Origin of the sequence: Oceanisphaera sediminis (assembly GCF_039539745.1) — a bacterium.
GTDB lineage: Bacteria > Pseudomonadota > Gammaproteobacteria > Enterobacterales > Aeromonadaceae > Oceanimonas > Oceanimonas sediminis.
The window spans coordinates 1-44792 of sequence record NZ_BAABDS010000005.1; the positions used below are offsets into that span (position 1 = coordinate 1).

Annotated in this window: 34 protein-coding genes; 9 read left to right on the forward strand and 25 right to left on the reverse strand. The window is 58.1% G+C overall.

Translation table 11 applies throughout. The features are described 5' to 3' along the window. The 4 genes from ABD827_RS01900 to puuE form a co-directional block, all read right to left on the reverse strand. Nucleotides 1-818: formate dehydrogenase beta subunit (locus ABD827_RS01900; RefSeq protein ID WP_486348556.1), on the reverse strand; the 818-nt coding region annotated here is incomplete at its 3' end. Next, complete coding sequence (locus ABD827_RS01905) at nt 818-1363, reverse strand: formate dehydrogenase subunit gamma (protein ID WP_344961833.1); 546 nt, start codon at nt 1361-1363, stop codon at nt 818-820. The genes ABD827_RS01905 and ABD827_RS01900, both read right to left, overlap by 1 nt. 91 nt (nt 1364-1454) lie before the next feature. Continuing rightward, nucleotides 1455-2654 (reverse strand): formaldehyde dehydrogenase, glutathione-independent, encoded by a 1200-nt coding sequence (gene fdhA, locus ABD827_RS01910; protein ID WP_425567954.1) that lies wholly within the window; start codon nt 2652-2654, stop codon nt 1455-1457. 262 nt (nt 2655-2916) lie between these two features. Further along, entirely contained in the window at nt 2917-3855 is a 939-nt protein-coding gene (puuE, locus tag ABD827_RS01915; protein WP_344961834.1) for an allantoinase PuuE, read from the reverse strand. Nucleotides 3856-4195: 340 nt separating this feature from the next. On the opposite strand from puuE, the gene ABD827_RS01920 reads away from it, so the two are divergent. The 4 genes from ABD827_RS01920 to nhaC all read left to right on the forward strand — a co-directional run bounded on the left by ABD827_RS01920 (nt 4196) and on the right by nhaC (nt 9548). Next, entirely contained in the window at nt 4196-4915 is a 720-nt protein-coding gene (locus ABD827_RS01920; RefSeq protein WP_344961836.1) for a response regulator, read from the forward strand. After that, nucleotides 4906-5673 carry a substrate-binding periplasmic protein gene (locus ABD827_RS01925; RefSeq protein ID WP_344961837.1) on the forward strand — a complete coding sequence of 256 codons (768 nt, stop codon included), beginning with the start codon at nt 4906-4908 and terminating at the stop codon, nt 5671-5673. The genes ABD827_RS01920 and ABD827_RS01925 overlap by 10 nt, the downstream gene beginning before the upstream one ends. Further along, nucleotides 5674-7932, forward strand: coding sequence for an ATP-binding protein (locus ABD827_RS01930; protein ID WP_344961839.1), 2259 nt, complete (start codon nt 5674-5676; stop codon nt 7930-7932). A 140-nt stretch (nt 7933-8072) separates the two neighbouring features. Then, nucleotides 8073-9548 carry a Na+/H+ antiporter NhaC gene (gene nhaC / locus ABD827_RS01935; RefSeq protein WP_344961842.1) on the forward strand — a complete coding sequence of 492 codons (1476 nt, stop codon included), beginning with the start codon at nt 8073-8075 and terminating at the stop codon, nt 9546-9548. Between the two features lie 182 nt (nt 9549-9730). On the opposite strand, the gene ABD827_RS01940 is transcribed toward nhaC, so the two are convergent. From ABD827_RS01940 to clrA (ABD827_RS01985), 10 genes are all read right to left on the reverse strand, one after another. After that, nucleotides 9731-10513, reverse strand: a complete 783-nt coding sequence (locus tag ABD827_RS01940; RefSeq protein WP_344961844.1) for an ethylbenzene dehydrogenase-related protein — start codon at nt 10511-10513, stop codon at nt 9731-9733. Between the two features lie 23 nt (nt 10514-10536). Then, complete coding sequence (locus ABD827_RS01945) at nt 10537-11271, reverse strand: molecular chaperone TorD family protein (protein WP_344961846.1); 735 nt, start codon at nt 11269-11271, stop codon at nt 10537-10539. Between the two features lie 15 nt (nt 11272-11286). Next, complete coding sequence (gene clrB, locus ABD827_RS01950) at nt 11287-12267, reverse strand: chlorate reductase subunit beta (protein WP_344961848.1); 981 nt, start codon at nt 12265-12267, stop codon at nt 11287-11289. A 12-nt stretch (nt 12268-12279) separates the two neighbouring features. Further along, nucleotides 12280-15051 carry a chlorate reductase subunit alpha gene (gene clrA, locus ABD827_RS01955; RefSeq protein WP_344961850.1) on the reverse strand — a complete coding sequence of 924 codons (2772 nt, stop codon included), beginning with the start codon at nt 15049-15051 and terminating at the stop codon, nt 12280-12282. A gap of 410 nt (nt 15052-15461) precedes the next feature. After that, nucleotides 15462-17327, reverse strand: coding sequence for a hypothetical protein (locus ABD827_RS01960; protein ID WP_344961852.1), 1866 nt, complete (start codon nt 17325-17327; stop codon nt 15462-15464). A 22-nt stretch (nt 17328-17349) separates the two neighbouring features. After that, complete coding sequence (locus ABD827_RS01965) at nt 17350-18465, reverse strand: P-loop NTPase (RefSeq protein ID WP_344961854.1); 1116 nt, start codon at nt 18463-18465, stop codon at nt 17350-17352. Nucleotides 18466-18487: 22 nt separating this feature from the next. Further along, nucleotides 18488-19267 carry an ethylbenzene dehydrogenase-related protein gene (locus ABD827_RS01970; RefSeq protein ID WP_344961856.1) on the reverse strand — a complete coding sequence of 260 codons (780 nt, stop codon included), beginning with the start codon at nt 19265-19267 and terminating at the stop codon, nt 18488-18490. A gap of 13 nt (nt 19268-19280) precedes the next feature. Further along, on the reverse strand, nt 19281-20000 hold the full coding sequence (locus tag ABD827_RS01975; protein ID WP_344961858.1) for a molecular chaperone TorD family protein: 720 nt from the start codon (nt 19998-20000) through the stop codon (nt 19281-19283). Nucleotides 20001-20014: 14 nt separating this feature from the next. After that, on the reverse strand, nt 20015-20995 hold the full coding sequence (clrB, locus tag ABD827_RS01980; protein ID WP_344961860.1) for a chlorate reductase subunit beta: 981 nt from the start codon (nt 20993-20995) through the stop codon (nt 20015-20017). Nucleotides 20996-21007: 12 nt separating this feature from the next. Further along, complete coding sequence (gene clrA, locus ABD827_RS01985) at nt 21008-23776, reverse strand: chlorate reductase subunit alpha (protein ID WP_344961863.1); 2769 nt, start codon at nt 23774-23776, stop codon at nt 21008-21010. A 310-nt stretch (nt 23777-24086) separates the two neighbouring features. Between clrA (ABD827_RS01985) and ABD827_RS01990 the strand changes: the two genes are divergently transcribed. Beyond that, nucleotides 24087-24386, forward strand: coding sequence for a DksA/TraR family C4-type zinc finger protein (locus tag ABD827_RS01990; protein ID WP_425567955.1), 300 nt, complete (start codon nt 24087-24089; stop codon nt 24384-24386). Nucleotides 24387-24716: 330 nt separating this feature from the next. Here ABD827_RS01990 and ABD827_RS01995 read toward each other — a convergent pair whose 3' ends face one another. The 3 genes from ABD827_RS01995 to ABD827_RS02005 are packed head-to-tail and all read right to left on the reverse strand — an operon-like array spanning nt 24717 to nt 27681. Then, entirely contained in the window at nt 24717-25487 is a 771-nt protein-coding gene (locus tag ABD827_RS01995) for an ABC transporter ATP-binding protein (protein ID WP_344961865.1), read from the reverse strand. Further along, the gene (locus ABD827_RS02000; RefSeq protein ID WP_344961867.1) at nt 25484-26569 is read right to left on the reverse strand and encodes a FecCD family ABC transporter permease; all 1086 of its coding nucleotides are present in this window, start codon (nt 26567-26569) and stop codon (nt 25484-25486) included. Before ABD827_RS02000 ends, ABD827_RS01995 begins: the two co-directional genes overlap by 4 nt. Further along, a complete protein-coding gene (locus tag ABD827_RS02005; RefSeq protein ID WP_344961869.1) occupies nt 26566-27681 on the reverse strand; it encodes an ABC transporter substrate-binding protein in 1116 nt (371 codons plus the stop codon). Before ABD827_RS02005 ends, ABD827_RS02000 begins: the two co-directional genes overlap by 4 nt. A 292-nt stretch (nt 27682-27973) precedes the next feature. On the opposite strand from ABD827_RS02005, the gene ABD827_RS02010 reads away from it, so the two are divergent. Then, entirely contained in the window at nt 27974-29290 is a 1317-nt protein-coding gene (locus ABD827_RS02010) for a DEAD/DEAH box helicase (protein ID WP_344961870.1), read from the forward strand. A 209-nt stretch (nt 29291-29499) separates the two neighbouring features. Beyond that, on the forward strand, nt 29500-30357 hold the full coding sequence (locus ABD827_RS02015) for a LysR substrate-binding domain-containing protein (RefSeq protein WP_344961871.1): 858 nt from the start codon (nt 29500-29502) through the stop codon (nt 30355-30357). Nucleotides 30358-30378: 21 nt separating this feature from the next. On the opposite strand, the gene ABD827_RS02020 is transcribed toward ABD827_RS02015, so the two are convergent. Beyond that, nucleotides 30379-31959, reverse strand: coding sequence for a methyl-accepting chemotaxis protein (locus ABD827_RS02020; protein ID WP_298717515.1), 1581 nt, complete (start codon nt 31957-31959; stop codon nt 30379-30381). A gap of 589 nt (nt 31960-32548) precedes the next feature. Next, nucleotides 32549-33481: a LysR family transcriptional regulator gene (locus tag ABD827_RS02025; protein WP_344961875.1), complete on the reverse strand. Its 933-nt coding sequence runs from the start codon at nt 33479-33481 to the stop codon at nt 32549-32551. Between the two features lie 145 nt (nt 33482-33626). Between ABD827_RS02025 and ABD827_RS02030 the strand changes: the two genes are divergently transcribed. Further along, nucleotides 33627-35039 carry a sodium:solute symporter family protein gene (locus ABD827_RS02030; protein ID WP_344961877.1) on the forward strand — a complete coding sequence of 471 codons (1413 nt, stop codon included), beginning with the start codon at nt 33627-33629 and terminating at the stop codon, nt 35037-35039. Between the two features lie 298 nt (nt 35040-35337). After that, nucleotides 35338-36576 (forward strand): NAD(P)/FAD-dependent oxidoreductase, encoded by a 1239-nt coding sequence (locus ABD827_RS02035; RefSeq protein WP_344961878.1) that lies wholly within the window; start codon nt 35338-35340, stop codon nt 36574-36576. A gap of 85 nt (nt 36577-36661) precedes the next feature. Here ABD827_RS02035 and ABD827_RS02040 read toward each other — a convergent pair whose 3' ends face one another. The 6 genes from ABD827_RS02040 to ABD827_RS02065 form a co-directional block, all read right to left on the reverse strand. Further along, nucleotides 36662-38125, reverse strand: coding sequence for a sodium:solute symporter family protein (locus tag ABD827_RS02040; protein WP_344961880.1), 1464 nt, complete (start codon nt 38123-38125; stop codon nt 36662-36664). A gap of 358 nt (nt 38126-38483) precedes the next feature. Next, complete coding sequence (locus ABD827_RS02045) at nt 38484-39695, reverse strand: M24 family metallopeptidase (protein ID WP_344961882.1); 1212 nt, start codon at nt 39693-39695, stop codon at nt 38484-38486. A gap of 451 nt (nt 39696-40146) precedes the next feature. Continuing rightward, nucleotides 40147-41547, reverse strand: coding sequence for an asparagine--tRNA ligase (gene asnS, locus ABD827_RS02050; RefSeq protein ID WP_425567957.1), 1401 nt, complete (start codon nt 41545-41547; stop codon nt 40147-40149). A gap of 58 nt (nt 41548-41605) precedes the next feature. Continuing rightward, complete coding sequence (locus ABD827_RS02055; RefSeq protein WP_344961886.1) at nt 41606-42370, reverse strand: creatininase; 765 nt, start codon at nt 42368-42370, stop codon at nt 41606-41608. A 14-nt stretch (nt 42371-42384) separates the two neighbouring features. Further along, on the reverse strand, nt 42385-43980 hold the full coding sequence (locus ABD827_RS02060; protein WP_344961888.1) for a BCCT family transporter: 1596 nt from the start codon (nt 43978-43980) through the stop codon (nt 42385-42387). A gap of 188 nt (nt 43981-44168) precedes the next feature. Continuing rightward, nucleotides 44169-44792: M24 family metallopeptidase (locus ABD827_RS02065; RefSeq protein ID WP_344961890.1), on the reverse strand; the 624-nt coding region annotated here is incomplete at its 5' end.

The window sequence follows — 44792 nt, forward strand, 5'->3', positions numbered from 1 at the left end:
TCGCCACAGATGTAGGCGCCGGCGCCGAGCCGCACTTCCAGCTCGAAGCGACGGCCGCTGCCGGCCACATCAAGGCCCAGAATACCGGCGGCATAGGCCCGTTCGATCGCCTGGTTCAACAACTCATTGGCCAGCGGGTATTCTTCCCGCAGGTAGATGTAACCCTGGGTGGCGCCCACCGCCAGGCCGCTGATGATCATGCCCTCGATCAGCATGTAGGGGTCGCATTCCATCACCATGCGGTCGGCAAAGGTGCCCGAGTCGCCCTCGTCCGCATTACAGACGATGTATTTCTGCGAGGCTTCGGTGTCCAGCACCGTCTGCCACTTGATACCGGTGGGAAACGCCGCCCCGCCCCGGCCGCGCAGGCCGGACGCTTTCACGCAATCGACCAATTCCTGGGGAGACAAAGCCGCCGCTTTTTCCAGGCCCTTGAAGCCGTCCAGCGCGCGATAGTCATCCAGCGACACCGGACTCGTGATACCGATGCGGGAGAAAGTCACCCGTTGCTGATTTTTCAGATAGGGGATCTGGTCGGTCAGGCCCAGAGCCAGCGGGTGCTCGACGGCACCGCGCTCGAAGCCGGCGTCGAACAGGGAGGCCACGTCGTTCAGCTCGACCGGGCCGAAGGCATAGCGGCCGTCTGCAGTTTCCACCTCCACCAGCGGCTCCAGCCAGAACAGGCCCCGGGAGCCGTTGCGGATCACTTCGATATCCAGGCCACGCCGCTCGGCTTCACGCCGGATCAGGGTCGCCACCTCGTCGGCGCCCAGCGACAGGGCCGTGGTTTCATAGGGAACATAAACTCGCAGCGTCATTATTTCAGCTCCAGTTTGAAGGTGGTCAGCTCGTCCACCAGCCGATCGAATTTGGCCGGGCTCATGCGGCCCTTGATCTTGTCCCCCACTCGAATGGAGGGACCGGTGGCGCAGTTGCCCAGGCAATAGACCGCCTTCAGACTGATGTCCCGGTTCGGGGTGGTCTGGTCGAAGTCGATGCCCAGCTTTTCCCGCACATGGCGTTCAAACTCGCGACAGCCCTGGGCCTGACAGGCTTCGGCCCGGCAGATTTCAATCACGTGCTTGCCCGGCTTCTCGCTGCGAAAATAATGATAAAAACTGATCACCCCGTGCACATCGGCCGCGGTGCTGCGTAAATGGGTGGCTATCACCCCGATGGCGGCATCGGGAATATAGCCAAACTGGTCCTGAATACGATGCAGGATGGGCAACAGCGCGCCGGGTTTGTGTTTTATCGACGTCACTATCGCTTCGATAGTGTCAAGAACGCCTGTTTGAGTCTCATCCATATCATCAACCTTGTAAAAAACGGTCATCGCGGGCTTGTCTGTATCTACCGCCATGAACAGTACTGTCCTGCCGGCCGTTCCTGGCCGGATGCAAAACATGCCCTCCACCGCAAGATGGAAGGCATGAAGCAGTCAACCCTATCCTTTACGCCGGAACCATGCCATGGGGGTCGATCACAAATTTCTTCGCTACTCCGCCGTCAAATTCGGCATACCCCTGGGCGGCCTGATCCAGGCTGATGACCTGCACGTTGACCGCATCGGCAATTTTCACCTTGTCGAACAGAATCGCCTGCATCAGGGGGCGATGGTACTTCATCACCGGACACTGACCGGTGTGGAACGAGTGGGACTTGGCCCAGCCCAGGCCGAAGCGCATGCTCAGGGCACCCTGCCGGGCGGCCTCGTCCACGGCACCCGGATCTTCGGTGACATACAGGCCGGGAATACCAATCTGGCCGCCGGCGCGGGTCAGGGCCATGGCCGAGTTCAGCACGGTAGCCGGCTGCTCCTTGCCATGGTCACAGCCGCAGCCGTGCGCTTCAAAGCCGACACAGTCGACGAAGGCATCGACTTCGCGTTCACCCAGGATCCGTTCAATCTTGTCTTCCATCGAGCCTTCTTCACGCAGATCGATGGTCTCGCAACCAAAGCTGCGCGCCTGGGCCAGACGGTCCGGGATCATGTCGCCGACGATGACGCAGGCCGCGCCCAGCAGCTGGGCCGAGGCGGCCGCGGCCAGGCCGACCGGGCCGGCACCGGCAATATAAACGGTGGAGCCGGGGCCGACGCCGGCGGTGACGCAGCCGTGGAAGCCGGTAGGGAAGATGTCGGACAACAGGGTCAGGTCGCGGATTTTTTCCATCGCCTGGTTCGGATCCGGAAACTTGAGCAGGTTGAAGTCCGCATAGGGCACCATCACGAACTCGGACTGGCCACCGACCCAGCCGCCCATGTCCACATAGCCGTAGGCGGCACCGGGGCGGGCCGGGTTGACGTTCAGGCAGATGCCGGTTTTGCCTTCCTTGCAGTTGCGGCAACGGCCACAGGCGATATTGAACGGCACGGAAACGATGTCGCCCACTTTCAGATACTCGACATCGCGGCCGCATTCGATGATCTGTCCGGTGATTTCGTGGCCCAGCACCAAACCGGCTTCGGCGGTGGTTCGTCCACGCACCATATGCTGGTCACTGCCGCAGATGTTGGTCGACACCACCTTGAGGATCACCCCGTGGTGACAGGCTCGCTTGCCGATAGACAGTTCCGGGAAGGCGATGGACTGCACCTCAACCGTGCCCGGGCCGGTATAGACAACGCCTCTGTTTCCGTGAATTGCGCACATAATCAACGTCCTTTTGCTTAACGGGAGTCAACGCCGGCATCAGGCCCGCGCGTTACCAGATTTCGAAAGACAGCCGTTTCAACGTCTGTCAACCTGGCCGACAGTAAACCGCCGTTACACTTTGGTAACATTGCTGATAAAGACATCGACATGCCAAAACAAGACATGAAGACGAGGCAGTCTTTGCCCTGCCCGCGCGATGGCCGCCGGTAACCGACGGCTGGGCGGCCACAAACACGGTGTCGAAAAGCTGATTACGCGGTTAGTCGGTGGCGTTATCGGGGCTGTGGTGTTCATGCCAGTGCCGGGCAATATCGACCCGTCGCGCCAGCCACACGTCCTGGTGTTTCGCCACATGATCGAGAAAGCGCTCCAGTGCCATCATCCGGCCGGGACGGCCGGCAAGACGGCAATGCAGCCCCACCGACATCATGCGCGGCTGATGCGCCCCTTCCCGATACAGGTAGTCGAACGTGTCCGTCAGATAATTCAACCAGTCATTGCCGGTATCAAACCCGGGCGAAGAAGCAAAGCGCATATCATTGGTGTCAAAGGAATACGGCACCACCAGATGGTGGCCCTGATCGTGCTTGACCCAATAGGGTAAATCATCGTTGTAGGCGTCGGAGTCATACAAGAAACCGCCGTCGTTGATCACCAGTTGGCGGGTCGCCTGGCTGACGCGCCCGGTATACCAGCCCAGCGGTCGCTGTCCGGTCAGCTCGGTAATGGTGTTCATGGCCAGCCGCATGTGCTCGGCTTCGACCTCGGGCGATACATCGCGATAGTCCAGCCAGCGCCAGCCGTGGGCGGCAATTTCATGGCGGTCTGCCACCAGACGGGTTGCTATCTTCGGCACCCGTTGCAGCGCCTGCCCCACCGCAAACGCCGTGATGGGAATGTTGCGTTCCCGAAACAGGTCCAGCAGCCGCCATACGCCGACCCGGCTGCCATATTCGTAATGGGATTCAAGATTGAGGTTGCGCCGGTCGGGCCAGGGTTCACACCGCATGTCCGAATTGAGATATTCCGCCGCCGCATCGCCGTCGAGAATATGTGACTCGGCACCCTCTTCAATATTAAGTACAATCGACAGCGCCAGACGTGCTTTTTCCGGCCAGTGGGGATGAGGTGGCTGGTCGCCGTAACCCTGCAGGTCTTGCAGCCGCTCGGCGGCATCTAAACGAATTGATGAAGGCATATATGAGTCTCGTCAAATAGTGATTTCGTGAGAAAAACAACATACCCCACATCGATTGATAACAAAATAGCAACATCATAATTAACAATAATTGCATCAGTACCGGAAATCGATGGATGACCACCGCATTGAGTCAGGTGTAGGATCAAGGCAATCAGGTGCCTTTTTTCATTCTGACCAATAGCAACTTGTATAAAGGTACACAACGCCATCAGATGTGCCGATCGGTTCTAATCTGCTGCGTACAGAGACAAGATTGACAACCGTGCTTCGGCGATGATAGAAGTGGGTCGGCGGGTCACACTGTATACAATATCAAGTAAAAATGAGAACAAGCGATATGGATATCCGCATCTTGATTGTGGAAGACGACGACACCACGCGGGATTGCCTGGTGGAGTACTTCAGGGTAGAGCAGCATCAGGTGTTTGCCGCCCGGAGCGCGGAAGAAGCCGAGCAGATACTGAGCGGGCAGGATATCGATCTTGTGCTGCTGGACATTCGGCTGCCGGGCAAGGATGGCCTGACCCTGACCCGGGAGCTGCGCGCCGGCTCCGAGGTGGGCATCATTCTGGTAACCGGCCGTCAGGACGACATAGAGCGTATCATCGGCCTGGAATGCGGTGCCGACGACTATGTGTGCAAACCCTTCAACCCCCGCGAGCTGCTGGCCCGGGCCAAAAACCTGGCTCGCCGGGTACGGGCCACCGCCCCCCGGGACGATACGGCTTCCACTGCCAATATTCATCGGTTTGACCACTGGCGCATCGATCTGGATCGCAGAGTGCTGCTTGATGAACACGACCGGCAAACGCCGCTGACCCACGGTGAATACCAGCTGTTGTGTGCCTTCTTGCACCATTCGGGACAGACCCTGTCACGGGATCAACTGCTGGATCAGATCAAAAATCGGGAGTGGGCCCCCAATGACAGAACCATAGATGTATTGGTAGGCCGGCTGCGACGCAAGCTGAAAGACGACCCGGCCAATCCCGGCATCATCCTCACCGTGCATGGTGCCGGTTACGTATTTACCCCAAGGCCGGTGCCATGCCACTGATGCTGTTACTGCTGTTTGCCCTGCTGCCATCACTGCCGTTGCAGGCACAGGAGCCGGTTCACGCCCGCCCCCTTACCGCCTGCGGTCACCCCGAGTCTCCTCCGCTGTCATGGGTGCAGGATGGGGAGCTGATCGGCATTACTCCCCATCTGGCCCGCAAGCTGCTGGCCGAGCACGGCTATTCGGTCAACATGCAGGTGTTCGGCAACTGGGAACGCTGTCAGCTGGCGGCGCGCCAGGGCAAGGTAGACCTGATTCTGGCCGCCTACAAGACCCGCCGGCGGGAGCAGGACTTTGTATTCAGCACCCCCCCCATCGTCGCCGAGCCTGTGGTGCTGTTTACCCATTTCGGCAACGGCAATCAGTCGCCCTGGAACCTGTCCGACAAGACCCTGGGCATGCTGTTTGGCGACAGCTTCGGTGACGATTTCGACCAGGCCGCGGCCCGCCATCCGCATGTGGAGCGGGTGTCCACCGGCGAGCAGAATTTTCACAAGCTGGCGCTGGGCCGTATCGACTACATGCCCATCGGACTGGGGACCGGCAAGCTGCAGGCACAGAAATTCGGGCTCACCGGGCAGGTGTTTGCCCTGCCCGATCTGGTCACGCTGGAGCACTATCACCTGACCCTGCCCAAAGGCTCGGTTCTGGAGCCGCTGCTGCCGGCGCTGTCGGCACAACTGCAGGCGCTTATCGACGACCATTATATTGAACGCATTACTCCCTATTTTGAACGCCGCTACCTGGACACTCCCTGAATGAATGCCCTGTTTACCCTGTTGCCCCGCTACCGGCGGCGGCATCCGCTGAGTTTTCGCCTGTTTCTGCTGGTACTGGGCGTCAGCCTGAGCCTGTCGCTGCTCTCTACCGTCTTTCAGCTCTGGCTCGACCATCGCCAGATACGCCAGGATCTTGACGATCGCCTTACCCTTATCGAACAGAGCTACCTCGACAGCCTGACCCAGAGCCTGTGGGATCTGAATCTGCCGCAAGCCCGGTTACAACTGGAAAGCATGCTCGACATGCCACACCTGGCACGGTTGTCGGTGACCGGAGACGCCCTGACCGACCCGCTGGTGCTGGCCGGTAATAACAGCAGCGAGGGCTTTCACGAATACGGCTTCGACTTGATTTATCCCAGCCCGGCACTGGGCCCCCAGCAGGTTGGCCGGCTGGACATTGCCTTTAGTAAGCACAGCATTCGCCAGCAGCTGATTGACCACGCACAAACCATTCTGCTGAGCCAGACCCTGACCATACTGGCCATAGCCCTTTGTTTGATGCTGGTGTTTCAACGTCGGGTTACTCGTCACCTGGAGCGCATGGCCCATCATGTGGCGCAGATTGGCGAAGGCCAACCCAATAGCCCGCCACTGACCCTGGCCCGCGAGCCCGGCCAGTTGCCCGACGAGCTGGATACCCTGGTGGGCGCTATCAACACCATGCGCCGCGCGGTGGAGCGCCGTCAAAACGAGCTGCAGCACGACAAAGACCGGCTTGAAGCCCTGGTAGACAGACGCACCCAGCACCTGCGCCAGGCCAAGGAAGCGGCCGAGGCGGCCGACAGCGCCAAAAGCCGTTTTATCGCCAACATGACCCACGAGCTGCGCACCCCCATGAACGGCATTATGGGCACCCTCACCCTGCTCAGGCCCGCGCTGAAAGACAGCCCGGAGCAAGGGATGCTCGACATACTGCAGCACTCGGCCGAGCACCTGCTGATGCTGCTGAACGACGTGCTCGATTATGCGGCGCTGGAGCAGGGCCCCTTGCCCGAGGAGCCGGCTCCCTTCGTCCTGAATGAACTGCTGGAAAGCAGTGTCGCCATGATGCAGGGTTACGCCGAGGCCAAGCAGATTCAGCTGCAACTGGACGCCCCCAACGCCGGACTCTGGCTCTCGGGCCACGCCAACCGGCTGCGCCAGGTGCTGATCAACCTGCTGTCCAACGCCACCAAGTTCACCGACGAGGGCGGCCGGGTCACACTCGACGCCCGGCCGGTGGATGGCGGCTGGCAATTCAGCGTGGAAGACAACGGCATCGGCATTGCCCTTGAGCAGCAGAATCGCATTTTTCAGCGCTTTACCCAGGCCGACGAAAGCATAGGCCGGCGTTATGGCGGCACCGGACTGGGGCTGGCCATTTCCAAACGCCTGATCGAGGCCATGGGCGGCAGCATGAGCCTGCAAAGCACCCCGGGCCTGGGCAGTTGCTTCAGCTTTATTCTGCCGCTGACGCCTGCCGACACACCGACCACCGAACAAGAGAGCGAGCTGGCCGTCCTGCCCAGCCTCAGCCTGCTGCTGGTAGAGGATGTAACCATCAACCGGGCCATTCTTGCGGCCATGCTGGAGCAACACGGTCACCTGGTGAGCCAGGCGGAAAGCGGCGAGCAGGCGGTCGAGATGGCCAGGCATCAGGCGTTTGACCTTATTCTGATGGACATGCATCTACCGGGCATCGACGGCCTGGAAGCCAGCCGCAGTATTCGCCATCAAACCCGGGGGCTGAACCGGGACACCCCGGTCATTGCCCTCACCGCCAGTGTGGGCCCCGATGACATTCGCCGTTATCTGGCCGCCGGGCTCAAGGCCGTGGTGGCCAAGCCGGTGCAATGGCCAAGACTGACCCAGGCGCTGAGTCAGGCGATGGGCATTCGTATTCAGCCGGAGCTGGAGCAGCCCCTGCTGCAAGAGCATCTGCGGGTGCTGGGTCGCCCCCGCTTGCAGGCCATGCTGAACCAGTTTACCGAAGAGCTGCCTGCCCGGCAGGCGGCCATAGAGCAGGCGCTGGCAGCAGAAGATCATCTGGAGCTGGGCCAACTGGCGCACCGGCTGGGGGGGACCGCCCGCATGCTGGATCAGACCCGGCTGGCCGAGGTGCTGTCCCGGCTGGAGCACACCGCCGAGACCCAGAACCTGCTGACCCACCGCCTGGCCGGCGAGCTGACCCAGGCGGTAATGGAAACACAGCAAGGGCTTTCTGCGCTCACCAGCCGCTTGGGTGGCAATAACTAATACAAAACTGTTACAAACTTTTACATTTATCTCATAACTGCCACACATGGCTACTTTAGTCTGACCCTGTCCCTGATAAGGATATTTGCCGCAGACCGGTTACTTGCACCGGTCTGCCCCACAGGCTCAAGGAGAGAACCATGGTAACACCCACCCCGCGCAAACCCGGCTTCTGGCTGGCCTGCCTGCCCATCGCACTGACCTTTGTAGTGCTGGGCGTGCAGCTGTTTTACTTCGGTAACTTCACCCCCCATATTCCGCTCGCCATCGGCGTGGCCATCACAGCGCTCATCGGCTGGCTGCGCGGCTACCGCTGGCCCGAGATGGAAGACGGCATCATGCACGTGGTGCGCCTGGGGCTACAGTCGGTCGGCATTCTGATTATCGTCGGCATGATTGTCGGCATCTGGATTGCCAGCGGCACCGTGCCTTATCTGATCAAGCTGGGGCTGAGCCTGATCTCTCCCGAGCTGTTTCTGGCCGCCAGTGTGCTGATCTGCGCCGTGGTGTCGGTGTCGCTCGGTACCTCGTGGGGCACCACCGGCACCGTGGGCCTGGCACTGATGGGCATCGGCAACGGTTTCGATATTCCCATGTACTGGACCGCCGGCGCCGTGGTGTCGGGTGCCTTCTTCGGTGACAAGATGTCGCCGCTGTCGGATACCACCAATCTGGCTCCGGCGGTGACCGGCGTGAACCTGTTCGACCATATCCGCAACATGCTGCCCACTACCGTTCCGGCCATGCTGATTGCCCTGGTTATCTACCTGTTTGCCGGCTTCAGCCTGATTGGCGATCAGGCCGTGGATTTTGGTCGCATCGAGAACATCATCAGTGGCCTGGATCAGCACTTCAACCTGTCGTGGCCGCTGCTGCTGCCGCTGGCCGTGACCGTGCTGCTGGCGCTGAAGAAAATGCCCGCCCTGCCCACCCTGTTTGCCGGCGCCATGCTGGGCCTGGCGACCGCCATGCTGACCCAAGACGTGGGCCTGCAGCAGGCGTTCAACTTCATGTTCGGCGGTTATCAGATTGATACCGGCGTGCGCGAAATCGATGCCCTGCTCAACCGTGGCGGCATACAGAGCATGACCTGGGTGATCACCTTGATGCTGGTGGCCCTGGCCTTCGGCGGCGTGCTGGAGCGTACCGGCTGTCTGGCGGTGATCATGGAAAAAATTCTGACCCGCGCCAAGAGCTTTGGTGCCGTCCAGTCTTCCGCCATCGCCACCTCGGCCATGACCAACGTGATTGGCGGCGACCCCTACCTGTCCATCGCCCTGCCCGGCCGTATGTTCGCTCCCGCCTACCGGGCCAAGGGCTATTCGGCGCTCAACCTGTCGCGCGCCGTTGAAGAAGGCGGCACCCTGATATCGCCGCTGATTCCCTGGAACGCCGGTGGCGCCGTGGTGATCACCGCTCTGGGCCTCGGCATTGCCGAAGGACAGACCGAAAACCTGTTGTATATTCCGCTGGCCTTCGCCTGCTGGTTGTCGCCGCTGATCGGCATGGCCTACGCTCACCTGGGCTGGTTCTCGCCCAAGGCCTCGGCCGAGGAAGTAGCACAATGGCAACGGCAAGAAGCCGAACTCGCCCCCGAGCCGGTGCCGGCGAAATAGCACACCAAATAAACAAAAACGGGCCTGATGGCCCGTTTTCTGTATGATAGAGAAGAACAATGTCGTTTTGTCGTTATTCGGATTGCCCTCCCGCTCCATCATGAACGCCTCTTGGGCTAACACCGTTCAGTTAACGGGATCGATTGGCTTTCAAACCGACCTTCTGCGCCATGAATGGCGCATCAGCCTTTGCCGTTGTCCAGCAGGATCCAGTTGGGAGATACCCGCTTGTCGCCGTCACGCTGATCATGGTGCCCTTCCCACAGGGCAAATACCACCGGGATGCTGTCGCGGGAAAGATCCACCTGATGCTCGCCCTCCACCTTCAGCGGCCGGGACATCACCACATGCCACTGGTTGTCCTGAACGATCTCGTCGGTGATATAGGAGCTGGCCCCGGCCACAATTTGCTCGGGCAGCCGGGTGGTACTGCCGTAACCGCCGGCGGCCAGGTTGTCGACCTGCTCCTGACCTGACTGCCAGTACCAGATGTTGACCGGCTTGTCAGGACCCGAGCCCATCATGAAGGAGGTGTCGGGGCCCTTGATGGCATATTGCACCGCCACGCCGTCACGAAAACGGTCGACGGTGGTGCCCCTGTCTTCGGTAGCGTCCTTCCAGCGTAGCCGCATATAGAAGCGCTCATCGGAGCGGGCCACCTGAAAATACAGATGCTTGGGCTCGAGTGCCGTATCCTCATCGAAACGCAAGATCACGGACGCATGCACCGGCGGCGCCGAATACAGCTCGGTGCGGTAAACGGGCAGCCGATCCCAGATCAAGTCATCCGGGTCGTTCTGGGTGCGCAGGTAGATGGTGCCGGGAATGCGCGCCACCTTGACGGTATCGCCCGAATGCACATCGGTCACGTTGGGGTTGAGTTCGGGGTGATCGGCCTGGGCGGCACCGGTGGTCATCACCAGCCCCAGCAGAACGGCGCGGTAAATGGACAGATTGACTCTCATAACGGGTTCCTCTTGGGTCATGCCTAATCCCACAGCTTCTGGGGCTCGGTGCTTGCCGTGTGGCGGCTCGCGCCCGGTGCCGGGCACGGGCCGACCTGATTCTCCAGGCGGTGCCGCTGGCCTGACGCCCAGTCCGGCAAGCGCTGCACCAGATAGGCCAGGCCGGCATCCAGCCCCGGGTCCCCTTCGCCGGCAAGACGGGCACGCAAGGCACTCAGCAGCGGAATAAGGTAACGGGCCATAAAGTCCCGCTGCGCCCGCTGATAGGGCGAGGCATCGCGCTGCTTGCTTGCAGCCTGCTCTTCCAGATGACAGAGCAGGGCGCAAAATTCGAGCATGGTGACCAGATGGTCCGGCTCGTCGATATGCCCTTCGTCATCGGTCGCCGCCTTGAGACCGAAATGGCGATAAAACGCCTGCACATTGAGCATGAAGCTGCCCGGCGTTTCACCGGCCAGCAACGGTTCGTAGGCGCTGGCCACCAGCGGCACCCGAGGCTTGCCGCGCCGACCATGGGCAAAGGTGGCCATGTAGCCCACCTCCAGTGCACACAGATCGGAGCTGGCCGGCAGCTCGGGCCAGGGGGCCTCGCCCAGTGTCTGCATGGCCGCATTCAGCGCCTGAGACAGACGCCCCTGCTCGAGCGCCTGCTGGGTTTCGGCCAGCGGATAGTCCAGCATGGCGGCGGCCAGCCGGAACACTGTGCCCCGGGCAATCACCGCATCCACACGCCGGGGGGGCATTGATATCTCGTTCATCTGCTCACTCCCCGTTCAGCTGAGTTTGAACATCTCGGCGTGTTTGTAGCCAATCAGCGTATCCATCAGTTCGCTGTCCCGGCCCTCGGCCTTGGCCTGGCGCTCGGCACCGAGCATTTCCAGCACCTCACCCACCCGCTTGCCGAACAGGCTTTCCAGGTAGTCCAGCGGTATGCGCGATTCTTTCAGCGCCTTGCCGTCGGGGCCGTATTTGGGCGGCGACATCGGCGGCACATAAAACACATTGGGCTGGGTGCCCCACTCGGCGTGCAGCGGCAGCGCCACCTTGTACTTGTTAACCAGCAAATGGATGGGGCCCGCCTCGTCGTCGAGATAACCAATCCAGCGAATACGCCCTACACACTGCTGGGCACAGGCGGTGGGCAGGCCCTTTTCGATGCGCGGATAACAGAAGATGCACTTCTCCGACTTGGAGATCTGTTCGTTGAAGTACACCTTCTTGTAGGGACAGGCGTTAACGCAGTAGCGATAGCCCCGGCAGCGCTCCTGATCCACCAGTACGATGCCGTCTTCCTGCCGCTTGTAAATGGCGTTACGGGTACAGGCCGCCAGGCAGCCCGGGTTTGAGCAATGATTGCACAGCCGTGGCAGGTAGAAGTAGTAGCTGTTGGGGTAATCGCCCTCGCCTTCGTCTTCGTCCCAGTTGGCGCCCCAGGTGGGTTTGACGTTGGGGCGCAGCCAGGGGTCGGTGCCGGTCATCAAGGCCTCTTCGTAGTTGTATTCCCAGGGAATACCGTAGTCTTCCTGGCTGGGCTGTCTGCCCAGGCGCAGGGCGCCGTCGGTATCGAAACCGCCGCCCATGTTCTGGTAGTCCCGGGGGTAGCCTTTGCCCGGCATGGTTTCCACATTGTTCCAGTACATGAATTCGCGGCCGTTGCGGTTGGTCCACATCAGCTTGCAGGCCGTGGAGCAGGTATGGCAACCGATACACTTGTTCAGATCCAGCACCATGCTGAGTTGTCGTTTGACAGCCATGACGGTCTCCTCTTATAGGACCCGTGGGTCACTGATTTCATCCGCCGTGGCCAGCGCGATGTCGTAGCTGCTTTCATGGATAACCTGGTTGGCGTTCCACTTGGCATAGATAAACTTGAGATGCCCCCAGCCCCCCACCAGCTCAAGCGGCTGCAGCAGGGTGGCATGGGAGTTGTTCATCGGCTTGCGATGGATGTATTGATGCGGCTCCCAGCCGTGCTCCATCATGATGGAGTTGGCCGGAATGCTGGGGTAGAACTTGGCCTGGGCAAAGAACTCGCCGTTACCGTTGAACAGCTTGACCCGATCGCCGTCCTTGATGCCGCGCTCGGCCGCCAGCTTGGGGTTGATGTAGATATTGGGCTCGCCCCGCTGCAACCGCAGCATATATTTGTTGCTGCGCCAGTTGGAGTGAATCCCCCAGCGGGTATGGGGCGAATAGAAATGCAGCGGATAGTCGGACGCCTCCGGGCCGGCATAGAGCCGCGCCGTGGGCACGGTGGATTTGAGCTGCTCAAACCGGGGGTGATCACAATAGAAGGTGATCCGCCCGGTCAGGGTTTCATAGGGTTTCTTGTCATCGGTTTGCGCGGTAAAGGGGTTATAGGGTTGGTCCGGCTTCAGCGGCTGGTTCAGGCCCGCCTGTTCGTTCATCACGATAAAGCCGCGTTCGCCCGCCTCTTCCAGGCTGACGCCACCAAATTCCGGCGAGTTGTCCACGATGTAACGGCAGGCATCCAGTGCGGTATTCAGCTTGCCGTTCATGGTGTAGTCGTCGTGAATGGTGTGCAGATCCCGCGTGACGTCGCCGTCCTGAATGGGACCGATGCCCCGGGCGATGGCCCGTTCCTGAATCTTTTGGGTCAGCAGCGCCATGATGTCCCAGTCGGGCTTGGACTCGCCCACCGGGGGCACCGACTCGGTAAAGACATTACAGAAACGGTGATAACCCTGGGTTCTCAAATCCCAGGCTTCGTAGTGACTGGCCGCCGGCAGCACGTAGTCGGCCCACTCGGCGGTGGAGTCCATGCGCGTGTTGACGTTGACATACAGCTCGCTGGCCTGGCGCAGGTGTTCATCACGGTAATGCTCGGCCAGCTTGTTGCGCCGAAAGGTGTTGTCGGCTATCGAGATCATGCCCTTTATTTCACCGTAGTAGGGCATCCAGCCCTCGTCGATGGACTCCTGCATCATGGCTTCCATCTCGTCGATGTCGAAGCCGACCCGCTCCTTGAGCTTCTTGTTGTTGAAGTGATTACGTATGCCGCCCATCATGTCGCCCCGCAGCACCTCACCCAGGCCGCCCGGCTCGTAGCGAGCCGACTTTTTGCCATCAAAGGTGGCAAGCTCGGTCCAGCGCGGGTGGTTCCACACCACCCAGGAGGTGTCGAGGCCGCCGGTGCGCCCGCCGTGGCCGGTCAGCGCCAGGGCCAGGGCATAGCCCCAGCCGATATAGAGACAGTTGGAGTAGCTGGAGACGATGTAGCCCAGCATGATGATGGCTTTTTTGGCCGCCGCCAGATGACGGGCTTCCTGGCGCACCACGTCCGGATGCAGCCCGGTTTGCTGCTGGGTCTTTTCCGGTGGGTATTTGGCCGCTTCCTTTTTCACCTGCTCGAATACGGTAGTGACCTCGATGCCGTTGACGTCAAACTCGCCCTCCAGCGCCGGGTCCACCTCACCCAGCTTCAGATCCTTGTCGTCACTGCCCATCGACCCCTTGGCCTTCACCGCCTGCTGGGTGTTCAGATCCCAGTGGTAGAACACTTCCTCGGAGCCACCCTCGACCAGGTCGCTTTCGCGCAGCAGCTTGCCGTTGTCGGTGCGCACCAGCATCGGCAGATCGGTCTGCTCCTTCATGAAGTCGGGCTTGAACAGCTTTTCCTCGATAATCACGTTGACAAACGACAGGGCGAGGAAGGGATCCGAACCCTGCTGAATCGGCATCCACAGGTCGGTGTGAATGGAGCTGGGGTTGTAATCCGGGGCGGTACTGGTAATGCGCGCGCCGTTGTATTTGGCTTCCCAGATATAGTGAGCGTCGGGAATACGGGTGGCGTTGGGGTTGATCATGCCGAGCATGATGTAGTCGGCATCAAACCAGGCGTCGGAGGTGAAACTTTCCAGCGGGTTGCCGTAGGCAAGGTGGGCGCCGGTGTTCAGATCGCCCACCACGGTAAAACCGTCTAGCTGAATGCCGCCCACCAGCGAGGCAAAGCGGTTGGGGCCGGACTGGCGCACCATGGTCTGGTTACCCGACCCCTGGTGGGTCTTGAGCTTGCCGGGGCCGTATTTCTCAAATATATCGATGATTTTGTCGGCGATTTCCTCGGTGGCCTGATCCCAGGAAATACGCTGCCATTTGCCCTCGCCCCGCTCGCCGGCCCGCTTGAGCGGATGGCGAAGCCGGTCGGCTTCGTACATGGCGGTGGAGTGAATGGCCCCTTTCTGGCAGCCGCGGGGGTTGGCGTCGGGCACCTTGGGGTTGACCTGGGGATACTTGGCGATTTGCTCTTCACGGATCACCAGGCCGTCTTTCACATAGACGTTCCAGGCGCAGTTACCCATGCAGTTGATGCAGTGGGCGGCATGACCGATATGATCCCAGTCCCACTCGTTGCGATACAGATCTTCCCAGTTTCGGTAGGGGTATTCACTGGCGAGGGTGTCGGAGATAGGCTCCAGACGATTAAGCGCCCAGCTTTGACGGCTAAACACGATGCCGGCACTGGTCAGCCCCAGCCCCTTGAGGAAGTCGCGACGCTTGAGTTTAGACATGTGCATTGTTATGCCCTCCTGTGCGACCGCCTGTTCATCTGCTGCCAGCCTGTTCGAACGGTTCGCTTTTGGTTTTGCTCAAAAAGTAACACCACCATTAAACATAGGTCATTTAATGACCATATCGAGCAGGACAATTGACTTCTGATTGATACAGATCAATCAAAGCGATAAAAATCGCCATAAAACAAACATCTTAAATACCAATTAAAACCGGTTTTTATGCTGAATTAAAACTCATTTGGAGCTTTTACATCTGGTTTATGGCGTGGGTAGCGATGCGGTAGCAAAAATATTTTGCTCTCGTGCACAGCTCGCCAGAAGCCTGCATTCATCGCACACAAGCAGCACCTAAAACAAAAAACGGGCCTCAAGGGCCCGTTTTTCAGTTCGATTGCAAGGTGATGGTGACCGTTTTACTCCGGCTTCGGACTACGCCGCAGAATGCAGCCCTGGTCGCCCACCGCATACACGGTGCCGTCCCGGGTGGCACACACCGCCCGCAGGCTGACCTCGGTGGGCGCGGTTTCCCGCAGCCACTGGCCCTGCCCCAGCCGCAGCACAGTGCCCTGCCCACCCACGGCAAATACCTCGCCGGCCGGGTTGCCGGAGATCGACAGCAGGTCCTGCTGCAGTCGGGTGGGCATGGTATGCCAGCGCTGACCGTTGAAATGCACCACGGTTCCCGACAGGCCCACCGCGTAGATGTCGTTCAATCCCCGGCCCCAGACGCTGTAAATAAACTGCTCGGTGCCGGTGTTGAAATCCTTCCATTGCTCGCCGTTGTAGCGCAGCGCCAGCCCGAAGTCGCCCACCGCCAGCAGGTGCCGGGCATCCAGGCCCCAGAGATCGTACAGCGCCGAGGTGGTGCCGCTGGCCAGCCGCTGCCAGCCCAGGCCGTCGTAATGCAGCACCAGCCCCTCGTCGCCCACCGCGTAGATGCAGTCGGGCCCGGTGCCCCACATTGCCAGTATGGTGGTGTGCAGGTGCAGATCGAAGTGCAGTTGCCACTGCTCGCCGTTGAAGCGGTAAATGCGCCCTTCCTGACCGCCGGCCAGCAGGCCGCTGCCCTCGCAGCTCCACAGGCAGTGCACCGCCAGTTGTTCATCGGGGGCCGGCATGGACACCCACCGCTCCTCTTCCAGGCGCAGCACGGTGCCGGTGTCGCCGCAGGCATACATCCGGCCGTCGTGGGCCTGCCACAGCCCCCACAGCTGACGCCGGGTGGGACTTGCCATGACCTCCCACCGGCTTTGCGCCGCCACTTCTTTGTGGGGAACGGCCAGGGCCTGTTCAAAATCGGGAGCGGCGGTCATCAGGGTGCCGAAATCGCCCACCACCAGCGCCTCGCCCGAGCCCAGGGTAACGATGTCCATCAAATCGTGATGGGTGTTACAGGCCAGCCGGTGCACCTTGTTGTTATGCAGATACAGTAAATGGCCCTTGTCACCCACCAGCAGCACGCCGTCCTTGTAGGCGCGCAGCGCCCGCAATCTCGGCAGACCCGACTCGTGGGCCAGGTTGTGAAATTCGCCGTGGCGGTAATGCACCAGCTCGCCACGAAAGCCGCCCTGATCCACGAAGTAGCGCCCGCCCGCCAGCAGCAGTTCGTCGTCGTTCAGTACCAGCAGCGCATGAAAACCGGTACTTAGCGGGCAGTCCATCGGTTGCCAGTCGCCGTTTGGCTCGCGGCACAGCAGGGTGCCCTCGCCGCCCGCGGCGTATACCCGGCCGTTTGGGGCACAGGCCACCGCCCGCAGGTTGATGCGGGTACCCGAGGCCTCGGGCTGCCAGCCCTCGCCGTCGAAGTGCAGAATGCGCCCCTCGTCGCCCACCGCCCAGGCCTGACCGTGAACATTGCCATCGATGGCAAACAAGGGGGTGTTTTCCTCGCAGGGGGCGTAGCGACCGGTGTCGTCGTTGACCACGCCCCCCCGCACGTGCCGCCACTGCTCGCCGTCATAATGCAGAATGCAACCCATCCAGCCCACCGCGTGCAGGCTGTCGGCCTGGGTACCCCAGATGCCGTGCAGGGGCAGCGGCACCGGCGTAGGCTGCTCGTGCCAGCCCGGCCGGTCGGCGTCAAAGTGCAGTATGCGACCCTCGTCACCGACCACGAACACCTCGCCCGCGCCGGCCCAGCCGGACCAGAGTACGTCGCCATCACCGGCATGGGCTTCCGGCACCGGTCGCCAGGGCATGGCCACCGGCGCGGCCTCTTCTACCCGGCTGGCCAGCTGGCGAAAGAAGTGACGGCGGGAAGGATTGTGTGCTGAGCTCATGGCGCTCTCCTCGTGTGCATGATTAGCGGTCGTCGTTGCGTTCAGGATTCAGCCGGTCGTGCTCGCCGGCAAGCAGGGCTTCAAGGTCACGCCGAGCCTGGGCCCTGTCTTCCTCGGGCACATCGCTGAGCAGCGCTTCCAGCTCCTCGGCGTTTGCTGTTACCAGTGCCTGTAACTCTTCGCTCGCGGCCTGCCGGCTTTCCTGCCGGGCGTGTTCGATGCAGGCATCCACCACAGGAGCAAACGCCCGGGCCTCGGGGCTCTCGGGCTGATCCATGGTGACCGGCGCCCCCGAGTCGGAGGCCATGGCCAGCAGCGGCGACAGCGGAATGCTGGCCAGCGACGCCACTCGATGCTCCGCCAGCGCCTCGGCCAGGTGGGCTCTGGGGAACAGCTGAAACTCGCCGCCGCAGTGCGGGCAGGTCACCCCGGCCATGTTCTCCACCACCCCAAGCAGCGGCAGGCCCCGCTCCTGGCAGAAACGAATGGCCTTGAGGCTGTCCATCAGCGCCACCTGCTGAGGGGTGGTGGCAATCACCGCCGCCACCGCCTGCTGCTCCAGCAAGTCGCTCAAAGTGATCAGCTCGTTGCCGGTGCCCGGCGGCATGTCGACCACCAGAAAATCCAGCGGCCCCCAGTCAAAGCTGCCGATCAGATGATGCATGAAGTCGTGCTTGTAGGCATCGCGCCAGACGATGGGAGTGTCATCGCGCTCCATCATGAAGGCGAGCGAGCCCACCTGCACCGGGTGCGGCAAGCGGTCGCCAAAACAGGACAGGGTATCGAGCCCCCGCTCGCTTACCCGTACCCGCTGGCCCACCTGATTGAAAAAGCGGCTCTGGTTGGGACCGTGAATATCCGCATCGGCCACCCCCACCCGAAAGCCGCGGGCGGCCAGGCCGGCAGCCAGGTTGGCCGAGACGGTGCTTTTGCCCACCCCGCCCTTGTTGGCCATCACCAGAATGATCTGGCCAATTTGAGCGAGGCGCAGCTCCAGCAACCGCTTTTCGTGATGGGGCTTGTCCAGGGTGCACTCCGGCTCTTTGGGACAGAACTGGCAGGCGTGGCCCAGGCCGCAGTCGGCGGGCCGCACGGCCAGCTCGTCGTCCCGGCCGGTGTTGAATTGATGTACCGTCATGATGAACTCCTCCCCTTGAGTATCAGTAACTGTTGTCCAGCAGGATCCAGTTGGGTGTCACCCGCTTGTCACCGTCGCGCTGATTGTGGTGGCCCTCCCAGACCGCAAACACCATGGGAATCTGCTTACGCTCCAGATCGACCTGGTGTTCGCCCTTGACCTTCAGCGGCCGGGACATCACCACGTGCCATTCGCTATCCTGTTGAATTTCCTCGGCCACCCAGGCGCCGGCACCGTCGATGGCCTGCTCCGGCAAACGCGTGGTGCTGCCGTAACCGCCGGCGGCCAGGTCTTCTATCTGTTCCCGGTCGGAACGCCAGTACCAGATATTGACCGGCTTGTCCGGCCCCGAGCCCATCATGTAGGAGGTGTCGGCCCCCTCGAGCGCAAACTGTACCGCCACGCCGTCACGAAAATCATCCACGGTGGTGGCCCTGTCTTCGGTGCCATCCTTCCAGCGTAGTCGCAGGTAAAAACGCTCGTCGGAGCGGGCCACCTGAAAATACATGTGCTTGGCCTCAAAAGCCTGCTCCGGCTCGAAACGCAGGTTGACTGACTGATGCACCGGCGGCGCCGCATACAGGCCAACACGGTACATGGGCAGCCGGTCCCAGATCAGATCGTCCGGGTCGTTCTGGCTGCGCAAATAGATGGTGCCGGGAATGCGCCCCACCTTGACGGTGTCCCCCGGCTGCACCTCGATGACATTGGGGTTCATTTCGCTGTGATAGGCCAGGGCAGCGGCGCTGGTCATGGCCAGCCCCAGCAGCATGGCCCGGTAAATGGACGTAATCGCTTTCATGATATGTTCCTCATTAATCCCACATGCCTTCGGCGTCGCCGGCCGCGGCGCGCTGACCCGCCTGCGGACAGGGGCCAACCTGATGTTCCAGTATCTCCCGTTGCCGGTCGGCCCAGTCGGGCAAACGCTGCACCAGGCAGGCCAGGTTGGCATCCAGCCCCTGATCGGCTTCCCGGTTAAAACGCTCACGCAGGCTGGTGGCCATCGGCACCAGGTAGCGGGTCAGAAAGTCCCGCAGCGCCCGCCGGGGCGAACCGGCGTCCCGCCCGCTCTCCAGTTCCTGCTGCTCCAGGTGGCACAGCAGGGCGCAGAACTCGAGCATGGTCACCAGGTGATCCGGCTCGTCGACATGACCTTCGTCCTCGGTGGCGGCCTTGAGCCCGAAATGCCGGTAAAAGGCCTGCACATTGAGCAGGTAGCGGCCCGGCGTGTCGCCGGCCAGCAACTCTTCGTAGGCGCTGGCCACCAGGGGCACCTGGGGCCGGCCGCGCCGCCCCTGTACAAAGGTGGCCATGTAACCCACCTCCAGCGCCTTCAGATCACTGCTTGCCGGCAAGGCGGGCCAGGCGGCCTCGCCCTGTACCGCCATGGCCTGGCTCAGCGCTTGTGCCATGCGGCCCTCCTGCAGGGCCTGCCAGGTTTCGGCCAGCGGGTAATCCAGCATGGCCGCGGCCAGCCGAAAGACGCTGCCCCGGGCCAATACCTGTTCTGTGGTAACGGATTGGGTGTGCATCAATAACCTCTCCCTCAGCTCAGCTTGAACATGTCGGCATGCTTATAGCCGATCAGCAGGTCCATCAGGGCGCTTTCGCGTCCTTCGGCCTTGGCCTGGCGCTCGGTCTTGAGCGTGTCCAGCACCTCGCCCACCCGAGGGCCGAACAGGCTTTCCAGGTAGTCCAGCGGTATGCGCGGCTCTTCGAGCGTGCGGCCATCGGAGGCGTATTTGGGTGACGACAACGGCGGCACATAGAACACATTGGGCTGGGTGCCCCACTCGGCGTGCAGCGGCAGCGCCACCTTGAATTGCTCCACCAGCTTGTGAATGGGCCCGTCCTTGTCGTCCCGGTAGCCCACCCAGCGAATGCGACCCACGCACTGGCGGGCACAGGCGTTGGCCAGACCCTTTTCGATGCGCGGATAACAGAAGATGCACTTCTCGGACTTGGAAATCTGCTCGTTGAAGTAGATTTTCTTGTAGGGACAGGCGTTAACGCAGTAACGATAGCCCCGGCAGCGCTCCTGATCCACCAGCACGATGCCGTCTTCCTGGCGCTTGTAGATGGCATTGCGGGTACAGGCCGCCAGGCAGCCCGGGTTGGCGCAGTGGTTACACAGCCTGGGCAGGTAGAAGTAGTAGCTGTTGGGGTAGTCCCCCTCGCCTCTGTCTTCGTCCCAGTTGGCGCCCCAGGTGGGTTTGACGTTGGGGCGCAGCCAGGGGTCGGTACCGGTCATCAGCGCTTCTTCATAGTTGTATTCCCAGGGAATACCGTAGTCTTCCTGGCTGGGCTGGCGACCCAGGCGCAGGGCACCGTCTTTATCGAAACCGCCGCCCATGTTCTGGTAATCGCGGGGGTAGCCCAGCCCGGGCTGGGACTCCACGTTGTTCCAGTACATGAATTCGCGACCGTTGCGGTTGGTCCACATCAGCTTGCAGGCCGAAGTGCAGGTCTGGCAGCCGATACATTTGTTCAGATCCAGCACCATGCTGAGTTGTCTTTTTACAGCCATGAGTGTCTCCTGTTAAAGGGTCCGCGGATCGGCGATGTCTTCCGCCCTGGCCAGCTCGATATCGAAGCTGGATTCGTGCAACAGCTGGTTGGCGTTCCACATGCAGTATTTAAAGCCCAGGTGGCCCCAGCCTCCCACCAGCTCCAGCGGCTGCAGAAAGGTGGCCATGGCGTTGTTCATCGGCTTTCTGTGAATGTACTGATGGGGCTCCCAGCCGTGCTCCATCATGATGGAGTGCGTCGGAATGCTGGGATAGAACTTGGCCTGGGCGAAGAAGTCGCCGGTGCTGTTGAACAGCCGCACCCGATCGCCGTCCTTGATGCCCCGCTCGGCCGCCAGCCCCGGGTTGATGTAGATATTGGGCTCGCCCCGTTGCAGCCGCAGCAGGTATTTGTTGCTGCGCCAGTTGGAGTGCACCCCCCAGCGGGCATGGGGTGAATAGAAGTGCAGCGGGTAGTTCGAGGTCTCGGGGCCGGCATAGAGCCGCGCCGTGGGCACGGTGGCCCCCAGTTTCATAAAGCGCGGGTGATCACAATAAAAGGTGATGCGCCCGGTCAAGGTGTCGTAGGGCTTTTTGCCGTCGGTCTGGGCGGTGAACGGGTTGTAGGGTTCATCCGGCTTGAGCGGCTGGTTGGTACCCGCGTGTTCGTTCATCACGATAAAGCCGCGCTCCACCGCCTCTTTCACGCTGACACCGCCAAATTCCGGCGAGTTCTCCACGATATAGGTGAACACGTCGAGGTCGGTACTGAGGGCGCCGTTGCGGGTGAAGTCGTCGTGAATGGTGTGCAGATCCCGGGTGACATCGCCATCCGGAATGGGACCTATGCCCCGGGCGATGGCGCGCTCCTGAATCTTTTGAGTGAGCAGCGCCATGATATCCCAGTCGGGCTTGGACTCGCCCACCGGTCGTACCGAGCGGGTAAAGACGTTACAAAACCGGTGATAGCCCTGGGTACGCAGATCCCAGGCCTCGTAATGGCCCGCCGCCGGCAGCACATAGTCGGCCCACTCGGCGGTGGAGTCCATGCGCACGTTGACATTCACATACAGCTCGCTGGCCTGGCGCAGGTGTTCATCGCGATAGCGGTTGGCAAACTTGTTGCGGCGGAAGGTATTGTCGGCCACCGAGATCATGCCCTTGATCTCGCCGTGATACGGCATCCAGCCCTCGTCGATGGACTCCTTGATCATGGCGTCCAGATCGTCGAGATCGAAGCCGACCCGTTCCTTGAGCTTCTTGTTGTTGAAGTGCTCGCGGGCGCCTTCCATCATGCCGCCACGCAGAAACTCGCCCAGACCACCCGGCTCGTAGCGGGGTTTCTTGTCACCAACTTCGGCCAGCTCGGCCCATTTCGGGTGATTCCACACCACCCAGGAGGTATCCAGGCCGCCGGTACGACCACAGTGGCCGGTCAGCGACAGCGCCAGCCCGTAGGCCCGGCCGATATGAATACAGTTGGAGTAGCCGGAGGTAATGTAGCCCAGCATGACGATGGCCTTGCGGGCTTTCGCCAGATAGCGGGCTTCCTGACGCACCACGTCCGGGTGAATATTGGTCAGCTTGAAGGTGTCTTCCGGGCGGTACTTGGCGGCTTCCTGCTTCACCTGCTCGAATACGGTAGTAACCTTGATGCCATCGACCTCGAACTCGCCCTCGATGGCCGGGTCGACGTTGCCGAGCTTGAGGGTCTTGTCGTCACTGCCCATGGAGCCCTTGGCCTTGACCGCCTGTTGGGTGGTCAGATCCCAGTGGTAGAACACCTCGATGGAGCCGCCCTCCACCAGATCCGCCTCGCGCAGCAGCTTGCCGTTGTCGATACGTACCAGCATCGGCAGATCGGTCTGCTCCTTCATGAACTCGGGTTTGAACAGCTTTTCCTCGATGATGACGTTGACAAACGACATGGCGAGAAACGGATCCGAGCCCTGATTGATGGGCATCCACAAGTCGGTATGAATGGCGCTGGGGTTGTGATCCGGGGCCGTGCTGGTAATGCGGGCGCCGTTGTACTTGGCCTCCCAGATGTAGTGGGCATCGGGAATACGGGTGGCGTTGGGGTTAATCATGCCCATCAGAATGTAGTCGGCATCAAACCAGGCATCGGAGGTAAAACTCTCCAGCGGGTTGCCGTAGGTCAGATGGGCACCGGTATTGAGATCGCCCACCACGGTGAAGCCGTCGAGCTGAATGCCCCCTACCAGAGACGCAAAGCGGTTGGGACCGGAGTGGCGCACCATGGTCTGGTTGCCCGAGCCCTGATGGGTCTTGAGCTTGCCGGGACCGTGTTTAACGAAAATGTCGATGATCTTGTCGGCAATTTCTTCGGTGGCCTGATCCCAGGAAATACGCTGCCACTTGCCTTCGCCCCGCTCGCCGGCCCGCTTGAGCGGGTAGCGCAGCCGGTCGGCTTCGTACATGGCGGTGGAGTGAATGGCGCCCTTCTGGCAACCCCGGGGGTTGGCGTCGGGCACCTTGGGGTTGACCTGGGGATACTTGGCGATCTGCTCTTCGCGCACCACCAGACCATCCTTGACGTAAACATTCCAGGCGCAGTTGCCCATGCAGTTGATGCAGTGGGCGGCGTGGCCGATATAATCCCAGTCCCACTCCTTGCGGTACAAGTCTTCCCAGCTGCGGTAGGGATACTCGGTAGCGAGGGTGTTGGAAATGGGCTCCAGGCGGTTGAGCGCCCAGCTTTTGCTGCTTATCACGAGTCCGGCGCCGGTCAGGCCCAGTCCCTTGATAAAATCACGGCGCTTGATCTTAGACATGTGCATTCTGATGTCCTCCTGTGCGACGACTTGTGTACGGACTCAAGCCAGCCCGGTCTTGGTCGCTTTGGGTTGCGGGAGGAAAATAACACCGCCATTAATCGAACGTCATTGGCTAATCTCCGTCCAAGCACTAAAGTTCATTGATGATTGATGCAGATCAACCGAACTTGACAAGTCAGACAATCGATAAATATCAATTGTGCAACATTTTACAGTCATTTATGCTAACAAAGTCTTCATTTGAAACCTAATTAACCAGCCATCATTCCTGATTGACTTTCCCCGTGCCCGGGTTTATGACAAGTGAAGTATCATGGCTAAAAAACGTATTCTTCAGGAGAACACCATGGCAGGAGGATGGTCACGAGACGGCGCCGTGCAGGATCAGATAGACGCCAGTGTGGAAGACGCGGTACAGGATGCCCGCAGCCGGCTGGGTGCCGGCGAGAGTCTGAGCCACTGCGAGGAATGTGACGCTTCCATTCCCCAAGCGCGGCGCAAGGCGGTGCCGGGCGTACGGCTGTGCATCGGGTGTCAGGCCGAGCAGGAAAAGCAGCGCACGGCGGTCGACGGCGTCAACCGGCGTGGCAGTAAGGACAGTCAGCTAAGGTGAGGTTTGGCCGCTGACGCCTGATCACTCGTCGGTAGCGTCCGCAAGGCGAAGCAACAGCAGGGTTACCTCCACCGACACGCTTCAGGCCCATCCATGGGACGCTCGGCAAATGCCGTCCCTGGCATTTCACGGTCGTGGGAGTCAATCTCTGTTGCCTCTCCTTAGCACCGAGTTGTCTGCAGGGAGCTCCCACAGGCGGCGCCGCAGCACAGGGACGGATGAAGGGATCTGCTCCGCCGACCTTCTGTTTCAGGGATGAAACAGAGAGCGCCCATGGAAGGGTCTACAGCGAGTCGGCGGAGCTGGCCCTTTGTCCGACGTTTGCACAGTTCAGCCCGCCAATCGGGGGTAGATCAGCAGGCTGTGATCCGGGCCGGGCAGAATGTCGGCTTCTACTCCGTACAGGGTCTGGATCAGCTCGGCTTGCAGGCACTGGTGCAAGGGGCCGAAGGCCTGCAACGTGCCGTCCTTCACCGCCAGCACGTCGTCGGCGCAGCGGGCCGCCAGATTCAGATCGTGAATGGCCACCAGGGTCACCATGTTCTGCGATTGAGTCAAACGGCGTAATACCGCCATGATGTGCAGCGAATGGTACAGGTCCAGCGCGCTGGTGGGCTCGTCCAGCAACAATACTCTGGGCCGGCGGATCAACGCCTGGGCAATGGCCACCATCTGGCGCTGGCCACCGGACAGCTGCTCCAGATAGCGGGGCGAAAGATGCGCAATCTCCAGCTCGTCCAGCACGCCACGCACCAGTGCCAGATCCGCCTCGGTCACCCGCACCTTGCCGTGCACCTTCAGCGCCATCAATATGGCTTCAAATACCGTGATCCGCACCCCCACCGGCGTGCTCTGGGGCAGGTACACCACCTGCCCGGCCCGGCGGGCGCGACTCAGGTCGGCCAGATCCCGGCCGTCCAGCACTACCCTGCCCTGCTCCGGATCGAGCAGACCGGCAATGCCCTTGAGCAGAGTCGACTTGCCGGTGCCGTTGGGCCCCAGCAGCACACTCAGGCGGCCGGCCTCGGCGGTCAGGCTCAAATCGTCCACGATCAACCCCTGACGATAGCCCAGGCTCAGGTGTTCCAGGGTCAGGCTCATAGACCGCTCCTTCTACGTACTACCACCAGCAAAAACACGAAGAAAGGTACCCCGATAAGCGAAGTGGTGATACCGATGGGCAACAGCACGCCGGGGATGATGCTCTTGGACAGAATTTCGGCAATGGTCAGCAGAATGGCGCCGAACAGCATGGATCCGGGCAGAAAGAAGCGCTGATCTTCCCCCAGCAGCATGCGCGCCATGTGCGGCCCCACCAGGCCGACAAAACCGATGATACCGACGAAGGCCACCGCTACCGCCGCCAGCAAGGAGGACAGCAACAACACCAGCAGCCGAATGCGATTCACGTTCACCCCCATGGCCTCGGCCGCCTCGTCGCCCATGCGCAGGGCGGTGAGGCGCCAGGCGCTTCGTGACAGCAACACGCAGGCCAGCAACAGCAGCGCCGCCGTCACCCCCACCTTGGGCCAGGTGGCCCGGCCAAGGGAGCCCATGGCCCAGAACACGATTTGCTGCAGGGTCTCGGCGCTGGCCGCAAACTGCAGCATGGCGTTGAGGGCAGAAAACACGAACAGGATGGCGATGCCGGTGAGGATCATGGTCTCCTGGGTCGAGCCGCGCATGCGGCTGACCAGAAAGATGACCCCGGCGCTCAGGCAGGCGAACACGAAGGCGTTCAGGGTGATCATGTAGCCCTGGGCCCACTCCCAGGGCAGCAGCGGCGCGCCGAAGGCGATGGCCAGCGCCGCACCAAAGGCGGCGGCATGAGAAATGCCCAGGGTAAAGGGTTCGGCCAGCGGGTTGTTGAGAATGGTCTGCATCAGGGCACCGGCCCCGCCCAGTGCCGCGCCCACCAATACCGCCATCAGCGCCACCGGCAGGCGAATATCCCAGATGATGAAGCGGGATTTCATATCGGCGCCATCCGGACTCATCAGGGTGTAGACTACCTGTACCAGACCCAGTTTTCCCGGGCCCAGGGTCATGTCCAGCAGAAAGATCCCCAGCAGCAGCATGGCACCGATGGCCACCCACTGCTGGCGCCGTCCCTGGTGTTGACGATAGTGATACTGATAGTGATGCCGGTCTTCCTGACGGGCCGTGATGGCGTCGGTGCTCATTGCATCTTCACCCAGAAGCGACCTTCATAGGGGAACGGCATGAAGCGCTGGTGAAACTCGCGAAAATCCGCTTCGGCATCGATGCCCTGCATGCGCTCGGGATGCATCCACTGGGCCATGACCTCGATGGCGGCGAAATAGGTGGGGCTGTTGTAGAACTGGTGCCAGATACCGTAAAACTCCTTGTTGGCAACGGCGTCGATAGCCTGCCAGCCGGCGCGCTGACTCAATGCCTGGAATCCACGCTGCAAATCCTCGTCTTCACCCTGGTAACCCAGGTTGAGGCTGTTGGCCTCGGGATAGGCCTGCTGCCAGTTGGCGCCGGTGCCGATGATCAGGTCGAAGGGCTCGGTGACCAGGGCTTCCGGGTTGATGTCCAGCGACAGGGCCTGGGTCTTGTCGCTACCCCAGTTGGTGCCACCGGCCAGCTCCACGTAATGACCGAAGTTGTTGGGGCCAAATACCCGGCAGCAGTCGCCCATGCCGGAGGCGCGCTCCATCAGCACCAGCGGCCGCTCTTCTTCCTTCAGCCCTTTCATGCGCTCGGCCATCCGGGCCATTTTGTTGGCAATGAAAGTATTCACCGCCTCGGCTTCTTTTTCCCTGTGCAGCACTTCACCCAGAATGCGGATGCTGGGCAAGGTGTTCTCGGTCGGCGCGTCGCGAAAATCCACGAACAGGGCGGCAATGCCCGCCTTTTCCAGCTTGTCCAGGGTGCCGTTTTCCTGCCACAGCTGGAAGTAGGCCTGATTGACCACCACCAGCTGGGCATCCAGCGTCAGGGCCTTTTCAACCTCGAAGGTCACCTTGCCGGGATGACCAAAGCGCGGCAGCGTGTTGACGGTGTCGGGAAAGGTCTCGGCCAGCTTGATATAGGTGTCGGGATCGGCCCGCTCCATGTCGTCCGCCCAGGCTACCACATGGGCAAAGGGGTCGTCCTTTTGCAGCGGCATCAGTATGTACATCAGGCGGGCTTCGGAAAGAATGATCCGGTCTACCTGGTCGGGCAGGGTCACGGTGCGGTCCAGCAGGTCGGTGACCTGGTGCTCGGCCGCCAGTGCCGGCAGCGTGGTAAAACAGGCACAAAGCAGCAACAGGCACGTTCTGAACATGAGCAGTCTCGAGAATAGAAAACAAAGGGACGCTAATAGTATTGCTAACCATTGTCATTTGCAAACGCTTGTTCCCCACCGGCACCGCACAGCCGACGGCGCCGGATCATTACATCCGGCCAAAATTCTTATACAATGGCCGTTGTTTTTTCCTTCCTTACTTTCTCTGTCGACTCTCACGCTATCCATTCTGAGTTGACACATGACACACCGGAGCAGCACGTTGGCGCAAAAACCCGAACCGTTTAAAGATCTTGGACTGGATTCCCGTCTATTAACCGCATTGGATCACATGGGCTTCACCGCGCCCAGCGAGATTCAGGACAGGGCCATTCCGGTCATATTGAGCGGCCATGACCTGATCGCGTCCTCCAAAACCGGCTCGGGCAAGACCCTGGCCTTCCTGCTGCCGGCCCTGCACCGGCTGATGAAGACCAAGGCGTTGAGCAAGCGGGATCCGCGGGCGCTGATCCTGGCCCCCACCCGGGAGCTCGCCAAGCAGGTGTATGTACAACTGCGCTCGCTCACCAGCGGCAGCTCCATCAACATCGCCCTGGTGCTGGGCGGCGAAAACTTCAACGAGCAGATCAAGGCACTGCGTAAAGAGCCTCATGTGGTGGTGGCCACTCCGGGTCGGCTGGCCAACCATCTGGATGCCCGCTCGCTGATGCTGAGCGGCCTGGAACTGTTGATCATGGACGAGGCCGACCGCATGCTGGATCTGGGCTTCGCCAAGGAGCTGAACCAGATCAACGAGGCCGCCGATCACCGCCGTCGCCAGACGCTGATGTTCTCGGCCACCCTGGAGCACGCCGAAGTCAACGAAATGGCCGACAAGCTGCTCAAGTCGCCCAAGCGAGTCGCCGTGGGCGCCGCCAACGCCGAGCACCTGGATATCGAGAAGCGCTTTTATCTGTGTGATCACCTGGATCACAAACAGGCGCTGTTGCAGCATATTCTGACCACCGAAAGCTATCAGCAGGCGATTATCTTTACCGCCACCCGCCCCGATACCGAGCGGCTGGCGGCCCTGTTACACGAGCAGGGGCTGACCACCGCCGCCCTCAGTGGTGACATGAGTCAGGCCGAGCGTAACCGCATCATGGACAGCTTCAGCCGTGGCCAGCAGAAGGTGCTGATCACCACCGACGTGGCCTCCCGCGGGCTGGACTTGTTGCAGGTGTCGCTGGTGGTGAACTTCGACATGCCCAAGCAGGCGGAAGAATACGTGCATCGCATCGGTCGTACCGGTCGTGCCGGTGCCAAGGGCACCGCCGTATCACTGGTGGGCCCCAAAGACTGGGACGCCTTCAAACGGGTCGAGCGCTTCCTGCAGCAGGATATCGCCTTCGTGACCATTGAAGGGCTGGAAGGCAAGTTCAAGGGCGTGAAACCGGCCGCCAAAAAGTCCGGCCCCAAGGGGGCTGACAAGCCTGCGGCCCGCGGCAACGGCTACAAGGGCAAAGGCGGCCCCAATGCCTACAAGCCGGCCAAGAAGCCGGTCAAGGCGCAAAAAGATCGCAGTGATCGACTGCCGACCGGCACCGGCCTGGGCTCCAATGACGGCATGGCGCCGCTGAAGCGCAAGAAGCCGACCAGCAACGACTAATCCCCATCGTTCAAGCGGTTGCGGTAAAAAAGGCCGGGGCGCACAAGCGCCCCGGCCTTTTTTTAAGCCTTCACCCCTCACGTATTAACTACTGCATATGCCAGCCGTGGTTGACCACCTTCATCTATTTTTCTTCAGTGGGGGGCTTTCATTTATTAATTTAATGTTAATAATGTGACCATTGATTTATAAAATGATGCCGCTTCAGTATGAAGAACCTGCCCACGGATCTGCTACGCACCTTCGTCACCATCAATCAGCTCGGCGGCTTTACCCCGGCCGGCGAGCGACTGGGCCGCTCACAGCCCGCCATCAGCCTGCAGGTAAAGCGGCTGGAAGAGCTGCTCGATATTCGCTTGTTTCATCGCGCCAGCGGCCTGCAGCTGACGGAAGAAGGCCTGCTACTGCTGGGTTATGCCCAGAAAATGCTGGACTTGAACGATGCGGTGGTATCGCGCCTGAGCTCACCCAAGGTCAGCGGCTCGGTGCGCCTGGGCATTCCCAACGACTTCGAAGTCTCGTTTCTGGCCACCACCATCGGCCGTTTTTCTCAGGCTTATCCCAATGTGACCCTGGACGTGAGCAGCGACATCAGCGCCAACCTGCTGCATGACTACGGCAAGGGCGAGTATGATCTGGTGATGGCGATAGAAGAGAGCGGCCTGCCCCAGCAGAGGCTGACCGATTACATCATAGAGCCGCTGGTATGGGTGCGCAGCAGCAACCTGATGCTGGAGCCGGAGGCGCCCTTGCCCCTGATCCTCTATCCCAAGGGCTGCCTGTATCGCAAGTCGATCATCCATGCCCTGACCCAGGCCAACCAGCCCTGGCGCATCGTTTACAGCACCTCCAGCCTGCTGGGGATCCATGCCGCCATCAAGGCCGGGCTGGGCATCAGCGCCTTGTCCAGAAGCACGGTACCCGAGGGACTGGAAGCCTCGGCGAGCTTCGCCCCCTGCCCTACTCTCGGCAATCTGTCCATCGGCTTCTGCTATGACGCCAACACCCTGACCCCGGCCTCGCGCATGTTGCTCGACTACCTCAAACACGGGCTCAACGCACTCTGAGCCCGAGGATTAAGTCCTCGCTCAGGCACTCAGCCGCTGAGCCCAGAACTGGCGGAACAGCTCGCTCAGGCCGCCGGTCAGTTTCACTACTTCACCACAGCTCTCGCGGTTGTTACGCCCGCTGTCCACATGACTGTCGGCGGCGACTCGAATACTGCTGATGCTGCGGTTGATTTCTTCGCTGACATCCCGTTGCTGCTCGGCCGCCGCGGCAATCTGCAGGTTCATTTCGGTGATGTCTTTCACCCGCCGACCAATTCCCTCCAGCGCGCCGGCTGCCTGCTGGGCGTGTTCCACACTACCCTGCGCCTGCTCCCGGCTGCTGGCCATGGCGGCCACGGCATTGAATGTGCCTTGCTGCAGCACCGAGATCATTTGCTGGATATTGGCGGTAGACTGCTGGGTCCGCCCGGCCAGGTTGCGCACCTCGTCGGCCACCACCGCAAAACCACGGCCCTGCTCACCGGCCCGAGCCGCCTCAATGGCCGCATTCAGCGCCAGCAGATTGGTTTGATCGGCGATATCGCGGATCACATCCAGCACCACCGAAATCTCGCGACCATGATCCTCCAGCTGATGAATGACCTCGGCCGCCCGCTCGATTTCCTGCTCCAGCGCATGAATGGAAGCACTGGTTTGTGCCACCAGTTGTCGCCCGCTGTCGGTATCCGCGTTTGCCTGCTCGGCGGCCTTCGCCGCCTGCTGAGCGCTGCCGGCTACATTCTGAATGCTGTTCACCATTTCGTTGATGGCGGTGGCAATCTGCTCGGTATCGGACTGTTGACGCCGCGTCAGGCCATCGCTGCTGGTCAGTTCATCCTGCAGATGACGGGTATGGCCTCCCAGGCGCTCGGCCGCATCCGACAAGCGCCCCAGCACGGCACCAGCTTCGGCCTGGGCCATTTGCAGGGCAAAATCGATCTGGCCGAGCTCATCACGACGACCGGTATAGGCCTGCTGACTCAGCGGATTGTCGGCATAACGTTTGGCCCGGCCGGCCAACCGACGCAAGGGCCGTAATAACGCCATGTTCAGCAGTACTGATGCCGTGCCGCCCACCAGTGCCATCGCCAGGGCATGAGTCCAGGCCACCCCGGATATCGCCGCCAGAGCCAGTAGCACCACGGCGAGCAGACCGACATTGGCCAGCGCCAGCCAGTGGCTCAGCCCCGGTCGCGAGGCAGCCTGTACCTTGCCGGCGCGAAGCTTTTCATAGAGCCGCTCCGCGGCCTGCACCTTCGCCGGCTCGGCGCGAGTGCGTACCGACTGGAATTCCACTATCTGTCCGTCCCGTTGAATGGGCGTGACGTAGGCATTCACCCAGTAATGATCGCCGTTCTTGCAGCGGTTCTTGACCAGTCCCATCCAGGACTGTCCGGTTTTGAGCGTGGCCCACATGTGCTTGAACGCCGTGGCCGGCATATCCGGATGACGAATGATGTTGTGCGGCTGATTGAGCAGTTCTTCGCGCTCGAAGCCACAGATATCGATGAAGGACTGGTTGATATAGGTGATATGACTGTCTGGGGTGGTGGTAGAGAGAATATTGACTCCCTCCGGCAATTCGATGTTACGCCCGCTCACGGGCTGGTTATTTCTCATTACATCTTCCTTGTGAATGACCGCTTTACATCCCTGTCGTCTGGTTGGTGTATCGCTTTTTGTGTCTTCGCCGACATCACCTATATCCATATACTACTTATGGATAATATCCATATAGATATTACGGTTTTGTGAACCCACCAGAAAAAGTCCTCAAACAGATCCTCTTTTTGTTTCTTTTCTTCACGATTTTTTGCCTGCCGGAGTCAACCGAACGGTATCCAAAGAAATTGTTTTTCATCAACAAAACGAACAAGACGCTGACAGCTTGTCATTGAGCCAAAGCCCGGAAGATCCGGGCTTTGGCTCAATGACAAGATACGATTCAGCTGGCGCGGGCCATCACCGCAGAGGTGGCCCCCTGGGTCAGCTTGCTGACCGCCACATAGATGACGCTGGACGCCAGGCATTCCCCGGCAAGAAGGACGAGATAAACACCGGCCCTATCATCACCGCCAGCAGGGTGCCGGAGCCCAGAATACCCAACTGGCCATCGGTTTATGTTATGACACCAACACCCTGACCCCGGCCTCCCGCATGTTGCTCGACTACCTCAAGCACGGGCCTCTAGCATTAACGAAGGAAGAGCTTATCGTTCGAATGTCTCTGTTGAGAAAGACGTTGCCATCTGATCAAATTCCGCTTTCAAAGCGGTCTGAAACTGATGGCAAAGCCGAGAGACCAAATGAAATTTCGGCAGAATGATAGCCACCTCGAACTCGACTTTCGGCGTAAAGGGTCGTAACACCACTGTATTGTCATTTCTTTTTCCATATTCCATCGCAGTGACCGGATCGATCAGCGCATAGCCGACCCCCTCATTGACCAGGGCCATCGCCGAGGGGAACAACTGCGTTTCTGCGACCACATTGAGAGAACAGTTGTGTTTGTAAGCCAGGCTGCGCAACTGCATGGTGCTCTGATGCGCATCACCCAGGGTGATAATCGGCCTGTCCTCCAGATCTTCGATGGTGATTTCCTGCTTGACGGCCAGCGGTGAGCCTGGTGGCAACGCACAAAACATCCGGAAACTATAGGGAAAAATCTCCAGCTCATTTTTTGCTTGTGGTTTTTCCACTATTCCAAGGTCGAAATGGCCGCCGGCAACCCATTCTTCTACCTTCCGGGATGGGAATGTCTGCAAAGACAGCTTCACGTCTGGATTGTTACGCATAAAGCCGGCAACAATCCTGGGTGCCAGGGTTGCCAGTCCCGGCATGCAGCCTATCTGCAACTTTCCGACCCTGCCATTCTTCAGGTTTTCGGCCAGTTCCTCCAGATTACTCAGCGCCTTCAGTGCTCGCTCCACCCCTTCGGAAAAGGTCTTGGCCTCGATGGTCATCTCGGTACCGTAGTGGTTCCGCTTGAACAACATAAAGCCCATATCACTCTCAAGGTTGGCAATGGCCGAACTGACCGCCGGTTGCGTCAACCCCAGGCGCCGCGCCGCCTTGCTGATACTACCTCCACGCATAACCTCTTGAAATATGTAAAGTTGTTTTGCATTTATCTTGGGGATCATGAACGACCTCGAGCAGCGTATGATGTTAACCAACAGGGTAAAGATTTCTCTTATACATCCATCAAAAAGTATTATTTGATCTTATACCTAGAGGATTAACATAATGAATACATTCTCACAACAAAAATGGACGTAGGAGAGTGTTATGCACTACTTGGATGTGATGGGCCTGCTGGCCTACTTTATATTGCTGGGATACATAGGTTATCGAAGTGTCAAAAAGGTAAACTCCAGCGCCGACTTTGCCGTTGCCGGCAACAAGATAACCTGGCCCATTCTGTTTGCTACCCTGGCCGCCTCCTTCCTCGGCGGTGGTGCCTCCATGGGCCGGGCCGGGCAGGCATTTGATCACGGCTACGCCTTCATGTTCGCGGCCAGCGCCTTTCCGATAGCTACCGTATTAACGGGGATATTCATTGCTCCCAAACTGAAGCGGTATATCGGTGCCCATACGGTGGGCGATATCATGGAACAACAGTTCGGTCGTTATGCCCGGCTGATTACCGGTATCTTTTCACTGATATTCTGTATCGGGATCCTGGGTGCCCAGGCACTGGCGGTCGGAACCGTATTCAATGCCATTATCGGCATCGATATTACCACCGGCATTCTGATCGGCATGGGCGTGGTGCTGCTTTACTCCACCATTGGCGGCATGTGGGCGGTCATACAGACCGATGTGGTCCAGTTTCTGATGCTGGCCATCTTCATGCCCATCACCCTGCTGATCGGCATCAATGAAGTGGGTGGCGCAGAACAGCTGATTGCCCGGTTACCCGACAGCCATTTCAGCATTATGGGCGACTACGGCCCCGGCATGTTCCTGAGCCTGTTTATCGCCTTTCTACTGGGTGAAACTCTGGTGCCTCCCTATACCCAGCGCGCCCTGGCGGCCCCCGACTCCCGCAATGCCAAGATAGGCTATACCATCTCGGGTGTGTTTGGTTTTCTGTTCTATTTTGTCAGCTCGACTATTGGCCTCATTGCTCTGATCCTGTACCCGGATATCAGCCCGGACCTGGCCATGCCCGAACTGATCAGAACCGCCCTGCCTCTGGGAATCACGGGTCTGGTACTCGCCTCCCTGCTGGCGGTGGTGATGTCGACTGCCGATTCCTACCTCAACTCGGCGTCGGTCATCTTCGTCAAGGATATCTATCAGGGCTTTATCAACCCCGATGTCGGCGAGAAAAATAAACTGTGGATTGAGCGCCTGGTAAACCTGTTAATTGGTATCGGCGCCGTGGTGTTTGCCCTGTATGCGACCTCCATCATCGATGCCCTGCTGATCAGTTATTCATTGTGGGCGCCGACCATTCTCATTCCTTTTGTGCTGGGTGTGCTCCTGGACCTTAAATGCAGCAAGTCGGCCATCGGTGCCATCATCGCCGGTGCCCTGGTCACCATTGTGTGGAAATGGGGCCCCTGGGATCTGAGCGGCATGACGGGACTGTCGGCACTGGTCGCCGGTGTCTCGGCCAACCTTCTGACTTTTACCGTGATTTATCACACCTTTAAAAACAGTCGGGCCACCTCGCTCGTTACCAAAAACAGCTAACAAGGAGTGTCGTTATGCACTGGTTCGAAATCGTCGTTTATGCCACCTCCGCCACCTGTATTCTTACGGCGCTGGCCATCGGTGTAATGTCTTACAAATTCTACAAAGATAATTAAATAACAGGGGGCTCTGCCCCCTCCCTTATTGCCCTGTTAAATAACCGACGCTCGCTGCTTTAGGCCGCAATCAGCTTTCCTCTGGTGCGCCAGAGATCTGATCCGGTGGGTTCAGTAATATCACGAGCCGTTATTTAACAGCGCATCCTGTCACTGCCATTCAAGTCAATCAGGTGGTTTTAATGAAACATGTCATCGTGGTCGGCGCAGGTATTGTTGGCCTGTCCGTTTCCAAAACATTACTGAACAAGGGCTATCGGGTGACCTTGCTGGATGAAAACCAGCCCGGCTCGGGTACCTCGTCGGGCAATGCCGGTCTCATCGCCAATTATGCCACCACTCCACTATCCAACCCCGACAGTCTGCGTTCCATGTTCCAGGAAATAATCCGCAGCAAACGCGCATTGTCGATCGCTCCTCATTATCTGCCTGAGCTGACCGGCTTTGGTCGCGCTTTCCTGCGCGCCATCGGCAACAAACCCTTTACCGAAAACAAGCGAACCCTGGTCGAGCTGGTTGCCAGGGGAACCCTGTTGCAGCAGCAGTTGCTGAAAAGCCTGGGCTCGGATGAGATCTACCAGACCAAGGGATGCCTGCAAGTCTATCGTCAGGATCCCACCATGGGCCCGCAGCTAGCCAAACTTGCCGCCGCCAAACAACGAGACGGGGTGCAATGTGAAGCTCTGGATCGCGAGGCGTTGCTGAAACTGGAGCCGGGGCTGAACCCCCAAGGTCTGGAAGGAGGCCTCTGGTATCCGGACACCTGGTCATTGCGTCATCCCCGGCAGCTCTGTGAACAACTTCACGAGCAACTGCTGGAGCAGGGACTGGATTATCATCCGTTATCGGTTGATACGCTCAGGCAATCGGGTGACAAGGTTCAGATCCGGGCTGGTGAGCAGGAACTGGTTGCCGATGCCGTGGTGCTTTGTGCCGGTATGGGTAACCAGCAGCTCTTGGCGCCTTTGGGAGTCAAGCTGCCGGTGGTCAGCGAGCGCGGCTATCACCTGATGCTGGACGATCCGGATCTGGTGCTGAACCGGCCTGTCGGCTGGCTCGCTCATTATTTCTATGCCACTCCCATGGCCAACGGCATCCGCATCGCCGGTACCACGCAATTTGCTCAGCCTGCAGCATCTGAAGCACAAGACCGATATCGGCATATGCAGGAGTGGGCTTCCACCCTGTTTGGTCGCCCGGTCTCGGTAGCCTCAAAATGGATGGGAGTCCGCCACAGCACCCCAGATTCATTGCCTGTTATCGGCCCTTTACCGGACAATAAGCGCGTCATTCTGGCCTTTGGTCATGGCCACTTGGGTATGACACTGGCCGCGGTGACCGGTCAGTTGGTGGCTGACTGCCTGGCCGGTCGACAACCGGATGAACTGGCCACTGCACTATCACCGGCACGCTTCCTGTAACTGTCCACGATCTCGGTCCGAACAACATAAAAAAGCCCGGAAGATCCGGGCTTTCGACTTAGCTATTACTTGACCATTCAGCGACTCAGTAGCTCCGTGCCATGGCGGCGGATGCCACTCCCTGGGTCAGCTTGCTGACCGCCACATAGATGACGGACGAGGCCAGGCAACCATAGAGCGGCCCTTCTACCCAACCCACATTGGTGAACAGCAGGAAGCTGCCACTGGTGACCAGACCGGTGAACATGGCGGCCAGGGCGCCATAGGCGTTCCCCTGCCAGAAAGACGAGATAAACACCGGACCTATCATCACCGCCAGCAGGGTGCCGGAGCCCAGAATACCCAACCAGGACAACATGAAGGGCGGTGCAAACAGCATCATCAGAAAGCCGACGAAACCGAGAATCGCCACCCAGCTGCGGTTAACCCACAGGATTCGCTCGTTGCTGGCATTGCTGTTGGGGAACAGCGCGGTGCGCAGGTCGTGAGACGCGGCGCTCGACACCGTGTGCAGCAGCGAGTTGGCGGTCGACTTCATCGCGAACAGGATGAACAGGGTAATGATCCCCGCCAGCGCCGGATGCAGGAAGGTCGCCAGATACACCGGCATGGCCTGATCCGAGTCGGCCAGTTCGGGATGAGCGATGCGCACATACATGCCGATAATCGGCACCAGACTCAGCAAACAACCCATGGGAGCTACCCAGATGGCCACCTGATGCATCTTCACCGACGGTTTGAACGCCAGGAAGCGCACCGCCATGTAAGGCAATACGGCGGTAAACAGGAAGGCATAGGGCAATACCAGGAACACAGATCCCTTGCTCTCGCCATAAGGCGCCGCGGTCGTGGGATTGAGCAGCTCCGGGTCGACCGCATTCAGCCGATCGATAAAGTCGGTCAGGCTGACATCGGTGAACACCTGCACCATCATCACGATGGCTCCCAGGCCCATGCCCACCACCATCAGGGTATCGGTCCAGGCCACGGCGGCCAGTCCACCCAGCATGGTGTAGAGAATGATCACCGAAATCATCAGCAGCGCACTTTCCGTCAGGCTGATACCCAGCCAGGAAGCCCCCAGCAGACCCACCGCCTTGATCTGACTGGTGAGGAACACCAGCAACAGCACTATGGTAATCACGGCGGCGACGCCCTTGACCCAACGTTCGATCAGCGAACCGCCACCATGCACCTGCGATACGTATTCCGGAATGGTGCAGCTGCCCAATTCCTCGGCACGCTTGCGCAGAAAGTGAGCGAAGTACAATACCGCGATCACCATGGCCGGCGCGAAGAAAAAGTTACCCAGTACTTCCACCGAGCCAAACTCGTACGCCACCCCCGGGGATCCCATAAAGCCCCAGCCACTGAAGCCGGTGGCTACTATGGTGCCGGCACCCACGAAGGGTCCCAGACTGCGCCCCGCCACCAGAAAACCGGCGGCATCACTGTCTTTTAGCGCCCTGCTCGACAAATAGCCGATCAGGATCAAAACGGCAAAAGACCCCAATAGCAGGCCCCAGTTTAACCATTGATAATTTTCCATCACAAATTCCCTTTAACTCAGGTTTGTCCTACGAACTGGCAGCATGGCTCAGTGGCCACGACCACCCTTGTGGATAAACTCCCGGTAGCCGAAAGCCAGTACGGACCAGACGATGATGGTGGCGTTCAGATAAACGAACCATTCCATGGTCCAGGATTGAGACAACATAATTTCTACCTCTTCTTGAGCGGCGTATCGCTACGCTGGTTGCACATTCCCTGATTCCACCGGTTTGTACCGGCCTCACCAGAAGTAGTCTGGCAATAACGAGTCTCTCTTTATTGCCGGTATCGGTATTCTGTTGCTTGACGTTGTTTAAAGAAAAAAAGGGCCCGCCTGAACCGGCGAGCCCCATTGATTAGCCCTTGATGATGTTGTGTTCCGGACCGAACGGGAAGCGGGTGATGTTCTCTACTCCGCTGTCGCTGATCACCAGAATATCGTGCTCACGATAACCACCTGCGCCCGGCATGCCTTCCGGCAGCATGATCATCGGTTCCATCGATACCACCATGCCCGGCTCCAGTACCGTTTCGATGTCTTCACGCAGTTCCAGCCCGGCTTCACGGCCGTAATAGTGGCTCAGGGTGCCGAAGGAGTGACCGTAACCGAAGGTGCGGTATTGCAGCGCATCCTGCTCGGCGAAGATCTCGTTCAGCTCGTGGGCGATGTCACAGCAGCGAGTACCGGCCTTGATCAGTTCCAGACCGCGGCGGTGTACCTTGCAGTTGAGCTCCCACAGTTCCAGGTGACGGTCGGAGACGTGCTCGCTGAACAGGGTCCGTTCCAGCGCGGTGTAGTAACCACCGATCATCGGGAAGGTGTTCAGGCTGAGAATGTCGCCGGCTTCAATCTTGCGGCTGGTCACCGGGTTGTGGGCGCCGTCGGTGTTGATACCGGACTGGAACCACACCCAGGTGTCCATCAGCTCGCCATGGGGGAAGGTTTTGGCAATTTCACGCACCATGGCCTGAGTACCGGCCAGGGCCACTTCGTATTCCGGCACACCGACACCGATGGCGTCACGAATGGCGGCGCCGCCCACATCGGCCACCCGGGCACCCTGCTTGATCACGGCGATTTCTTCCGCCGACTTGTACATGCGCATCTTCATGGTGGGCACGCCGATATCGACAAACTCGGCTTCCGGCAAAGCTGCTTTCAGCTTGTCCAGTGCTTGCAGGTTGATGTGGTCGAATTCCACACCTACGCGCTTGGCGCCGCCGATCAGTGACTTGACCGCATAGAAGAAGTTGTCTTTCTGCCAGTCGGTATACACCAGGTTGTCGCCCAGGGCGTTGCGACGGTAAGGCTGGCCGCCGTCGATGTTGGCGGTAATGGTGGTGTGAATGTGCTGGGTCACGGCCAGGCCGTAGTCCCGGCCGAAGCGGCAATATACGAAGTCACTGAAGTAGTTGATGTTGTGATAAGAGGTAAACAGCACGGCGTCTACGTCGTTGGCGGCCATGTAGCTGCGCAGCTTGGACTGACGTGAGGCCATTTCTTCTTTGGAAAACATGCCCTGGACTTTTTCACCGTTGGGAATATTCAGGGTCTGTGGCATTTGCATGATAAGGCTTCCTTCCTCTATGACAGTAACAGGGTTGATTGCGCCGCTGTAACAACCGGACCTAGCGCATGACCTGATACTAAGTTCGGCCTTGTCATAATAGAAATGAATACTTTAAATCACCCCATTAACAATGTTAATGGGGTGTTACATTTAAGTGAAAGAGATTAACCAAAAAACAGAGCATCGATCCACTCAAGGAGCGAAACTATGTACATTTTGCCAAATTTCAATGTCGAAGCGTCACTCAAACTTAGGGGACTCGTCTAAACTATTTCCCAATTTTCATCAAGAGTGTTTCTTGATGAATTAATTCATAAAACTAACAGAATCATACTGCAACTAGATGATACTTATGAATTAATAAATTACAGCGGTTCACTAATAAGATAGAAGTCATATTAAAAATGAACCGCTGTTGTTGACCTTGGTCAGAATAGCTTCGCTATTATCAGAAGCTTGCATTTCTCGGCGTTCTAGGAAAAGGAATCACATCTCGTACATTGCTAACCCCTGTTACATAAGCAACCATTCTTTCAAGACCGAGTCCAAATCCAGCATGAGGTACAGTACCGTAGGTTCTGAGTTCTCTATACCAACCGTAATCGTCTGGGTTCATTCCCATTTCAATAATTCTTTCATCAAGAACATCTATTCTATGCTCGCGCTGTGACCCCCCTATTATCTCACCAATGCCTGGTGCCAGCACATCCATGGCCGCAACTGTTTTACCATCATCATTCACTTTCATATAAAAAGCTTTTATTTCTTTGGGATAATTGATGACTATAACAGGTGCGTTAAAATGCTCTTCTGTCAGGTAACGCTCATGCTCGGAGGAAAGATCAACTCCCCAATAGACAGGGAAATCGAACTTCCTACCTGAATCAACAAGTATATCAACAGCTTGTGTATAATCGACTGTAATAAAATCCATGTCGATCAGGTTTTCCAATCGAGAAATAGCACTACTGTCAACATGCTGAACAAAGAAGTTCATGTCATCTTTCCGCTCAAGCAGTACCGCCTTGCAAATATACTTAAGCAATGACTCTGCAAGTTGGGCGCTTTGCTCAAGGTCTGAAAAGGCAACCTCGGGCTCTACCATCCAGAACTCAGCCAGGTGACGACTGGTATTAGAGTTTTCCGCTCTAAAAGTAGGTCCAAATGTATAAACCTTACTCAATGCACAGGCATATGTTTCTGTGTTTAGCTGGCCAGAAACCGTCAGAAAAGTTTCTTTTCCAAAAAAATCTTCTTTAAAGTCTACATTACCATTAGAATCGTGGGGGATGTTATTAAGATCAAGAGTTGAAACGCGGAACATCTCGCCTGCACCTTCACAGTCGGACGCGGTGATAATGGGTGTTGAAACCCACATAAAACCCTGCTCACTGAAATAACGATGAATAGCTTGAGCAATACAATTCCGAACACGGGTCACACTACCTATTATATTGGTGCGAGGTCTAAGATGTGCATGCTCACGCAGATATTCTATGCTGTGTCTTTTTGAAGACATGGGGTATGTGTCTGGATCTTTTACCCAACCGACAACATTAACTTCTTCGGCTCTCAACTCAAAATTTTGTTCTCTTCCCTTGGATTTAACAATGCACCCATTTACAACAATTGAGCAACCCGTTGTTATCTTGAGAATTTCAGACTGGTAATTAAATATTTCTTTAGGAATTACAATCTGTAAGGAGTTAAAGCAAGAGCCATCTGATAAATTAATAAAAGAGACTCCGGACTTTGAATCTCGCCTTGTCCTTACCCATCCCTTCACTGTTATCTCTGCACCTTCGGGAAGAGATAAGGTTGAAATATCAGAAATAGAAACATCCATAATTATGCTCTCTAACATCAATAAAAAAGGCAAGTCACGACAGTGACTTGCCTTTACTTAATTAACTAAATCTTTCAGTAATGGACTGATAAATACCATCGACGCATACATTGAACAATAATTCGCCATACTCTCGAGTGGCATTTTTTGCCGATGACAAGGTACCCGTACAAGGTACCCAGCTCTGATCTGCCGGGAAGACATCATATGGAGGGAAGGTCGCCGGCTCGTGATGGACAACTTTATCCATATTCACACAATCGGGATGCAAGAATAGCATCAGGGATGTTTCAAGAACCCCACCATGCTCTACATCCCAGCCGGTAAAGCCACCCGGGAACACTTTCTCAATGGTTTCTTGAGTAACGTAGTCCCAATATGACAGCAACATGACCTGGGCATCGATCCCTTCGTGTCTCAGATGTTCGAGACCTAACTCTATTCCTTCGACCAGAAACATCGAGTTTTCAAAGTGACCATTCACCAGAACAAACTTTCTGTTTCCATGTCTGGCATAAGCGACAATGACATCCTTTACGGTATCGATCATCGTCTTACCATTGATGCATGTTGTTCCGGGGAAGAAATTTCCTCCCCCTGATTTTACCTGTGACTTATATCCATAAGAGATAGATGGTGCGACCAGGATGGAATCGGAATTGTTTGCCACTCCCTCCGATATTGCCTTGGGGATCAAAACGTCGGGGTTCATAGACATATGAGGCCCATGCTGCTCAATAGCTCCAATTGGCAACATAATAATGGCATTACCCTCTTTCGTTTTTTCTGCGTAGGTTTGCCAATCCATCAGTTCTAAATTAACCATAAACCGTACCTCTATTACTCTGATAATGATGTTTTATAAGCCGGGCTTGCAGCCATGATCTTGAACTCGTCCCTGACGCCTTTGTATAGCGAACAGCACATCAGCAACATGATGACTGAGAAGGGCAATGCTGCGGCGATTGAAGCCGTTTGCAATGAACTAAGAGCAGCATCTCCTCCGACGACTAACAAAACAGAAGCGACAACGCCCTGCATGATACCCCATATTATTCTGTGTCGGTTCAAAGGACTTTCACAACCTTCGCTCATGATGGTTGTCAACACCAATGTACCCGAATCAGATGATGTTATGAAGTAGGTGGCCACCAGAATAGTACCGACAATCATGGCAGCTGTTGACAGATAACCAAGATCCATACCGGAAAACGTAGCATATAGTGCTTTGGACACATCACTACTTACGACCGCGGCTATTCCTGCATCTTCAAACAAGTCAAGATACAAGGCTGTGCCGCCATAAGCTGCTATCCACACGAATGAAAGAAGCGAAGATACACCCACTACACCCCAGATAAACTCTCGAATAGTCCGGCCTCTGGATACTCTCGCCACAAAAACACCAACGAAAGGAGCCCAGGACATCCACCATCCCCAATAGAATACAGTCCACCAGCCTTGCCACATGCTTTTCCAGCTTGCATCATCATCACCTACACTACTGGGTGAACTTTCGACGAAAACATTAAAGTTGAAGAACTGCATGAGGTATTCAAAGGTGCCGCTAAAAAAGGTTTTTACAATGTAAAGCGTGGGGCCGAAAAGAAAGAAAAAAAGTAACAAAATAATGGTCAGCCACATGTTGCCTATCGAAAGGTATTTCACGCCTTTTTTCAGGCCGGTAAGCACCGAAACCAAGGCGCACAGGGTGATAACAACGATCAGGATCAGCTGAACAGATGAGCTTTGGGGGATACCCCACACCTCGGACAAGCCGGCATTGATCTGCTGTGCCCCCATACCTAATGAAGTGGCGATACCAAACAAGGTTGCAAAAACAGCGATAACATCGATTAACACACCCCATCTTCCGGTTACTTTCTCACCGAATAAAGGATACAAGGTATATCGAATACTGAGTGGTTTGCCTAATCTGTAGCAGACAAAGGCTAAAGACAGACCAACTACACAATATATAGCCCAGGCATTTAAACCCCAGTGGAAAAATGAAATAGCAATTGCAGAAGTTGCAGCAGCTTCATTAGCCACATCTGGAGAGAATGGCGAACCACTGGAGAAGTGGAACATGGGTTCGGCTATCGACCAGAAGATAATACCTATACCTTGACCCGCCGCATAAACCATGGCGAACCAGGCGAAGTATCCAAACTCGGGCTTCTCATCGTCTCGCCCAAGACGTATTTTTCCGTATTTACTAAATCCGATCCAGACACAAAAAACCAGAAATAATGCTGCCAGCGATACATACCATAAATTGGCTGCTATCGTAATCACGGTTCTTACCTGATCAACCATCAGTGATGATTGTTCAGGAAAAGCAAGTGCGAATAAAACCAGTGCAACTGTAATAGCCAGCGATATGAACATTATATGGGGATTTATACCCTTTAAAGGTCCGTTATTAAGAACCATAATTTCTACTCCTTATCCTTAGAAGTGACATCCAATATTACCTTCCCTGTATTTAGAGATATCAACATGATAGTTAATTCTATATTGTTGTATCTTATATATATTCTAATTCTTCCCCTTACTTGTAACCAAAATTACTGTAAACCTTGAAAGTTAAAAGCCCATCTGGTGAGAGATGGGCTTTTGTCTTAGCCTTTAATGATATTGTGTTCCGGACCGAACGGGAAGCGGGTGATGTTCTCTACTCCGCTATCGCTGATCACCAGGATATCGTGCTCACGATAACCACCGGCGCCCGGCATGCCTTCCGGCAGCATGATCATCGGCTCCATCGATACCACCATGCCCGGCTCCAGTACCGTTTCGATGTCTTCACGCAGTTCCAGCCCGGCTTCGCGGCCGTAGTAGTGGCTCAGGGTACCGAAGGAGTGACCGTAACCGAAGGTGCGGTATTGCAGCGCATCCTGCTCGGCGAAGATTTCGTTCAGCTCGTGGGCGATGTCACAGCAGCGAGTACCGGCCTTGATCAGCTCCAGACCGCGGCGGTGTACCTTGCAGTTGAGTTCCCACAACTCCAGGTGACGGTCGGAGACGTGCTCACTGAACAGGGTCCGTTCCAGCGCCGTGTAGTAACCACCGATCATCGGGAAGGTGTTCAGGCTCAGGATGTCGCCGGCTTCAATCTTGCGGCTGGTCACCGGGTTGTGAGCGCCGTCGGTGTTGATACCGGACTGGAACCACACCCAGGTGTCCATCAGCTCGCCATGGGGGAAGGTTTTGGCAATTTCACGCACCATGGCCTGAGTACCGGC

Excerpts from the sequence above, each read along its gene's own strand:
- ABD827_RS01905 (WP_344961833.1), bottom strand. The coding sequence starts at position 1,363 with ATGGCGGTAGATACAGACAAGCCCGCGATGACCGTTTTTTACAAGGTT.
- fdhA (WP_425567954.1), bottom strand. The coding sequence starts at position 2,654 with ATGTGCGCAATTCACGGAAACAGAGGCGTTGTCTATACCGGCCCGGGC.
- puuE (WP_344961834.1), bottom strand. The coding sequence starts at position 3,855 with ATGCCTTCATCAATTCGTTTAGATGCCGCCGAGCGGCTGCAAGACCTG.
- ABD827_RS01920 (WP_344961836.1), top strand. The coding sequence starts at position 4,196 with ATGGATATCCGCATCTTGATTGTGGAAGACGACGACACCACGCGGGAT.
- ABD827_RS01925 (WP_344961837.1), top strand. The coding sequence starts at position 4,906 with ATGCCACTGATGCTGTTACTGCTGTTTGCCCTGCTGCCATCACTGCCG.
- ABD827_RS01930 (WP_344961839.1), top strand. The coding sequence starts at position 5,674 with ATGAATGCCCTGTTTACCCTGTTGCCCCGCTACCGGCGGCGGCATCCG.
- nhaC (WP_344961842.1), top strand. The coding sequence starts at position 8,073 with ATGGTAACACCCACCCCGCGCAAACCCGGCTTCTGGCTGGCCTGCCTG.
- ABD827_RS01940 (WP_344961844.1), bottom strand. The coding sequence starts at position 10,513 with ATGAGAGTCAATCTGTCCATTTACCGCGCCGTTCTGCTGGGGCTGGTG.
- ABD827_RS01945 (WP_344961846.1), bottom strand. The coding sequence starts at position 11,271 with ATGAACGAGATATCAATGCCCCCCCGGCGTGTGGATGCGGTGATTGCC.
- clrB (WP_344961848.1), bottom strand. The coding sequence starts at position 12,267 with ATGGCTGTCAAACGACAACTCAGCATGGTGCTGGATCTGAACAAGTGT.
- clrA (WP_344961850.1), bottom strand. The coding sequence starts at position 15,051 with ATGCACATGTCTAAACTCAAGCGTCGCGACTTCCTCAAGGGGCTGGGG.
- ABD827_RS01960 (WP_344961852.1), bottom strand. The coding sequence starts at position 17,327 with ATGAGCTCAGCACACAATCCTTCCCGCCGTCACTTCTTTCGCCAGCTG.
- ABD827_RS01965 (WP_344961854.1), bottom strand. The coding sequence starts at position 18,465 with ATGACGGTACATCAATTCAACACCGGCCGGGACGACGAGCTGGCCGTG.
- ABD827_RS01970 (WP_344961856.1), bottom strand. The coding sequence starts at position 19,267 with ATGAAAGCGATTACGTCCATTTACCGGGCCATGCTGCTGGGGCTGGCC.
- ABD827_RS01975 (WP_344961858.1), bottom strand. The coding sequence starts at position 20,000 with ATGCACACCCAATCCGTTACCACAGAACAGGTATTGGCCCGGGGCAGC.
- clrB (WP_344961860.1), bottom strand. The coding sequence starts at position 20,995 with ATGGCTGTAAAAAGACAACTCAGCATGGTGCTGGATCTGAACAAATGT.
- clrA (WP_344961863.1), bottom strand. The coding sequence starts at position 23,776 with ATGCACATGTCTAAGATCAAGCGCCGTGATTTTATCAAGGGACTGGGC.
- ABD827_RS01990 (WP_425567955.1), top strand. The coding sequence starts at position 24,087 with ATGGCTAAAAAACGTATTCTTCAGGAGAACACCATGGCAGGAGGATGG.
- ABD827_RS01995 (WP_344961865.1), bottom strand. The coding sequence starts at position 25,487 with ATGAGCCTGACCCTGGAACACCTGAGCCTGGGCTATCGTCAGGGGTTG.
- ABD827_RS02000 (WP_344961867.1), bottom strand. The coding sequence starts at position 26,569 with ATGAGCACCGACGCCATCACGGCCCGTCAGGAAGACCGGCATCACTAT.
- ABD827_RS02005 (WP_344961869.1), bottom strand. The coding sequence starts at position 27,681 with ATGTTCAGAACGTGCCTGTTGCTGCTTTGTGCCTGTTTTACCACGCTG.
- ABD827_RS02010 (WP_344961870.1), top strand. The coding sequence starts at position 27,974 with ATGGGCTTCACCGCGCCCAGCGAGATTCAGGACAGGGCCATTCCGGTC.
- ABD827_RS02015 (WP_344961871.1), top strand. The coding sequence starts at position 29,500 with ATGAAGAACCTGCCCACGGATCTGCTACGCACCTTCGTCACCATCAAT.
- ABD827_RS02020 (WP_298717515.1), bottom strand. The coding sequence starts at position 31,959 with ATGAGAAATAACCAGCCCGTGAGCGGGCGTAACATCGAATTGCCGGAG.
- ABD827_RS02025 (WP_344961875.1), bottom strand. The coding sequence starts at position 33,481 with ATGATCCCCAAGATAAATGCAAAACAACTTTACATATTTCAAGAGGTT.
- ABD827_RS02030 (WP_344961877.1), top strand. The coding sequence starts at position 33,627 with ATGCACTACTTGGATGTGATGGGCCTGCTGGCCTACTTTATATTGCTG.
- ABD827_RS02035 (WP_344961878.1), top strand. The coding sequence starts at position 35,338 with ATGAAACATGTCATCGTGGTCGGCGCAGGTATTGTTGGCCTGTCCGTT.
- ABD827_RS02040 (WP_344961880.1), bottom strand. The coding sequence starts at position 38,125 with ATGGAAAATTATCAATGGTTAAACTGGGGCCTGCTATTGGGGTCTTTT.
- ABD827_RS02045 (WP_344961882.1), bottom strand. The coding sequence starts at position 39,695 with ATGCAAATGCCACAGACCCTGAATATTCCCAACGGTGAAAAAGTCCAG.
- ABD827_RS02055 (WP_344961886.1), bottom strand. The coding sequence starts at position 42,370 with ATGGTTAATTTAGAACTGATGGATTGGCAAACCTACGCAGAAAAAACG.
- ABD827_RS02060 (WP_344961888.1), bottom strand. The coding sequence starts at position 43,980 with ATGGTTCTTAATAACGGACCTTTAAAGGGTATAAATCCCCATATAATG.